Genomic DNA, 57,671 nt, shown 5'->3' on the forward strand with positions numbered 1-57,671 from the left:
GTCCGCCAGAAAGAGTGTGCCGTTGGTGATATTGGTGATTTGATAATGGGTCACTTCCGCCCCGTCAGCCGCATTGCGGGTGATGACCAACCCACCGCTCGACAGCGTGTCCTCGTTGGTGGTGGCATTCGTCACCGAGGGCGTATCCGCCATCGGCAGAACAACGATCGCGGCGGTGTTGATCCCGCCTCCTGCTTGTGCCAAGCTGGGACCCGTGGCCCCTTGAATTTGAAACGTCGCCGTACCAGAGAAGTTCGGATTTGGCAAAAACCGCAACCCCGCCGCACCCTGCGATAGCGTGAGAAAATCTCCATTATTGACCGGGGTGAGGCCATCGGCCAAATACAACTGTCCAAAAAAGCTATTACTGATCCGAAAATGAGTCGTTTGCGGACCGTCAAATGGATTGGGGGTTATAACGAGCAGGTTCGTGCTTAGTTGATCCTCATTAACGGTGGGAAAATTTGTGATCGGGGTGTCGGGAACAGGAGTAATGGATATCCCACGCGAGGCGGGGGGGCTTTGGGTCTGGCTATCGTCGGTTAGCTGAAACTCCACCGTTCGACTAAGAGGTCCGGGAGCATCGCTTAAGTTTTGATACTTAATACTGGCTAGCGCGGTTTGATAGTGGGCCACGCTGGCACTGCCCGTTAGCTTTAACTGTCCTGTGACATTATTAAAAGTGCCATTGATGCCGTTTTGATTGGTAAACAGCAAGAGATCCTGACCGGGGACATAATTTGTCAGCTTGACCGTGCCGCCGCTCAGTTGCGCACTGCTGAAATCTTGAACCTGGATTCCCGGATCAATCGCGATGGGCGCGCTATTCTCGACATAGGCAGCGCTTCCCGCACTGGTTAGAATCGCCGGCGCGCTTAGCAGTTCCCGCTCTTCACAGGCAAACGGCATCTGTAACAAGCGGGCTTGGCGGGGTGATGCGGGAGTCTGACCGAGCAACCATTCCGCCAAATCTGTGAACATTTTTGACATTGTTGCAAATCCAAAGGTGGTATCGCCAGCCGTTATTATCCCCACAGAACGGAAATGCTGTCAAACAATAGGCGCCTCTTGCCAGAAACTTTTTTCCAACCGGCAATCTTTATCAAAGACTGTTTGTGGGTGTTCCGACCCAGAATCCTCCAAGCCAGGTAGCAAAAAACGCCGTCAGCCGGGGAAAACTGGGCAAACCTTGCCGATCGAGAGCTTTAGCGCGGTATTAGCGGTTGTACCCAGAAACATCAGTTTATGGAATTTTCGGTTAGACACTGTTCGATGCAAAGAGAAGAGGCCGCTTAGACCCTTCGTTCCGCTAAGCCTTGGGTCGCGTTTATGCCTGGATTTGCGACCCCACCCGGCTTTATCCCCCGGCGTAGAGCGACAACGGACCGCATGGATTAACTACCTTAAAAGGTCAAACAGATGTTCTTTGCCCTCATCCACTCTCCCCGCTTGCAATCATTTTGCATGTTGGCGGTGCTGCGCGGTGTGCAACTGCTCTGGGCGGCATTATTGGTCATCATAGCGCAGTTGCTAGGGGCGGGGCTATGCCATGGCGCCGACCAGCCACGTCTGTTGCCCGCCACTTCCCCAACGGCAGAGCTAAAGGTCAAATCCGTGCAGTCCGTGCCGTTGGGCAAAAGCGGTCCGCAGACCGCCAGGACCCCCGCCAACCGATCCGGAAACCCAGCTCCCGCTCTCGTCCAAAAGTCATCAACCGCGCCAGGACGTACGATAAATGTAAAAAAACCAACCGCACGTCATGGGCAACCTATCCAGCCAGCATTCGCGCGCTCCCTGGCCAGCCAGATTGCGCAGCCCGGTGAGAACGTGGCAACCCCTCCCCCCATTCCCGCAAATCCTCGGCGCCAGGTGGATTTAGGCATCAAGCCGTTGGATCGGATTTCGTTGAATCTCACACCGTCCGCGGGGACGCTGCCGCGCGATCCCGCGTCCGCCAAATTTGCCTCCGCGGGAGAAGTTGACACCCGCTGGCAGACCGATCGCCAGTGGCTTCCCTGGACGTATGCCTGGCAGGCTCCGGTGTTTGCCCATCAGCCCACCTATTTCGAAGAGCCAAATCTTGAGCGTTACGGTCACACGGCCGGATGCTGGCAGCCATTGCTATCGGGGGCGCATTTCTTTGGCACGATCCCGCTGCTCCCCTACAAAATGAGCCTCGATCATCCGCATGAATGCATTTATACGCTGGGTCATGGCCGCCCCGGCAACTGCAACGCCTGGCAGCCCCCCAGTTGCTATTTTGATCCCAAGGCCCTGGTGGTCGAAGGGGGAGTCGTCACGGGACTGATCTTTTTGTTTCCCTAAATAAAATCCGCTAGCAAATGCCTCTCTGGTGGTGTACGGCCTGATCAGGCATTTGCCAGCGGAATCCCGGCAAGAACGCTAGCCTTCCCAATGGGCGGCGACCGGTACGCTGCCCGCGATCGCCATGGCGGGCGCTTCGGCAATTTGGGGACGATCTTCCTCGGGAGCCGATGGAACAAATTCCCCGTCAATCCATTGGATCAACTTCGATATACACAGTTGGTTGACGCTGGTTTTAAGTTCCATCGCTTCCACATTGAGGGCTTCGTGCAGGCTCTTGGGCATGCGCACGGTAATCACGCGGATTGGTTCGGCCTTGGATTTATTTTTGGTCTTTTCGCGGATCGTGGTCAAAAGTTTTTGAATTTCGGCGTATTCCTCGGTCGCTTCAAATTCGGCCAGGGCGGCTTGGTCGGGGTACAACCTGCGGACGATGCCGTCCACGCCCAGCACTTCCCGGTAAAAGGTGACCCAATCGATTTTTTCAGAGGAATTAAAGAGATGGTTGGCAAACCTGAGGGCTTCTTGCGACTTGTGCATGCGAGATTCTCCTACTGACAAGAGTGAACAGTGAATCCGTTCCCGGTCCGGCGACCGCGGTCACGCCCCAATCTTTAATCAAAGTCAAGCGATTTCCCGAACTGGTTATGCTGCTAGCAGTTACGACCGGCCAAAGTGATTGCACAGAAAATGTGCAACGTCCGTGAATCGCTGGGGAGCACTTGCTTGCATAAAAACTATGCAGGCAAATTTGTCCTATTTGCAAAACTGTCCACCGCATTCAATGCTAGCGGTTGTTAAGTCAGGCAAGCTAGCGGAACGAGGTAGAGAAAATTTAGCAATTTCAGTTAGTGCTCAATCAGAGCGGAACTGAGGTTGCAAATAGGCCCGGAGCGACGACTTGTGCCAGCAAAAAGTGGGCTATTGAGATCGTGGGTTGTATATGCAAGTATTGGTTTGAGCGGGGTTTCTTTGCTTTTTCGTTGCGTTCAAATAGAACGGGGGGCCGCACGCTGCGGTCCCCCCTGTTGCGTTTTGAAATACACAAAGTTGCCCGTGAAAAAATAATCGGACTGCTACTCCGTCAACGCATAGTTTTTGGATTAGCCGCAGGGCGCTAGCCCACGGTTGGATCGGCAAAAAACCGAGGGCTAGCACCCAACGGCTGATCTGCCCAATCCGAATCTATTGCATTGAAAATACACTAGGCCAATTCCCCCCGAAGTTTATCCAAGAGTTTTTTGGTGGCCAAGATACCGTCCGCCTCGCTCAGACGACCCCCTTCGTACTCGATGCCAATGTATCCTTTGTAACCGGCATCCAGGACGATTTTGAGCATCTTGCGGTAATCGATGGTGGTTTCGTCACCAGCTTCGTTAAAGTCATAGCTTTTGGCGCTGACCCCTTTGGCAAAGGGCATCAGTTCCGCTGTTCCTTTGTAACGATCGTATTCTTCCTTGTCGCTGACGCGGAAATTCCCAAAGTCCGGCAGCGTGCCGCACAGCGGTTTGTTGACCAGTTTCATCACTCCCGCCAGCCAAGCCCCGTTGGACGATAAGCCCCCATGGTTTTCGACGATGACGGCGATGTTGGCCTTTTCACCATACTCCGTCAGGCGTGACAGGCCGTCCGCCGCCAGCTTTTGCTGTTCCTCATACGACAACTTGCCATCCGACCCGGCGTTGACGCGAATGGAATGACAACCCAGGGCCTTGGCCGCGTCCACCCATTTGTGGTGGTTGGTGACCGCCTCGGTCCGCTTGGCCGAGTCGGGATCGCCCAATTGTCCTTCGCCGTCGCACATGATCAGCAGGCTTTTGACGCCATGATCGTCGGCCCGCCGCTTCAGATCGGCCAGATACTTTTCATCATGGGCCTTGTCCTTAAAGAACTGATTGACATGCTCGACCGCAGAAATGCCAAATTGTTCCTTGGCGGCTTTGGGAAAGTCTAGATGGTCGAGTTGTTTGCCAAAGATCGTCTTGTGCAGCGACCATTCGGCCAAGGAGATTTCAAAGGGGGCTTTGTCGGCGGCCAGCAATCGGCCCGCGGGCAACGTGGCCAGTCCGGTGACGGTCAATCCGGTAAGTTGCAAAAATGTACGACGAGAGGTAGGCATGTGCGGCATGAAACAGGTTCCCTAAAATTAAGAATAGCAATACGCGGCGTAAAACTATGTTAGCCGTCGCGATCGCCTCGATGTTCCCCAGTTGACCAGTATACGGGCCACCGCGGAGGGACACAATTGCGGGGGGGAGGTCAAGTAAATTATTTAAATTGAAAAATTAATAATGGGAAGCAGAGCATGGAAAAGAGTATTGCAGAAATTTGCATTTTAAATGGTGACGGCTCACTAGGCCTGCAGGTGACATGTTCGTTGGTTGCCTACGACGTAGCCAGCAGCGTCCCGCTGCCGAAACGCATGGCAAAACTTTATGCGGCACCTAGAAGGTGCCTGTTACGTGGCCCGCAGCGTCCCGCTGCCGAAACGCGTCCGAGCAAGCACGCCCAACAGATTGCGGGGGCTGAGGGAAGGAGTAGCATCGGTTAATGCAGCCTGACGGTATCACGCAGCGACCAGAGGCAATTTGAGCGGGTAAAAACGGTTGATTTTGGTTCAAGCCGCTCTTAATTTCCACTTGTGGCTACGCCGCTCTGGTTGACATCCAATCTGGGCCATCTGCGGTTATGCGGCGCAATGCCGTCTGATCGAGGCGAAGCAGCAGGAACAAAAAGCCCTAACAGCGGCCGAAGAGGAACGGAAGGCCAAGCTGGAAGCTGAGGCCGAGAAGGCGAAAGCCCTGAAGGCCGCGGAGGCGGAGAAGCTCGCCAAATTAGACGCCGAAGCCAAGCGGCAGGAGGCCGTCCGCAACCTGGCCTTCGCCAAAAACGGGTACGAGTTGCTCGGCTCGGTGTTCGCCGGGCTGGACCCGAAGCAAATTGCCGAGAGCGGGCGGCCGCTGCAGGACGTGTTACGGGAGAACCTGGTGACGGCGGTGAAGGAACTGGACGGTTCGGCCATCGGCGATTCCCTGGAAGTGGCCGCTATGCAGAACACTCTCGGACGGTCGCTGCTTGGGCTGGGGGAGGCGAAGCTGGCCGTTGAAGTGTTGGAGAAAGCCCGGAAAACGCGGAAGGCCAAGCTCGGCCCAGAACACCCCGACACCCTTTCTAGCATGAACAGCCTAGCGGTGTGCTACAGGACTGCTGGCCAGCTCGACAAGGCTCTGCCACTGCTTGAGGAAACTCTTAAGCTGAACAAGGCCAAATTCGGCCCCGAACACCCTGACACTCTCATCAGCATGGGCAACCTGGCGCTGGGATATAAGGACGCCGGACAGTGGGAAAAGGCCCTGCCACTCTTCGAGGAGACACTTACGCTGATGAAGGCCAAACTCGGCCCAGAACACCCTAAAACCCTCACCAGCATGAACAGCCTAGCAGCGGGCTACTATGCCGCCGGCCAGTGGGACAAGGCCCTCCCGCTCTTCGAAGAGACGCTCAAGCTAAAGAAGGCCAAACTCGGTCCCGAACACCCCGAAACCCTCTCCGGCATGAACAACCTGGCACTGGGCTACCAGGATGCCGGCCAGCTCGACAAGGCTCTGCCACTGCTTGAGGAAACGCTAAAGCTCCAGAAGTTCAGGCTCGGCACAGAACATCCCAACACCCTCTCCAGCATGAACAACCTGGCGGGCTGCTACCAAGACGCCGGACAGTGGGACAAGGCCCTGCCGCTCTTTGAAGAGACGCTCAAGATAATGAAAGCCAAGCTCGGCCCCGAACACCCCGACACTCTCTCTAGCATGATGAACTTGGCGCTGGGATACCATGCCGCCGGTCAGTGGGACAAGGCCTTGCCGCTGTACGAGGAGACGCTCAAGCTGATGAAGGCCAAGCTCGGCCCCGATCACCCCAACACTCTCTCTAGCATGGGCAATCTGGCGCTGTGCTACCAAGATGCCGGCCAGCTCGACAAGGCTCTGCCACTGCTTGAGGAAACGCTTAAGCTCCAGAAGTCCAGGCTCGGCCCCGAACACCCTGACACTCTCTCTAGCATGATGAACCTGGCGTTGGGATACCATGCTGCCGGTCAGTGGGACAAGGCCCTGCCACTGTACAAGGAGGCGCTCAAGTTGATGAAGGCCAAACTCGGCCCCAAACACCCCAACACCCTCATCAGCATAAATAACCTAGCGGTGGCCTACATGGACGCCGGTCAACAGGACATGGCTTTGACGCTGTTGTCGGAGACATCCGTCGGCAATCCGAAAGATACCTTCCTGACGCTCAAGCTGGCGACCTTGCAGGTCTGGTTTGGCAAAGACCAGCAATACACGGAGACCGTGGACCGGGCGTTGCGATTTGCCAAGGACACTCAGGACGCCAGCGCCGCCAAGCAAATGGCAATAATCAGTTCGCTGCGCCCCAGCGATGATCGGGATTCGCTGGCGGCTGCTCTGGCGTTGGCCAAGCAGGCGGTTGATCTTGGCAAGACCAGCGGCGACCTCCTGGACTACTACCAAATGGCTCTCGGTATGGCGCAATATCGCAGCGGTTTATTCGCAGAGGCAGAAGCCACGTTCTCCCCGCTGGCCGAGAAAGTCATGCAAAACATGCACATCGCCCCTACCGTCGGCTTCTACCGTGCCATGACGCTGTTCCGACTCGGTAAAGTGGACGACGCTAAGATATTGGCAACCCAAACCACGAAGGTGATGCGACCCCTACCCAGCGACGACCGCAACCCGTTGGCCAATGGTGCGAGCCACGACGACATCATCGTCTGGCTGGCGTATCGCGAGGCGAAGGCGTTGATCCAATTCGAGGCAGTCCCGCCGAAACAGCTACAGCCGCCGACAGGTGAGAAGTGACCCCGCCGAACCGCTGCTCATTGAGGCGGATCCGGTGCGTCTGGCCCAGGTGCTAGCCAATTTGCTGAATAACGCCGCCAAGTACACGGAAGAAGGGGGACAAATCTGGCTTTGTAGTCGGCGGGAAGGGGACGAAGTGGTGGTATCTGTCCGGGACACCGGGACGGGCATTCCGTCCGAAATGCTCCCCCGGGTGTTTGATTTGTTTACCCAGATTGACCGTACCCTGGGCCGCGCGCAGGGGGGGTTGGGGATAGGCCTGGCCTTGGTCAAAAAATTGGTGCACTTGCATGGAGGAGCAGTCGAGGCCAAAAGCGCCGGACCCGGCCAAGGGAGCGAATTTGTGGTCCGCCTGCCGCTTTTGCGAGCGGAGGGGGAAAATCATGTGGAGGAAACAAGAGTTCCGGACAACGCCGACGCCCTGTTTACGGGGCAACGCATTTTGGTCATTGACGATAACCACGACGCGGCCGACAGCCTGGCCATGTTGCTGCAGCAGTTAGGCGCGGAATCGCGCACGGCCTATGACGGCCCAACCGGCCTGAAAGCGATCCAAGAGTTCCACCCCGCGGCGGTATTTCTAGATTTGGGGATGCCGGGAATGGATGGGTATGCGGTTGCCGCCGAAGTGCGCGCCGATTTACAGAATCAGGATATCATGCTGATCGCCCTCACTGGTTGGGGCCAGGAAGAAGACAAACGCCGCACCCAAAATGCGGGGTTTAACGCGCATTTGGTCAAACCGCCGGATCCCCATGTTCTGCGAATGATTTTAAGAAAGCTGCCTAACACTTTGGAACGGTAAAACCAACCCGGAGTCGCGTAAAAATTTCGTTAGGTTTTCCCCCCCTTAATATTTTACCAGCAATATTTATAGCACGGCGGAGCTACTTTGCCATGCTAGGAGAATGCAGCAAAATCGCCGTCACGGGATGATGGTCCGATGGTGTCCGCCCGTCTGTCTCGGCGTGCAGGATTTCCGCCTGTTCTACCCGCCACGCGGGAGAAGCGCCGATCCAATCTATCCGGGAACCCCCGTTAGGGCCGGGCCGAAAGCTGTTAAACGTCCCCTCATTTTCGCCACGCTGGGGAAATGCCAGGCGATAGGTGTCCCGGATCGGCGACTCCTTGTCGGATTCAATTCCAAACAGCGCTTGATAAGGGGGGCTTTCCTCGCCGCAATTAAAGTCCCCAGTAACAACCACCAGGCAATCCCGCCCAATTTCAGTTAGTTTACGACGGATCAGGCGGGCGGATTCTAACTGCGCCTGTTCTCCCCGATGATCAAAATGCGTGTTCAAAAACAATATTGGGGGACTGGCGGGTTGTCTTTTATCCCTTAGTTTTACCCAACTGGCCATCCGCGTTAACGATGTGTCCCAACTCTTACTTCCAGGTTGATCGGGGCGCTCGCTTAGCCAAAAGTGTCCCCCCCACAATTTTTCCAATCGATCTGCGTTATAATAAATGGCCGTCATCTCTCCCGCTTCCCTCCCATCATCTCGACCAACTGCCAAAACCTGGTATCCTGGCAGATTGTCCCGCAAAAAATCGCGCTGCTCGGCCAAGGTTTCCTGGGTGCCGAGTAAATCGGGCTTAAATTTGCTTATCGTCTGTAACAACAGGGACTTGCGAAGCTTCCAGTGGTTTGGCCCGTCATCCGCGGTTCCATAACGAATATTGTAGCTCATCACTCGAAGCGGTAGAGCTGGCGACGTTTCAGCCGTGGCTGGCGGGGTCTCACCTTTGGCCGACAATGGAGCGTCGTGGGCCGGGAGAGCGTTGGAATCCCCACGCGAAGGTAATTGCTCGCGCAGCCAACCGGGGCGATCCGTAGTTAGCCCCTCTACGCCCAAATCCAGCATTTGGCGGGCAAGCTGGGGATCGTTGACCGTCCAGACATACAGGCCCAAACCAGCGGATTTGAGGGCTTGGGAGTATTCCGCGGTTAAGATCTCGGGCGTGGCCGATAAATCCAGACCGTCGGCATTAATTCGCCGGGCTGTTTTTAGCAATTGCTCAACGGTGGGGGCCGGTTGTTTCGTGGGTTTGAGCGATACGATCCAATAAACGGCAACTTCCGGTAGGCGACGCTTACACTCGGCCACGACTCGGGGGTCAAAGCTGATAACGGCGGTTTGCGCCGGAGCAAGCTTGGCGGTTTTTATCACGCGCTGCAGTTCGGGGAGGGTTTCGGGGCCGGATTTGACTTCAATCAACACACGCTTGCCAGCCGGCACGGTGGATAACGCTTCTTCCAGCGTGGCGATGCGTTCTCCCGTATAGCGCGGGTCTTTCCAGCGACCCACATCAAGCGTGCGTAATTCCTCCAGGCTTAACTCTTGGACGGAACGATCGACACCGGTGGTGCGCAGTAAGCTACGATCATGCATCAATACAATGCGCTGATCGGCCGAAAGGTAAACATCAAATTCCACGGCGTCGGCACCCTGCTCCCAGGCAAGGCGAAGACTGGCCAGTGTGTTCTCGGGAGCGTCATGGGATGCGCCGCGATGGGCGATGATTTCGACTGCGTTCACAGGCGCGATACTCCCCCCACACAGCCACAACAGACAAAGATACAGAGTCCATACAGCGCGCGGCATCAGGCACCCTTGGGTTAAATGGTTGAGGACTTGTTCTGATTTGTCAAAGTGGTGATATGGGGCCCTACGCGACGGGTCGTAGAAACGCCGAGTATTTAAGCCTTATTTACGCCTGGCCGGCCCGATTCTATAACAAACGACTCACGTGTCAGCACGTTGCCATTTGGCTGCAACACATCTTCAACCACAACATAATCGCTTTGCCATTTGTCGGGAGTGACAACACAACGGACGTAGCCCCGTTCGGCGTTTTGAAACTTGACGCCGGGATTGTGGGCCAAAATTTCGGCATGCGCCTTGTTCTTTTGCACGCCGTTGCCGCCGCTGCTAATACTGGTGCCAACAAATTCGGTGGCCACCACTGGTAATTCGGGTTGGTGGTCGTCTACGCGCAGTTCATTCACCCAGTTCGAGTGTATATCCCCGGTTAGCACAACTGGATTGGGAATCCGGCGGTCTTGCAGATAACGAACCAATTCCATCCGTTCATGGGCGTAGCCGGGCCATTGGTCCATTGAGTGAAATTTACCCTCGGGGCCGCGTCCGACCATACCCATCATGACCTGTTGTGCCAGGATATTCCAGATACCCTGTGAGCGGAGCAGGCCCCCTTGCAGCCATTCTCGTTGCCGAGATCCTAAAATGGAATTATGCGGATTAAGAGCCGCATCGTTCAATTCCGCTCCCCGATCACCATTGGGTTGGTCGGTGCGGTATTGGCGGGTGTCCAAAACCTGGAATTCGGCCAACCGGCCAAACGCTCCCCGACGATACAATTGCAAATTTGGCCCTTGGGGCAAGGAACGGGGCCGTAGCGGCATGGCTTCGTAATAGGCCTGATAGGCATTCGCGCGACGCTGCAAAAAAAGCGCTGGGTCTTCTTGCATTTTTTCTGAAATGGCCCCCGCATAATTATTGTCTAGTTCATGGTCGTCCCAAGTCACATACCACGGACAGACGGCGTGCATCCCCTGTAGCAGGGGATCAGAGCGGTATTGGGAATGACGAATCCGATAATCTGTGAGTGTTTTGATCTCCTCACCCAAATGCTTGCGAACTTTGCCGTCTTTGCCCGCTCCCTCATAGATATAATCCCCCAGGTGAAAGACTAAATCCAGTTGGTCCCGCGCCATTTGCCCATAAGCCGTGTAAAATCCTGTTTCATAATGTTGGCATGATGCAAACGCAAAACGGAGTTGTCCAGGCAGACTGTCGGGGGAGGGCATGGTCCGCGTGCGTCCTACGGGACTGGTGGCCTCGCCCGCCAGAAATCGGTAATAATACCACCGATCGGGACGCAGTCCGGTTGGCACAACATGGACCGAATGCCCCAACTGAGGCGTGGCGACTTCTGTCCCGCTGGCCACGATTTTTTGGAAACCTTCATCGTCGGCTAACTCCCACCGCACCGCGATGGGCAACGGGTCCATGCCCCCTTGGGGTTCTAAGGGTTGCGGAGCCAAACGCGTCCACAATACCACACTGCGATGATCGGGATCTCCGGATGCCACTCCCAAGGTAAAGGGATTTGACGGAAACGTGGGAGATTTTTCAACGGCCGAAACGGTTTTGGACAACGCGGGAAGCATGGCCAAAGAAGTGCCATAAGCCAACCACAAACGGCGGGACATTCCGCCTTCAGCACGCAATGCAGCGGGGATCTGGTCGAGAGGAAGTAACATTTCTGATGCACAACTTAAAGGAAGGTGTTTCTGTAACGTCCGATGTTACAATGTAAGTTGTTTGTATTGCAATAAAGTTAAATTTGTGTTTGAAAATATGCCAAATGACTTTTTGTATTTCCTGGGCCTGTCCGGCTAAGCCATTGTAAAATGCTAATAACATGTTGCTGGATATAGGCTTGCAATGATTCTCGAGCGTTGGCGACAATAATTCGTCACCAATTCATATTCGGGGGCAAAAAATGAAGATAGGTGACGCGGGCGTTTGTACACATGTGCCAATATGAATACCCCTATTGGACTTAGCAACTCAGATTTCTTGATCGCCGCGCGGTGTGGAAAGCTTGCAGCAAACCCCAGCAATCAAATACCAAAATAGCAAAAGTCATTTCGGCAACGGAGTTGCCTCCTCCAAATTTTTCGCGACCCACGACCCGTTGCTCCCACGCCCCACGTCCCGCGTCCTGTTTACCGCCGATGGCATCGGCGGCTTTGTGGGTGCTTCCCCCGAACGCCATTCCTCGTCCCTCGTCTCCCGTCTCTTGCCCCGCCCACGTCTCGGTTCCTCACCTCACGCTCCATGCCTGATCCTTGACCGCGCACAGCACCCGCATATTGGCCAGACCATCCTCCGCCGGGTCGGGCAAGCGACCCTGGCGGACCCCTTGGCAAAAAGCCCGCACTTGGGCCGTGTACTGGCAGTCATGTTCTACGGTGATGCTTTCGGTTCCGGCATCGGTATGCAAAAGGAGGGGGGCATTTTCGGCGGGGAGGACTCCCCCTGGCAGTTCCAGGCTGCCACGGGAGCCGACAATCTCTAGCCGGTTACGATACGGCGCGGCAAAGCTGCAGTCCAAAAGCGCCATGGCCCCGCTGGCAAATCGCAGCAAGAAACCGTCCGTCAGGTCAACCCCCGTCGGGCCTAACGCGCCCCGGGCGATAATTTCGGTCGGTTCCGCGCCGGTAAAGAGCCGCGCGGCATTGATACCGTAACAGCCCAGGTCAAACAGTGCTCCTCCGCCACGCGCCGGATCGAGCCGCCAATCCGCCGGGTCGATCGTAAATGAAAAATCCATTTTGATTAAACGCAAATCCCCCAACCGGCCGCTGGCCAACAGTTGCCGCGCCTGGTTGACGCGGGGATGATGCCGCCACATAAAGGCCTCCATCAGGATCACCCCCGCGCGGCGGCAAGCGGAATTCATCGTCTCAGCCTGGGAGACATCCAGGGCGAGCGGTTTTTCGCACAAGATATGTTTACCGGCGGCGGCGGCGCGCAGCACCCAGGGAAGGTGTTCTTCGTTGGCCAAGGGGATATAGACGGCGTCGATGGCGGGATTGTCAATGACAGCGTCATAATTTTCGTAAGTTTGTGGCACGCCAAATTCCGCCCCCCAGGCGGCTGCTTGGCCGGGGCGGCGACTGGCCAGGGCCAGTAACTGGGACATTCCCGAGGATTGAACCCCCCGCAACATGCCGCGGCGGCAAATCCGCGCGCAACCCAAAATGCCAAATTGTAGTTTGTCCGTTGGTCCCACGATCTAGACTCCCCAAAACAGTTCGATGTTGGCCGCTGCGCATGGTTGCCGCCGGAGACCGATAAAAAGCCAGAAATTTGCCGCCAGGGTTCCGCTGTAAGCCTCGTTAAATTCTGGATAGAGCCGGACGTTCGGGCAAGCCAGCAGTGTAACAATTCCCCCGCGGAAACTGTAGAGACACCGCGGGACGAATTTAGTTTTTAGCCGCGGTTTATTGCCGACGGCCAGAATTGCCACGCCTTCCGGGAAAAGAATTTCAATTCGAATACGCGGAGTTTAAGTACCCCCGACTTAGGCCGCGCGACGTGGGCGATTTTCTCGCTGAGTTGGCCACTCCAGCCGGACTAGCTCGTGGATATTCCCCCGCACCCAATGACTGGCAAAGTCGGTTTGTGGGCCCGCGACCAGCATCGGAATGCCGCGGCTGGGTCCGAGCATGGTGGAGATGACCTGGCCATCGATGACCGCTCCAGGAATCACCGTCAGTCGCTGCCGCTGCCAAATCAGCGAGATCGCCAGCTTGAGTGTCATGGTCGCCATGGTCGCGCCGATGCACATCCGCGGACCGGTGGCAAACGGCAAGTAATCATACGGCGAGGGATTGATGGACTCCCACCGCGCCGGGTCGAACTGGTACGCCTGGGGAAAGACGTCTTCCAGATGGTGCGATAAAAACTGGCTAAAGATTAACAGCGTTCCACGCGGTATCGGCAGCGGGCCAATCTGGGCGGGGCTAGCGCTGATTCGTTGTGAATAACTACTGGCTGGCAGACAGCGCATGCTTTCCTTGATCACGCGGTCCAACAGCGGCAGGCGTTCCAATTGGGCCAGGGTGGGGGCCTCTCCCCGCAATTCGCCCCACAATTCGTCAAATAGATCATGCGCCACCCGGGGATGCTGCGCCAGCAAAAACAACGTCCAAGAAAGACTGTTGGCCGTGGTCATGTGGGCGGCGGCAAAGAGCACCGCCGCCTGGCCGATCAACTCTTCCTCGCTCAGGGGCTGTCCCGCTTCATCCCGCGCGTGCAACAGCAGATTTAGCACATCGTGGCTTTGAGGGTCATTCTGCTCGCGGCGCAGGTCGATCATCGCCCGGATGAGCGTTTCCAACTCTTCCGCCTGGGCTAGTAAGGCATCATAGGCGTCGGGGTCCCGCGCCGAACTGAGCAGCGAACCTAAGCCATTGGCATGGTTCAGATTCACCCAGCGTTCGGTGCTGGCGCCGATATTCATGGCCAAATCACGCTGGTCAAAGCCAAACAGCATGCAACTGGTGATCCGCAGCAGCAGCTCGACCGAATCGGCGTGGATATTGCGGATTTGGCCGGGTCGCCATTGCGCCAGTTGCTGCTGGATAATCGCCGCGATGCTGTCGCGATAACCGGCGACCGACTTTTTTTGAAAAGGAGCGTGCACGATCCGGCGATGACGCTTATGGTCCTCGCCATTCATGCTCAGCAGGCCCGCCGTCAATCGCCGCTGGGCTGAATGCTTTGGCCCGCGAATGGCAAAAAACTGCGAATGAAACGTCTGCGTGTCGCTGAGGATTTGTTGGTTGAATTCTGCGCCAAAGCCAAACACAATTCGTTGACCGGCTTCTTCCAGGATGGCCAGCCGCCCATGCCGCGCATGCAGTTGACGCATGGTGCCGATGGGATCCGCGGGAAAATCCAGCAGTCGGCCTTGGGTCCGGGGAAGCGGCGTTGCGGAGTCTGACAACATAACGGCGGGTGCGTCGGTGGAAAATCTGGCCATGACTGGCACGCGGGTGGCAAAACGCAAATAGCTTCACGGGCGTTAGGCAACGAATAACCCGCGAAAGATAGCAAGAGAGACTGCCAGGGCCAAGAGCGCGTATGCTAGCAAAAGCTGAAGTAGCACTATTTTGCGCAGAACAGATGGCGCTGCAGCGCCGGTGATAAAAAGATCCAGATTTTGAGCCATGCATGGGGGTGTGTCAAGATTTAGCCTGTAACCCAAAGGACAAGCGGCCGCCATTGGTCAAAGCGGATAAATCGGGCCGTTGGCCCTTTCATTTTTTCCTGACCATTGACCTAGGGCGACGCTGCGCTTGCCCTAGGCTGGGATAGGTCGGGCCTTTGGCCCGCAAAGGATCAAATGCCTTTGGCCCGCAAAGGATCAAATGCCTTTGGCCCACATAGGATCAAACACCTTTGGCCCAATAATAAATTTGCAAATGGAAAATCTTCGCACAAGCGTAGAACTTTACGGTTGAAAGTACAGATGAATTTGTGGCGATCGCCACTCACCCCTGACCACTTGCCCCTCACCCCGCGAACCGCGTCTCCCGCCTCCTGCCTCCCATCTCCCACCTCCCATCTCCCACCTCCCATCCATTACGGCACCGGGACGGTGCCTGCTACAATGCCTGCCGATAGACGCGGTAGGTTTTGTAGAGCCGCCCTCCCACGCTTTGGATCACGCGGTTAATGAGATCGTTATCCTCCAGCGTCCAGCTTAGCTCCGCGCCCGTGTAACCCAGTTGCTGGCGACCCGTGTCAAAAGTGCGCAGCATGAGCAGTTCGGCGATTCCCCGGCGGCGGTACGCCTGGAGCACCCCCAGCGCCATCATACGGACATTGCGAATGCGGCGCAATTCGCGGCGAAAGCGAAAATAACCTAGAGGCAGTCCCCAGGTAAAAAGGCGTCCATTCAGAGGTCGCAACGCCTCGTTCAGATCGGGCATCGTCATCGAAAAACCCACCGGTTCCCCCGCCACTTCCGCCATGAGGAACATATCCGATTCCGCCCAGGCCAGCATTTGCGTGGCCATGGCCTGAAACTCGGTATCGGTCATCGGGCTAAAGCCCCATTTGTCGCGCCAGGCTTGGTGGTAAATATCCTTGCAAATGGCGATTTCCTCGCGCCAGCGGTCGCGGCGAAAGGGGCGAAGTGTGATATTCCCCCGCGCGGCCAGTTTTTCCACTCGGTGCCGCCACTGTTCGATCTGCGCGTTCGGCTCAAACCACCAGGCGTACATGTCTTTGGCCTTGGCCAGGCCATTGGCGGTGAATAGGTCCGCGTAATACGGCGGATTATGATTCATCATCAGCCGGGGGGGCGTGTCAAAACCGTTCACCAGCAGCCCGCAAGTGTAGTTGGTGCTATAGTCAATGGGGCCCAGCAGTTCCTTCCGTCCACGGTCGCGTAGCCATCGCCGGGCGGCGCTGAGCAAAATTTCCGCCACGCGGGGATCGTTGATTGACTCAAACATGCCGAACATGCCAGCATTTGAGCCATGAAACTGATTATAGTGCGGATCGTCCGAGACCATGATCCGGCCGACGTCCCGCCCCTGATCGGTGGCTAAAAAAAGATCCGCGTCCCCAAACTGATAAAACGGATGCCGCCGCCGGTCCACAAATGCCCGCCGCTCCCACATGAGGGGGGGGGCCCACAGCGGATCGTCCCGATAGAGGCTCCAAGGGAGCTGGACAAACCGTTCCCGTTCACTGCGCGACTTCACGGGGACCAATTGCACGGGGAACGTCATCCAAAAAAATAGTGTATCCAGGCAAGTTCTGGGGCTGGCGGAAAATACTAACCGCCGGCTGTCGGGTTGGTGCCACTTTTGACAATAAATGTGACGATCCCTGGTGGCCGCTTCCCGGTCGAGAGTGCCGGTAAACTCAATTCTACTACGTCGGCCCCAAATTCAGAATTTGCCAGCATTCTTACTAGACGGCGGATTATCCGCAAAATTGTTACCACCACCAACAAAAACACCCAGGTCCAATATGGAACCTGGGTGTGTGGTTGAGGGCTTTTTGCGGATATTTTCGCGATCCCGCAGGGAATAGCCAGCGTGGGGATCAGCGGTTTAGCGATTGATTTCCACACCAAAGTTAAAGCCATTCACAAAGAGGAACTCGTTATTTTCCTGTTCCTTGATAGTGGGGGCGGGAAGGATGTAATCAATTCGGCGGGCCGATCGGGCAATATCGCTGACGGCAATTCCCGTGTAACCGATTTGCAGGGCGATCGCCTTGGTTACTTGATAACTCACGTCCAACCGCAACTCGCCGACCGCGGATAATTCTTCGTCAGAACGGGAGGCCAAAAATGCTTGTGAGTTACCTTGAGCGATTGTATTGCCGGGGGCTTTCAAGAAAAAGCCATCCAGACGTGCCTGTTGAAAGTTTACCCCCAACACACCCCGCAATTCAGTCCCTACTTTCCAGCGGCCTTCTTCTCGTGACCAGCGAAAGCCGAGTTGGGGGCCGACGATATGGTTATTTGTCCGCATATTAATTTCGGCGGTATTAAAAACCCGAGCTAAACTGGGATCATTAGCGGCCAATTCAAAAATGTCCGTAAAGTTGATGTACCGCACGCCCAGGAGCCACTCAAAGTCGCCCCCATTGTGAAACCGGTCTAGGCGGTTGATGTGCATTAATTCGACCGTGCTAAACCGGGAGATATTTCGCAACAGCACATTCTGGAAAAACACAGGGAAGACAACTTGATCCGCAAAGTCTGTCCCGACAAAGGTGTCTAGGATGCCATCTTGCGGCGGAATGAATGGCGGAATACCACCGGTGGGCGTTCCCTGGTCAAAGTTGAACGGCCGGGTGTCGCCAAAGATGCCGTTGCCGTTCACATCATCATCGATGCCGTCCCCATTCAAATCAACAAAGCCAAACAGAGTGTTGAACGGATCGAAAAATGCGATATTGGCAAACGCGGAGGTCGTGAACACCTGGTGATAATTATGCACATGGGCGGCCCCGATCATCCACCCATGCTGGTCGTTGACATAGCCCAGTTCATATCGATTTCCCCAGACCCATTCAGTTTCGGTAAAGTCAGTGCTTAAATCATTAGTGTTGGGAAAAATTTCCAACCCTTCATTCAAAATTTGTTCGCTGGCGGGATCCCCGACAGGCACCGACTTGGGTCGGTTGAATGCCCAGACCACGCGGTCATAGTCAAAGAAAAAGCCTTCCTTGCGGTCCGGCCCATTGCCATACATGCTCAGATCGGCCGTTTCAAAGGGCCGGTAATTATGGTGGGCATAAAATTCCGCCGGCTCGGTATGATTGGAGGTCGGCGGGACCTCGGAGTGGGCACCCGTCTGGCCGGACGCCACGGGGACCATGCCCCCTAGGACCGCGCCGGCAATCAACACCATCCAAATTTTCTTGAGCAACATGATGGGCTTCCACCTTTGCCAAAACAACAGGTTTCCAGGGCAGACTCTTGACCGCGCCCGAGTCGATGCCTCTGCTTACGACGAATTTATCGGATAGTCCAGTCGTAGGAGTTGAGCAAGAGTGTTAAACTCTAACGAAAATACCGAATATGCCAGGAAGTGCCAGTAAAATGGGTTGTTTGGGTAAAACAGTCCCTCGATCATTCCCGTAACTGCCGTAAATATGGACAAATAAGCTAAACAGGGGGATTTTTCGCGAATGATGGTTTTATTTCTATGTAGAAGGTTTGTACACCCGACGCCGGAAATTTGTTTCTTGCGCTCAAAATGGATATACTCCTACTGGTCTACTGTTCTGCCTGATGCAACCTCGATTTGATAGATTTAGGCCAATTTTCCCCCCATTCTCCCGCCATTTTGTCAGCTTGCCCTTTTGACGCGGCAGAACCGGGCCTTTACCCCAACCCCAAACTTGTCCCGTATGCGCCAGATAGCAAAATTTTGCCTTTTGTTTGGCTTGGCGATTGTCGTCGGCCTGAATATTTTGGCCCGTCTGCTGGCCCAGCAGCCCGCGACGGCTCCGGCGACCCCTGCCGCACCCGCCAATAAAAGCCCGCACCAACAAAAAGCAGCCGATAACAAGGCCGCGAAGGCCCCCAGCGGAAAATTTTTGCGCGTGCAGCGGGATAAAAAAGGGACCGCGACCTCCTTGGATACCGGAATCGCGCATTACAAGAATCCTGCTGTCACGGATGGACCAATCGTCGATTTGATAAGCGCGGTCCATGTGGGGGAGAAAAAGTATTACGAGGAATTGAACAAGCTATTTGAAAAGTACGACGCCGTCCTGTACGAGCTGGTCGCCGAGGAAGGTACCCGCGTCCCCAAGGGGGGGGGCGAGCGGCGGGGGGTGATCTCGGGGATTCAGGGGGGGCTAAAGGATATGCTGGAACTGGAGTTTCAATTGGAACAGGTGGATTATCAAAAAGAAAACCTCGTTCATGCGGATTTATCCCCCGAGAAATTCGCCGCGGCCATGAAAGAGCGGGGCGAAACCATGCTGAGCATGATGTTTCGCATGATGGGGCAATCGATGGCGATGCAGGGGGAAATGCAAGCCAAGGGTAAAAACACCGATATGGAAATCTTGATGGCGCTCTTTTCCAAGGATCGCCCCTTAAAGCTCAAGCGGGCCATGGCGGGTCAATTTGAAAATATGGAACTCTTTACCCAGGCGATGGGGGGGCCGGACGGTTCGACCATTATCGAAGGACGCAACGCCGCGTGCTTGGAGGTGCTCAAGAAAGAATTGGACGCTGGAAAAAAGAAGATCGCGATTTTTTATGGCGCGGGGCACATGACCGATATGGAAAAGCAGCTAGCCAAGAAATTTGAGCTTCAATTTACTGGCGAGGATTGGTTGGAAGCGTGGGACATGCGGGATAAACCAGCCGCCGCCAAGCCCGCCCCTCGCCGCGCCCCCGCTGCGGGTAACTCCCCCAAGTAAACGCGGCGATTGCCAGGATGCCGCTATTTACAATTCTTTCGGGGTGGTTGGATGTCGCGATTGTCAATTAACGAGTTGACCACCTTTCGCTGGACACTGGCCGAGGACCTGCGGCATTATGCCTCGGCCGGTATACCGGCCATCGGCCTGTGGCGGCGCAAAATCGCCGATCTGGGGGATGATGCCGCCCGCCAAAATATCCGCCAGTCCGGACTGGCGATCTCTAGTCTGATGTGGGCGGGAGGGTTTACCAGCCATGATGGCGTCCCTTTTAAGGATGCGCTGGCCGACGCCGGTGAAGCCTTGGATTTTGCCAGCGGAGTTGGGGCCCCCATCCTGGTGGTCCACAGCGGCGGACGGGGGGGGCACACGCTCAACCACGCCCGCAGAATTTTTCAAAACGCGCTCAAGGAGCTATTGCCGCGGGCCGAAGCCGCGGGCGTGACCCTGGCGATTGAGCCCATGCACCCCCATTATGCCGCCGAATGGACCGTCTATGCCGGTTGGCAAGAAGCGCTCGACCTAGTTGTAGGGCAAAATTCACCCCGACTACGGTTGGTGCTGGATATGTATCATTATTCGCTGTTGCCCGAAAGGTTGGATTTATTGTCCGACATCGTCCCGTGGCTGGCGTTGGTGCAACTGGCCGATGGCAAGCAAACGCCCGAACACGAACAAGACCGCTGTCGATTGGGCGATGGCCGGGTCCCCCTGGTGGAACTGTTTGACCAATTGCGGGAACTTGGGTATGCAGGGGATTTTGATGTGGAGCTTTTTGGTCCGGAAATCGAGCGCTGTCACTATGGCGAACTGCTCAGCCATTGCAAAGCGGTCTTTGCACGGTTAAGCGGGGGGGATGTCAATTAATAATTACTAATTAAAAATTAAGAATTTAATACATGCAATAGAACATATTCTGCAGATTTACAATTATTTTTTCGTCACTCATCTCCGTGGCTGTCAATTCGGCAACAGAGTTGCCTCCTACCTCTCGCCACCTCACTCCGTCACATCGGCACAAATTAGACGGTCTGCGCCGCGCACATACAGCAGGCCATGAGAAATAATCGGGGCCGCCCAGGCGGGATAACGCAGCAGCAATTGCCCCGTAGCGGCATTTTGCGGGACCCAGGTGGCGACGCAGGAAAATTTTTGCGGATTGGTGGCTAATAGCAGCACATCGCCATTTTCGGTAAGACAAACAAAATGGTCCTCCACGTACAATAACGATGCCCGGCCCAGGCCCGCCTCGCTCCATTGCACCTTGCCCGTGGTTAACTCCACGCAACGTAATTCCGCCGAAGTATGCCGGCCACTAGAACCGTACACGTAACCCTGGTGATGTATGGGCGTGTTCCAGTGGGTTTGCAGGGATTTGGGTTTGCGGGGGTGGGGGTCGTCCCGCCAGACCACATCATAGCCGCCAGGTTTAATTCGTAGGACCGCGGTACCGGGACCATAACATTCAGAAATGAGCACCAGATCGCCCACAACGACGGGATTACTGGCGTTCACGCTAAACAGATCATCGGCCCGCCAGGGAAAATGAAAATCTTGCTTGCCGGTAGCCGGTTCAAACCCGATCAGCCCGCCGCGGGCAAACATCAGCCCCCAGCGCCGCTGGCCAAGGGTCGTGGTGACGGGACTGGCGTAACTGGCTAGTTCGTCGCTGAACTGGTACTTTACTTGACCGGTGAGTTTGTCAAAAGCGACCACCGCGGAATCAGCACCCTTGACCAGGTCCAATCGCTGGGGATCGTCGATCGCGGAACCAGGGGGACTGCCACCCACATGCACTAGTAATAGATCTCCCTCCACTAGGGGCGTGCTCCCCACGCCAAAGAAGTTTTGCACCACGTTAAATTTTTTGGCCGTGTCGCATTCCCATAGTTTTTCTCCATTGGCCAATTTCAGGCAGGTTAGCATCCCTTCCGCCCCAAATAGATACACCCGCGAGCCGTCGATCACCGGCGCGCAGCGGGGACCATTATCATAGCCAAAATTATCGATGTACGTGGAGGGGTGGCGGTATGTCCATAGTTCGCGACCGGTTTCACTTTCCACACAGATGGCGGTGGCCTGATTGCCGATTCGGTCATAGATGACGCACCGACCCCGCGAGATCGCGGGCATGCCATAACTGTTATGCAGTTTGCGTTCCCACAAGATCTGCGGAGGACGCGTTTGCCAATTTTTTCGCAGGCCGGTCTCGCTGGATTTGCTATCGCCGGTCGGCCCCAAAAACGACGGCCAATCCGTCCCTTTCGAGCGCGTGCCCAGGATGGGAATCTCGGCCAGATCAGCGGAAGTGGACTCTGCCCCCTTTGGCCCGGGTGGCAGGGAAAGTTTTTCTGAGGGAATGCCTGTCGCCGGGGAAGTCGAAGGAGGCGCGGCGCTGGAATTTGCCTGACCGGCGGGGGCGGGATTTTGCGTGCAACCCGCGCAAAAAAAAACGCATGTTCCCAGCGCTATCCCAAGCGCCAGCCGCGCGGCACGGTAAATTACCTTTTGTTGCGGGGTAATGATCGCGGACAAAGTCACAAATTAGCCTCTCGGGGGGGGCGGACGACTATTAGTAATAGCCCTGGGCGAAGCGCGCAGGCTTCAATTAAGATAGCATATAGCGAAAGTGCCTAAAAGTTTTACCCGTCCGAAAGGCTAACGTGAACGCCCATGCCCCTGGTGATCAGCAGCAAAGTCGCGATACCGGACCAGGAATTGAATTTTAGTTTTGCCCGCAGTTCCGGTCCGGGGGGGCAAAATGTGAATAAGGTGAATTCCAAGGCGATCTTGCACTGGCCCGTGGTTTCTAGCGCGGCCTTGCCGCCGGATATCCGCGCGCGGTTTTTAAAGAAGTACCACACCCGGATTAACAACCAGGGAGAACTGGTCCTGCATAGCCAACTGTATCGCGATCAGCCTCAAAACGAAGAAGATTGCCGCCAAAAACTAAAGGCGATGATTACCAGCGTGCTCTATGCCCCCAAAGTGCGCAAAGCGACCAAACCCACCAAATCCAGCCAGCACAAGCGATTGGATACCAAAAGAACGCAATCCGCCAAAAAGCAAAATCGCCGTCAACCGCGTCGCGAAGAGTGAACCCGGCCATTTTCCGGCTAAGGAGACGCGCCAGCAAAAATTTCCCCTTGCTAGTAACCCAGATTTTTTTCGATTTGCTGGGCTTCGCTGCTGAGACCGAGGCGATTCTTGCCACTGGCGGCGGGACGGACTTGTTGGCCCCAGTTTTTAAAGTCGTCGCGAAAATTATTTTCAGGTTCCGCCGGTTGAAAGAGCGCGCAACCCCCTAAAAACGCCATTCCCCACACGCCGACGATCAACGTGGGCCAAAGTCCCCGACGTCCAGGCGCAAGCGCGGTTTGGGGCCGAATTGTGGCGGGTGGCGGATCTATCATTCCCTTGATTCCTGGCCGAATTGACGCAAATGCCCGGCGGCAAAGCCGAATCCCCTAGGCATGCGCGGCCCAATCATGCCAAAATACCGCGGTCCTGTCGAGGCGAATTTAACGTATAAAACCGCCCAAGCTGGAATGGTCCACCCCCTGGCCTGGCCAATAGCTTCTCGACCGGGGGTAGTTGCTACTATTTTTGATGGCGGTCATGGATCGCCAAGCCTCAATTCAGCCGGAGTCGGGCATGTTGGACGTTTTGATTATCGCCCCCCATCCCGATGATGCCGAGCTAGGCATGGGGGGGGCGATTTGTAATCTCAAAGCCGCCGGGCGCAGTGTGGGCGTCTTGGATTTGACCAGCGGAGAGCCGACCCCCTATGGTTCACCGCAAATTCGGGCCGCCGAAACCGCCGCGGCCACTAAAGTCCTTAACCTGGATTGGCGGGAAAACCTGGGCCTGCCCAATCGCAGTCTAGAGCCGACATTGGCGGCACGCGGCGCGCTGGCGGCGGTCATCCGCCGGACCAAGCCGCGCTGGCTGTTTGCCCCGTACTGGGTCGATGCCCACCCGGACCATGTGGCGGCCACGGAATTAATAGAGGCAGCGCGCTTTTGGGCCAAGCTGACCAAAACCGATTTGCCATACGATCCCCACCATCCCCAGCGGGTCTTCTACTATTACTGCGTGCATTTGCGGGTGGTGGCGCAGCCCGCGTTTGTGCTGGATATATCTGAATATTGGGAAACGAAGTTGCGGGCGATCGAATGTTACCACAGCCAGTTTGTGGCCCAGCGACCGACGACCCCGCCGACATTTTTGGATCGGCTGCGGGACCAGGCGGCGTATTGGGGGTGGACCATTGGCACGGCTTATGGCGAACCTTATGCCTGCAAGGAAGCGATCGGCATGACAGGATTTGGGGAGTTGATTTAGGTGGCGGAATTCGCCAGAATTCCAAAGCATTTGAGTAGCGAAGCTCACCAGAATTCCGAAACATTGAACAAACAAAAGCGTGGTAGCGGATTTCTCCAGAATTCGAAACATGTGGTAGCGGAATTCGCAAAAATTCCGTAGCTTAGAGCAAATTTCATATGCATACTTGCTCAACAGATCGCAGGTAACCTTCTGCAACGGCAACAGGAATGAAACGGTGATTACCGGATGACGCCATAACGCTATGGGAGGATTTCCTCTCTCTCCATGAGTGGAGGGGAACGCAACGCGTTCTGATCATGGGCAATACGATGGATCATCGCCCTGCAATTAAAGTGCGGCGGTAAGAGTGTAGTGTAACATTTTGGTGAGAGGGATATTCTTTTGTCTCCACCATCTCAAGGGACTGAGCTGATTACACTCTAACATCTCAGGGGACTGAGATGATTACACTCCCAAGCTCCCTCACTCTCCGCTTCTCCAGCGAAACTCAAATAACATGACGAGCGCGATCCAACAGCCGGCAATCAGGGCGGAGGTAAAACTGACATACAGCCAAAACGAGGCATAGCTGCCTGACAGGGAGTATTTTAGGTCGGTGGCGAGATAGGGCAATTTGAATAAAGTGGAAAAGGGACTCACGATCGAAAGCGTTTCCACGGCGTCCACTAGCGGGGTATTGGCATAAAAGCTTTGGGCAAAGAATTGCAGCGCGGGGGGAAGGCAAAACAGCACCACAATCGCCAGGTAAGAGACAATGAGGCTGGTTGCGGTCTTGCGGCAGATGACCGAAGCCAAAAGCGCCACGCTGGCTGTAGTCAGGCAGGTTAAAATGATAATCGCCGGATAAGCCAGCACGAGTTGCCAATTCTGCCAAAAATACGGTCGAAAGATCACCGCCAGCAGAAACGGCCAAAACAACAGCGCGGTCAGCGCCCCCGCGATGCGAAATCCCGCGAATAATTTGCCCCCCAGGATTTGCAGCGAACTGAGGTTGGTCGTCAGTAGTAACTCCAGCGTTTCCCTTTCCCGTTCGCTGGTGATGGCGCCGGCGTTAAACACCGGTCCCACCAGCATATTAAACAATACCACATACGCCGCGTACCAAGCCGACAACTCCGGCACAAAGAACAGCACGCCCGCCATTAATGGAAAGGCCAACAACAGGCTGATTTGGATAACCAGCCGCAGCATTAGCGTCCCCTGAGCAAAGATTTCGCTGCGCAGTTCTTTATCGTACACCGGATTGGCGTGGTCCGGGAGCAATTGCGAGCGCTTGGGGGGCGCGATCAGGCTATCCGGAAAGCGGTCGCGGCTGATGACCATCCCCACCGCTTCGCGCAGCTCGCGTTCCTCGTCGATGACTTCCTTCCCCTCGCTTCCCACATCCGGCGGATGCAGCAGCCGCTGGCTGGTCATGGCAAACAACATCGCCGTTAATCCCAGCGAAATCAAGGGAAAGATCGTCAGGGTAAATATCAGCCGGGCTTCGCCGTTATTGCCAAATAAATTCCACACCCCCACGCCAAAAAGCGCGAGGGGCAGGATGAGCAAGTAGGATACCACCAGGGCGGAAGACGTCCGCTGAAAAAAACTACTGCAGGCAATGCTGATCATGCCAAATAGCGTGACTGACAGGATTAACCCCAAATACACGGTCAAGACTTCGTATAGCGACACCCCGCCTAGGGGGAGGCAAAGCATGACAATCGGCAGGGAGCTAAACAATAGCACCGCCAAATGGGCCAGTGAGGCGAACAGTTTTCCCAGGACGATCGCCTGCGGTCTCAAGGGACTGGCCAACAGCGACTCATAGGTGTGCCGTTCTTTTTCGCCGGTGATGGCCCCCGCCGCAAAGCTGGGGGACATGAGCGCGACCAGCAAATACTGGCCCAGAAAAAACAGATTAACCAGATTTTTAGCCGATTCCGGGTTATTACTGAGGTTCAGGCGGGATTCCTGGGGCCAAGCCAGGATCACCACCACGCCCAATAGCGCGTTATAGCCCAGCAGCAGCGCAAAGGAGCGCAGCGTGCGTAAATTAATCAGCAATTCGCGCTGCAATACGGGATTATCAAGTAAAAGCATAACCTAAAGCCATGCAGGGGGGGCGGATATCCCGTCCGGGCCAGCGGGATGCCAGGCTTTATCGATCATAACAGACGCCGGGGAATCGCTCAAACGACGGAGAGAATTGCCAGGCGGGGTGGCCGCTCGAAAGGGAAAAAAATGCCTTGCAAGTTGGCAGGCCCGGTAAGCGGGGGTAAGATAAGAGGGTGTCGCCTGTGGCAATCATCTTTTCTTTGCGGATTGGGGCGCGTATGCTTGCGCGAATTGTATCCTGCATCCACCGCCGTGGGGCAAAAGTTGGCGGCATTTTTGTTTCTCAGCGATTATTATTTTGTTGCCTTGTTCTGTTGGCTGAGGGGCCACGGGGTTTTATCCCCGCCGACGAACCACCGGCCGAGCAGCCCGCCGCGGCGGTAAAGGATAACCCCGCATCCAAACCCGTTGAACCCCCGCCTTCCGCTTCGCCAGCCACCCGCTGGGGAGATCTGTCGCTGCAATTGGGACATCAGGGGAATATTCTCGACTTTCAAATTACCGACGACGGCCAAACCCTGGTGACTCTGGCCACGGATGCCACCTTTATTTTTTGGAACACAAATAATTGGGGGCAGCGAAACAGCGTCCAGGCCGGCGATCTTATTAAAAACAATCGGGAAAAACTGACGGAGGATTTTACCTTTGAACAATTCGCTCTCAGTGGCGACGGACGGACCTTGGCCACCAATGGCCCGGGAAACCAAATCCTGGTTTGGCAATTGCCCGACTGGACCTTGGCCCATACCCTGGCCGGTCATACCGAGACTCTGACGAATTTGGCTATTTCCGCCGATGGGGGCCGTCTGGCCAGCGCGGATCAAGAAGGAGGATGCCAGATTAGCGACCTGCGCACCGGCAAGGTTTTGCACAGTCAAAAGCTAGAACGCCAGCCGGAATTTTTATGCATTTCCGCCGATGGGAAGCGCGTGTTGTACTCTGATCCCGAACAAGATGACGCGGTTATCCAAGTCTGGAACGCCGATAATGGCAATCACGAGCAATCGCTGCATTATCACACCGAAACGGTAACCTGCGCGGCCATCAATGCGGCGGGGACGCGGGCCATCACCGGCGGCGACGACAACCACGCGGCGGTGTGGGATCTGGCCTCGGGGGAAGTGCTGTTTGAATTGACCGATCATGTCAATGATCTGACACGGGTTGCCATTTCCCCCGATGGCCTGCGGTTTGTGACCGCCTCGCGGGATGAATCGGTGATCACCTGGAATGCCGAAGGAGCCCCCCTGACCGTCTTTGAAAAACATGCCGAACAACTGCGCGAGGTCTGCCTCGATGCCAAAAATGACCGTGTCCTAAGCCTGGGGGATGATGAGCAGTTGCGAATCTGGAAATTTGCCAACGGCGAAGAACTCCAGGCCCTACGGCGCGGTTTGGGAACTTCCTATTTTATCGCCGTTGATCCCCTCAAACGCTGGCTGGCCACCAGCCATGGCGATGGTATTGTTCAGGTTTGGGATCTGGCCAGTGGTCAAGTCCGCCACCATTTTTCCGAAAATTCCAGCGGCACCCACGCGCTGGCCTTTAGTCCCGACGGCAACTATCTGGCGGCCGGGGATGATGATGGGCGTCTGGTTATCTGGCACACGGAAAATTGGGAGATTGTCGAATCCCGTCTCGTCGACCCGGAGGCCATCAACAGTCTGGCCTTTTCCGCCAATGGCCAGCGCCTCTTGGGCGTGGGAGGGGATACCGCCCATGTATGGGATGTGAATAGCTTTGAAATTAGCAGTACGCTCACCGCCACCGATTCCACTTTGACCGGTTCGGCCCTGACACGGGATGGCAGCCTGGCAATACTGGCGTGTCGGGGGGGAGCGTTGGGTTGGTATGATGTTAACCAAAGGGAATGGCGGCATCAGGTGGAAAAAACCGATGACGGCACGTACTCGGTGGCGTTGCATTCCGACGGACAGCAATTTGTCGTGGGATCGGACAACCACAAAGCTTGCTTGTGGAGTCTGCGGGAATGCAAGCAGATGGCCGAATTTACCGGCCATACCGATAGCGTCTATGGCGTGGCCATTCATCCGGACGGAAATGTGCTAGTCACCAGCAGCGCTGATAAAACCGCCCGGCTGTGGAATTTGCGCGAGCAAAAATGCCTGCATACCATGGCCGCCAACGAAATTCTGTATGGCATCACCTTTTCCCGCGATGGCAAACATATTTTTTGCGCGGGAGCCCAGGGCACGGGATATTGCTGGCAGGTAGAGACGGGCCGGCTCGCTTGTCGCTTTTGGCAATTAAATAAAGGAGCCGATTGGCTGGTGGTGGCCCCCAGCGGGCATTTTGATGGCTCCCCCGCGGCGCGGAAGCTGGTCATGTTTCGACCCGCCAATCAGACGGAATCCTTCCCCGGCGAGGAGGTCGCTCCCGCCGCGTATGTGCCGGGACTGTTTGCCAAGATTCTCAAGGGAGAACAACTGCCATAAGATACAAGGGGTCGATAGTTTACCGCGCCTAAAAGAGCGTTGTTCGGGCTTGAGAGCGTAACATTTGGGATGCTGTCGAATATTGACTGATATCGAGCTGAATCGGGCCGTTGGTCCTTCTAGTATGTATTTCCCATCGACCTAGGCCGCCGCCGCGCTTACCCTCGCGGCCCATATAGAACAACATTCCCTGGCATAATAGCCGTGGTTATGGTCAACCAACAACAACCAGCATGCATGTCCGCGGTTTGAATATCAACGGTATGAATATCAACAAGCTGGCGGCTGGAGCGTAACGATAAGAACAAACGCCAGCCCCGGCGGCGCGGGCCGGGAAAGGATTTCTCCGTTTTCCCGCGCCGAATGTCCGTCATGGCATTAAATATTCACTAACCGCAAATTGCGGTTTTCCCGCGCGCGGAGTTTAGTGCCATTAAGCCCGCCGTCCAGCAACCCCCGCGTGTCAAACAAGTTGTAATCGATCTGCACATCGTCGCGGATGTCCCCCAGATCCGCAAAGAAGTCGCGGATGACGTTCGCCGTGATCTGGGCCACGTCCAAGCCGCCGCCGGTTTTCAGCGTCAACTGATCGACGGTCGAACCGCCGTTCTCGTAGATCGCGGTTCCTTGCGCGTTCACGCCGGCAATATAGCGTCCGATATAGACAAAATCCCCGCCGTCACCCGTCGTGAGCGCGACGGATTGGAAGGCAATGGAACGAGAGAACAACAGATAATCGGCCTCGCCGCCGGTGTCCGCGGTCAACGCTTGGTCAAAGATATTAACGTCCAACGCCAGCGAATCACGCCCGCCGCCGGTGAAGAAGGAGATCTCCTTGTTAAAGCGGCTGCCATAGACCGACAGCAAATCGTTGTCCCCTCCCGTCTCGAACATGCTCTCTTCCCGCGCGGTTAGGTAGCCCAAAAAGACCGTATCGATATCCGCTCCGCCGCTAAAATTGGTTTCGTTGCTGATGCTCCAGTACAGATCGTAACGATTTGCCCCGTTCCCCAGGTCGATTGATTTAACGCCGTTGACCAGCGTGGTCCGTTCCCACACGGTATCGTCCCCGTCCCCGCCCAGGACCTGCACGGGACCATTAACCGTCAAGTAACCCTGCGTGCCAAAAGCCGGGTTCGACACGTCATTATTCACCGGATTATTCGGATCCGCGCCTAGGACCAAACGGTCGTTGTCGTCCCCCAGATCGATGGTGACGCCGTCAAAGGCCAGCGGCGCGGCCAGCCACAAATCATCGTTTCCACCCAGCGTGTTGCCGACGAACGACATCGCGCCGGAGAAAGTCTGTGGCGATGGTAAACCGTTGATCAGCTTGTTCGCGGTGACGATGAATCCACTAGCTCCGTCACTCGCGACCTTGATCGTGTCGTCTTCTTCCGTGCCGGTGATGATCATCACGCCACCCAAGATTTGCACTGTGATGCCCGGCAATTGGCCGATCAAAGGTTGTGTCGTAAACATCCCGACGCTCGAGTAGGATGTCCCAGCGGGGCTTGTGGCGTAAGCGGCGAACGAAAGTTGCGTTCCGGACGGGAGTGAGCCGACGTCGATGGTGAAGATACCCGTCGTGCCGGTGGTGGCGACCTTGGTGACCGCCGGGCCGCCGATCTGCGGATTATTATTGACTGACGTGATCGCATACACGATGCCGCGTTCAGTGGTGGCCGCCGTACCTTCACTCGTGACATTCCCCCCCAGGGTGGCGGTAGTAACTTCGATGTTGGTCGACGTGGGTGAAGTGACGGTCGGCGCCTGATCGTTGTCGTTGATCGTGCCCAACCCAGAAGCATCGGCAATTGTGACATTGACCGGCTGCGTCAACTCCAGCGTCATTGTCTCGACATCTTCGTCGAGGGGGTCATCGACGGTGTTGACCAACACGCCGATCGAGGTCTGACCGGGATTGAATGTCAGTGGGATGCTGCCCCAGCCAAAGTCGTCGTCCCGGGCCGCCGTGCCGGGCTCTGTCTGGACGAATACGCTTATTACCTTTTGGCTCGCCGCCGATAGCGAGACGTTGAAAATAAATGTGCCCCCTTCCGTCACCGTCGCGTCGGAGACCGACACCGTCGGTGGGGCGTCGTTGTCGCTGATCGTGCCCTGGCCTTGGTTGTCGGCGATCGTCGCGTTCGTAGCAGCGGACAAATTCACAAAGAACGTTTCATCAAATTCGTCGAGCGGGTCGTCAGTGATATCGACCATGAACGTTTTCATCATGTCGCCGGGCGCAAATGTCAAGGTTCCGCTCGTCTTCGTGTAATCCTCGGTGCCGACGGCGGTGCCGTTGGCGATGGCGTAATTGACCGTCACCGTTTGCCCGCTCGCGGCGGAGAGGCTGACCGTAAAGGTCGCGGCGCTGGCTCCTTCGTTCACCGTCACGTCGTTGATCGAGATCGTAGGAATTGCAGCTGTCACATCCAAGCTGATCGAACCGCTGGCGCTGCGCATTTGCGCGTCGGTCACCGTCACGGGTAGGGTCTTTGGGCCCGCCGTGGTACTGGTGGAAACCGTTGCCAGGAAAGAATATATGCCGTCGCCGGCCGTGGCGTCGCCGTTGGTTCCGTCGTCAAAGAAGGCTTGCGTGGCGGATCCCCCGATGCTCGACAGGTCCCCGGTGACCGCCAGACCAGAACTTGCTGGATTGGCACCGGGAGAGACGCCGACCTCCAGCACAGTGGTACTCCCCGCCTGCGCGGGGGTGGGGGTCGCATCGGTAAAATCAATCGTGGGGTTGGTCTCGATCAATGGATCAGCGATTAATTCCAGGACCCAGGGCGCCGCGGGAAAGGCTACGTTGGAGCCGATAAAAATCGTCGTGGTTCCTGTGAACGGCAGCGTAGCCGGTAGGGTAAATTGCGAATTCGTGACGTCCACCACCAGCCCACCTTGATTAAACGGCACGCTGAATCCATGGGAAAAAGTCGCGCCGCCGCTGCCGTTGAGCGTAATAACTTGGTCCCGATCTTGATTCTGAAAACCACTTCGGAAGGTATCCTCGTAGCGAAAGCGGATACCGGTGATTTCTAACCCCAACGCCACGGTCACCTCAATGGCGTCCCCGGAATCGCCGGGAGTTAACAGGGTCCCCTGCCAAACATTAATGCCCCTCCTGTCGATCGTGAAAGCCGTGGGTGTCTCCCCCGACAAGTCGGAGGATTCGGTGAAATTGACCAGGGCCAGCATCACCCGACCCTCTAACGACTCAAACAACAACCCGCGCTTGCCCGACAGCGCGCGTTTGTCGTTGCACATGCGCCTGCGCCGCGGCGCGCGGGACTTAGTGGGTTGCGAAGGACGAGACCAGAGTTGACCGAGCGAAGGAAACAGCGACATCGTGGATGGCCTTCAGTTGTGGAACTTGATGCAAGATATTAAAGGAGTGTTGGCATGAGTTTGAAATGAGCTGAGTTTCCTCTGAGGGAGGGCTAGGCTCCCGCCAAACCGCTCTTTGATGGCCCAACGCGCGAACGTGGGTGTCAAAAAGCGTGCAATCTGAAAAGTTCTAAATTGAACTTCAGAAGCCTGCGACACGAAGCAGTCCTTGGACGCGGGAGAGATATTTTCAAGAAAAAATAGTAGCGAACTCCGTTTTTTCTGACGTTTCCCGCCCCATACCTTCTCCCGGCACAAGTGGCTATCGTAGTTTCCCAGCGTCCAGGAGTCAAATTGGACAATCCAGGGATTTTCTTAGGATTGTCGGGGATCAGCGGCTGGGGCGGGCCGACCGTGATACGTAGGGATGGCTATGGCGAGCAGGGAACAGAGGATTCGAGAAAATTACCGCGAGGAGAACAAGTTTTTGTCATTGTTCGCCAGAACGGCTGGGCAAACTGAACCGGTGGGAATCATAAAAAGAGAGAAGAGACGAAATCAACTTTAAATTCGTCGCCACGCTCCCGGTCGGTCCGTGGCGGGCCGCCTGGGGCACGGGAGTGCCGGGTAAGATGGCCAGAGTATGGCTGTTCGCGGGGGGCAAGGGAATGACTGTCTGAAAGAGCCGGGCAAGGGTAGGTGAAATAGGGAAAAATCGTGGGTGAGATCCAGTCGTCTGTTTCCACTCCATGAATAAACTGGCTAGTTTCTGCTATCTTAATTTCTCCCAAAAGCTGTTTATCCCACTCTGTACAATCCGCGTACACAACTGAAATTCGCACAGGTGTTTGTCTAGAAATAGATCATTGCCCAGGGCAGCTACCGCGGTTTAGCACCCTCCCGAAAGTGTGCCTTTTGTATTTTTCCCCCCTAAAATCCAACTTTATTCACGGCCACGCCGTCCCCCCGGTTAAACAGCCGCCGATGCGTTAAAAAATTTATCTCAAAACTAACCGACCGTACCGATCCATCGCATAACGCCGCGTGAAATACCGCCGTGTGGGCGGACCCAAATCCTAAAAACACGTTCCCCACGCTGGTGTCCTGCAGTTCCACATCGGTCTTGGGGGGGAGGTTTTGGCCGTCGCGCACCGCCCAACGGCAGAGGTCATAATCGTCCCCGCTAAACGCGCTATGGTCATCGCTAAAGTCGGTCCCGGTTGTGTAATGGATGGGCCGCAGCGACTTTTCCCCCAGCAGATAGACGTTGGTCGTGCCGTCCAGGATATTTTTGATCCTGACTTTGCTGCGTTGATAGCTGATGCCGGTGCTCTTTTGCACCGCCGGGACAAAGCCATTCCCCCGCAATCCCTCGGACAGACTGCCCGGCCCCGCCCCCCAGGGGATAAACTGCTCTCCCGCGTTTACCGCGTAATCACACTTGTTGACCTGCACCTGATTGGGAACGCCGTCGGCATTGTGGGCCTGAAAGCCATTGGGCTGGCCCAGATTGACCAACCGGGGGGGACGCCGTGTGGGACAGTACAAGATGGAAATCACCGCTTGGGTGGCTTTGAGCGCGCCGGCTTTTTGGCGGGGAGTAATGGTTTGGGGGTTGGCATCCTTGGCTAATTCAAACGTGTTTTTTTCCTCAATAAAGGGCAACAGCGAAAACCCCCAGCCTCCCGGCTGCTCGAGCGCGGCCAGGTCGGGATCCCCCACCCAGTGCCAGCCCCAACCGCCGCTGGGAAAGTGCTTATTGGCATCCAGAAAGAGCAAATTGGCCTTGGCCAGTTGGGACAGGTTATTGGTGCAGGTCGTGCGGCGGGCGGCCTCGCGCGCGGCCTGGATGGCGGGGAGCAATAGCGCCACCAAAATGCCAATAATAGCAATTACGACCAATAATTCAACCAACGTAAATCCGCGCTTCACGCCATGCCGCATGTTGTTCCCCTTTGCCGCGCAAACGGCCTCTCCACCACCATGAAAAACCCCCACAACCCCCCGCTGACTTTTGAAGTAAGCTATCCCCTTATTATAGAAGAAATCCCGGTCTGTAAACGGAAATTTGGCATTCAACGGCAATTTGACAACCAAACGCAGGCCAAAAAGTAAGTTTCGCAAGCACTCTGGACGTTTTACAATTGACAATCGGGGGCTGGTTCAACAGCGGGGGCAGCTTGCGAAGTTTCAGGCAGGCGTTAATATCAATGAAGGCTTAGCAACCTATCATTTGCGTCTAGGAGCTAAGTTTTTTTGCCCGCCACCGCGCCCTAACCGTACCCGCCCATGCAACTTGCCTTTTCCAGTAATGCGTATCTGCATTTTTCGATAGAGGACACGATCGCCAAAATTGCGGAGCTGGGTTACGCGGGGCTGGAGATTTTGGCGGATGTGCCGCATGCCTGGCCGGCGGGCTTGTTGCCAGAGCGGCGGGAGTCGATCCGCCGCGCGTTGGAACGCCACCAATTGCAAATATCCAATGTGAACGCGTTTATGATGAACGCGGTCGCGGACCCGCGGCAACCGTATTGGCATCCTGGCTGGACCGACCCCGATCCGCATTACCGGGCCATTCGCCGCGAACATACCAAGCGCGCCTTGCGCCTGGCGGCGGAACTGGGCGCCCCCAACCTGACCACCGAGCCGGGGGGGCATTTGCAGCCGGGCCAAACGCGGGCCGAGGCGGGGCAAATCTTTTATGATGAATTCATGCCCTGTGTGGAGGTCGCTGAAGAGGTCGGGGTAAAACTGCTGATCGAGCCTGAGCCGGAATTGTTTATCGAAAAATTTGGCGAATACCTGGATTTTATGCAGCGGGTGGATTCCCGCATGGTGGGACTAAATTTTGACATCGGCCACGCCTACTGCGTCGGCGAAGATCCCGAAAACTGGGTCGCGGCCATGGCTCCCCACACCGTGCATTACCACTTTGAGGATATCGCCCCCACCCGCGTGCACAAACATTTGATCCCCGGGCATGGCGCGATTGACTTTGCCACGACGATGCTGGCCATTCAAAAAACCGGTTACACCGGCTGGATCACCGTAGAGTTGTACCCTTATATTCAAAATCCCGACGATGCCGCCCGCGCGGCCCACGCTTATTTGACGCGCGTGGCCCAGGAGGCGGGCGTTTCGTTGCAAACACGTGGTTAAGCCAAAACCCCTTTGGCCATCAATTGCCGTCTTAATTCTACCTTTAGATGATTATCGCCGGGCAGCTTTTATTGCCGTCTGTCGGCGACACCTGCCAGCTTTTGCCAGGTTGGCTGCGCGTGGAAAAGGGGATGATCACCCAGGTGCAAACGGGCCACATTCCCCCATCCGCCGACTTGGGGGGAGAAGCTTATTTGATCACGCCCGGTTTTGTGGATGCGCATGTGCATCTGCCGCAATTTCCGGTCATGGGGCATGACGGGGGGACCCTGCTGGATTGGCTAGAGCAAAGTGTCTTTCCCGAGGAAGCCCGCTGGCGGGATCCCGGCTATGCCGCGGAGCGTTCGCAAACAGTGCTCCGGCAAATGCTCTCGTATGGCACGACCAGTTGTTGCGCTTATGCCACGGTGCACGCCGCGGGGGCGGCCGCCGCGCTGGAATGCTTTGCCGCGGCTGGGGTGCGGGCGGGAATCGGACAGGTGCTCATGGACCGGCTGGCTCCGCCAGAGTTGCTTTGCCCCGTTGATCAACAGTTGGCCGAAACCCGCGCTCTGTGCCAACGCTATCCCCGGCGGCAATTGGCTAATCCGACGGTCATTCACCGCGTGGAAGCGGTCGTGACGCCACGCTTTGCGCTTTCTTGCACCGATGGACTACTCCACGGAGCGGGAGAAATTGCCCGGCAGACCGGGGCGCTCGCACAAACCCATTTGGCCGAAAATCTGGCCGAATGCCAGGCCGTGGCCCGGCTCTTTCCAGGTATGACTTATACCGAGGTGTACGCCCGCGCGGGACTCCTGGGTCCGCGGACGTTGCTCGCCCACGGTATCCATTTAAGCCAAACCGAGCGCGGCCTGCTCCGTCGGCACGGGGGGACGATTGTGCATTGTCCGACGGCAAATAACTTTTTAATGTCGGGAATCATGCCCCGGGATCAATGGCTGGCGGAAAGCCTCCCCCTGGCCCTGGGTAGCGATATCGGCGCGGGAACAGAACGGAGCCTGGTGCGGGTGGCGCGGGCCAAAATAGAAACCGCCAAGAACCATAGTTTACGCGGACAAAATCCTGGAAAAAGCGGTGAAGTGTATTGTTCGCCACAAACCACGCCGATTGTTCAGCCTGGGCCAGCCCCCGTTGCCTCGGAGCATCATCCCACCCCCGCCCATGCCTGGTGGCAGATCACCGCGGGAAATGCGGCGCGTCTGGGTTGGGAGGATGTAGGCAGGCTATGCGCGGGAAGCGCGGGAGATGTGCTGGTCATCCGGCCGGATGCGGACTGGCTATCCGCGCCGCAGCCTTTGGGCTACGCGCTTTTTGCCTGGGACGACCGCTGGCTGCGACAGACGGTAGTGGCGGGCCGGGTGGCATGGAGCGCGGCTTAATTTCGCCGCGTCCGCCAGAGCAGGGTCGAGGGGGCAGGGGATAGGGGGTGAGGGACGAGGAAAGAGGGATGAGGGGGCAGGATTTTAGCCCGCCGGGTCAGCCAGGGAACTTAGCGGTTATCACGGTTTGGCACAGCCTACCAGTGTCGCTGGCGACCAGAGGGACTTAAACGGGTAATGAACATTGATGAAGGTTCATCCTGCGATCTATTTCCCCTTGCGGCTGCGTCGCTCCGATTAACAAACAGGGCAATCCGCGTATCAACCTCCTAATAAAGTCCTTGTTGTTTGGTTCATTTGGTTGAATAATAAGAGAGTTCCAATAAATGCCGAATCTGGCTTCGTGCCAGGGCGCGAAACATGAGTTGATTCCGGTTTAATGGCTCGCCGAACCTTCCCCTGTTCTCCCGGTGTGGCGGAGCTTATGCCGGATCAAGATACCTTAAGGAGCTTTATGATGCTCGCGTGTCGGATCCCCTTAATTTTGCTTTTTGTCATTCCCTTCGCAGCAGTGTTGGGCCAGCCAGGGTCGCCCACCTCATTGGTCTTGCCCTTGATCGACCTCGACAGCCATACACATCGTCAAGTTGTCGTGGACCGCGAGCCGGGAACATACCTTGGCCACCCGTCCACACTACTGCTCGAAGATGGCAAGACGATCTTGTGCGTTTACCCCAAGGGTCATGGGCGGGGGGCGATTATCTATAAACGGAGCGTCGACGGCGGAATGACATGGTCGGATCGGCTGCCAACACCCCAGAGTTGGGATACCTCGCTGGAGACACCGACGCTTCATCGCGTGGTCGACGCCACGGGGAGGAAACGCGTCATCTTGTTCAGCGGGCTGTATCCCGTGCGATTGGCGGTCAGCGAGGATGACGGGCAGAGCTGGTCGGAGTTAAAGCCGGTTGGAGATTGGGGGGGCATCGTCACGATGGCGTCCGTGATCGGCCTCAAAACGGGTCGCGGCCATTACCTCGCCCTGTTTCACGATGATGGGCGTTATTTTAAGAACGAGGGTAAGTCGACCGGCGTGTTCACGCTGTACCAGTCGCTCTCCCGGGATGGTGGCATAACCTGGGAGACACCGCGGGCAATCCACCAATCCGACCAGGTCCACCTGTGCGAGCCGGGCGCATTGCGATCGCCGGACAATAAGCAAATAGCCGTGTTGCTTCGCGAGAACCGCCGTGGAAAAAATTCACACGTTATGTTCTCCGACGACGAGGGTCGGACATGGACACAACCCCGCGAAGTGCCAGGTTCCCTTACGGGGGATCGCCATGTCGCCAAATACGGTCCCGACGGTCGTCTGTTCATTTCATTCCGTGATGCCCCCCCCAAGCACCTGACAAGCCAGACGGCCGGTGACTGGGTCGGCTGGGTGGGGACCTACGAGGACATCGCGACCAGCCGCGAAGGGGAGTACCGGGTCCGCCTAAAGGATAACCAGCATGGCTGGGACTGCGCCTACCCCGGCGTTGAGTTACTGTCGGACGGAATGTTTGTCGTAACAACCTACGGGCATTGGACAGCGAAAGAGCCGCCGTACATCTTGAGCATGCGGTTTACCATGAGCGAGCTTGACGAACTGGCAAAGCTCAGTCTTCCAGCGCCAAAGTCTGGCCTACCCAACGAGACACGTTAGGAAGTAGGTCAAAGGTTATCACCGTTTGGCACAGCCTACCAGTGTCGCTGGCGACCAGTGGGACTTAAACGGGTAATGAACGTTGATGAAGGTTCAACCTGCGATCTATTTCCCGCTTGCGGCTGCCTGTGTTCCTGTTGCGGCAGCGCCGCCCGGGTTGATTAGCAAACTGGGCCACCCGCGACGCTCAGGCGTTCGACTTTCGCAGGCGAGTGACGGCCAGCGGGATCATTGGTAATAATGCCAGCAATAAAGATGAAGGTTCTGGCACGCTAATGGGGGTCATCACGACTTCCGTTATCCCCGCCTCCATAAACGTCACACCGGTGACAAACGCTGTCGGATTAGTCGGATCGAGCATCTCACTGGGGTCGATGCCGCGAATGCTAAATTCAGAAATCCCATCGGGAACGAATGAGGTGAAGTCGAATTCAACACCGGCGGTCAAGGTAAACGCCAATGTTCCGAATAGCAACTCAAACGTGTCGTCACCGCCCGGTAAGGCGCCGGGGATTAATACCGATCGAAAAGGGATGCTTGCGGATTCATAATCGTACCCGATAGCTATCACCGGATCGATGTAGACGACGTCTTCTACTGTCCCTTCCGTGATGACATCAATCACAAAACCGCCATCCTCGGTCATCCCTGAGGGAAGGAGAGGAACGTCTGGCGAGGAGCCAGGAAGTGCGCCGTGTCCCCAAATAAAGCGAGCTGCGACCGAAGCAAAACCGTCCACTGCTCCGGCCGATCGACCGACCCCGGGAACAGCGATTGTAAGGGCGTGTTTTTGAGTAAAGTAAGGAGGTTCAAATGGATTGGTTAATGGTGTCTGGCCCGGGAAATTGAACTGTACGTCAATGACGCCACCGTTGATTCCTTCGATAAATCGCAATCCTGACAATTCATCGTAAAAAACCACAGCTCCAGCGGAGTTCAATTGACTATTGCTGGCGAAGTAACGTACAAACAAGCTGCCAGGCTCGGTGGTATTAAAAGAATAGACGAGGAAATTGCCGTTACCCCCATCCGATCCAATACTGTGACTGGTGCTCGCATTTGTAACACTAAAACCTGCACTCCATTCTCCCCACCAAAAAGGAGGTCCAAAATTGACGTAACTTCGAGCACTCGTCTCGAATCGTCCTTCTGACCGATCGATGAGACTCGACGTTAGTCCAGCGCTGTCCCCGCCAAGACGGATCTGATTGGAAAAAGAATCTCCGTCGCTAATACCTGGATAAGCACCCACGTTTGGCAGCCAAATACTTGAACTATGGTTGATCTCCACCAGTTGATTCAGGAGTTCCGCTCGAAGTTCCAAAGGCGCAACCACAGTTGCAATTAAAATGATATATCCTGCAAAGGCCTTCATTAGCTTGCTCCTTGGGGGTAATCTCAACGTTAAACGTTCATGGATTTCGCCGCTCCCGCGCCTTTTGCGACAGAATTCTCTCGAAAATCCCATGAGATTGCTAAAGTAACACGACCCAATATACAGTTCAAGTATTTCAGCTTTGAAGTAAAGATTTTTAGCGGGTAGCCTCAGTTGGCACAGTCTACTGGTGTCACGCAGTGACCAGTGGGACTTAAACGGGTAATGAACGTTGATGAAGGTTCAATCTGCGATCTATTTCCTCTTGCGGCTTTACTGCCCAGGTTGACAAACAAACTGGGGCACCCGCAGTGTAACGGGGTAATATGAGGATATCGTGAGCGTGTGAAAACCTAAATGCAGGTATTCCATCTTGTATAATCCAAAATCAAAAAAACTCAAGAATTTATCATAAAAAGATTCGCGATCCCGGGCATCACGCTTTAGAATGCACAAGCCATGTGCCAGTTCAATGCTGTCATTTGGCCCGGGGGTTGAGATTTTCTTTTGCTATTTTCAGAATTTTCATGCGCGATATGCCTGCTTTTCGCGCCATAGGATACCGAGCGTTGTCCTCGTGGTAAAGCTCGCCACGGGCCCGCGAATCGCAGGGGGCCATTGCTGTTGACATCTATTCGAACGTGCAGTCCTTTTCCTAATAGTGTGCTAAAATGACGCGATTATCCACCCGACCACGCTCGCGGCAGTTTCGCAAACATCGCGCGATCAGCGGGGTAATTCGTGATCATCTGCGGTTTGAACCGCTCGAAGAGCGCTGCCTGTTGGCGATTTCCGACTTTTTATGGCGCGAGCAAGGCCCCGGTCCGATTACCGGCGGCCAGGTCGATGGCATCGCCGATTCACCGGTCGTCGGCGCTATTCACGATGTGCTGGCCGATCCAAATAATGCCAACACGCTCTATATCGCCTCGGTCAATGGCGGTATCTGGAAAACCACCAACGCCCTCTCCGGCAACCCCGTCTGGACGCCCCAGACCGATTTTCTGCCGTCGCTGTCGGTGGGCGCGCTGGCCTTTGACACGGCGAACGCCCCGCGGCAAATCATTTTTGGCGGTGTCGCTCATCGCAGTTCCTTTGGCGAAACGGGGGGAACGCTCAACGGATTGTTGCGCACGTTCGATGGCGGCGCAAATTGGTCCGTCGCTCCCTTTCAAAACCCCTTCGGCGACAAACTGCTCACGGACAAACAGGTTGCCGGAATCGCCGCCCACGGTGGCCGAGTCGTGGTCGCCGTCAGCACCAGCAACACTTCTTCCAATATCAATGCCGGCGCGGGAATTTATCGTTCCACCGATTCCGGCGCGACCGGCCAAAAGCTCAGCGGAGAAATCAATCCCCTGACCGGCCAGGTGTTCCTTCCCAAGGGGCGGGCCATGGACCTGGCGGTCGACCCCAACGACCCCAATGTGATTTACACCGTGCTCATCGACAACGACGCCGCGGGAACCAACAACGGTGTCTGGCGCTCGCTCAACGGCGGCGTCGATTGGACGCGGATCAGTCCGAATTTTGTCAACACCGCCATCCATCCCGAAAATCAACCGGCAAAGACCGTCAATGTCGAATTCTCGGTCAGCCGCGCGGGAGGTCGCGAGACCATCTTTGTGGGCGTGATCAACGAAGGGCAGTTGACAAACCTATTCCAAGCCATCGCCCCCGCGGGGGCCGGCCAGCGAATCGACGTAGGAGACTGGGGCCTGCTCACACCGCCCGCCACCAACGAAGGAGGGGGCGGCTTTGGCCTGCAACCCCGCGTAAAATCTGGCGGTCAGGGGAAAGATCATTTTTCGATCCTGGCGGATCCGGATTTTGGCAATCTGGTGTATCTGGGAGGGGATCGGCAGCCGGGGAGCGTTGGCCAGCCAGGCAGCGGCGAGTCATTTCCCACGCCCAATTCCATCGGCGCAACGAACTTTACCGGCCGTTTATTTCGCGTGGATGCCAGTCAGCCCCCTGGTCCGGGGCAAGCGACCGCGCTCACGCATATTCCGGCGCGTGATCCGGCGCAGCCGCAGTTGCCCCTTTCGGCGCCGCATGCCGACAGCCGCGAATTGATCATCGTCACCGATCCCGGCACGGGCCAGAAGGTGCTCATCGAGGTGGATGACGGCGGTATTTATTTGCGCCGCAATCCCCGGGGTTTTGGCCAATGGGAATCGCTCAATGGCAACTTGCGCGTAAGCGAACTTCACTCGGTCGCTTGGGACGAGCATCAAAATGTGATCATCGCCGGTTTGCAGGACAACGGGACGGCCCGGCAACCTGGCCAGGGGAACCCGGTCTGGCAAACACTCAACCAGGGGGACGGGGGCCGGGTGGTGGTCGATGCCAGCAACTCGGCGTTTTCCCGGCAGTTCACGTCCTCGCAGAATTTTGGCACGTATACCGAACGGCGGGTGGACAATCCCAACGTGCCGGGCGCGATCCCGGACGCGAATATTGTCCGGCCGCTGTCTGTGTTGAATGCCGGTGGCGCTCGGTTAAATACCAACTTTGACTCGACGTTGCAGTCTTATAGCATAGTCGCGCTCAACAGGGTCGATCCCAAACGGATGGCCTTTGGCACGGGTTTCTTGTACGAATCGTCAAACAATGGGGCCACGATCCGCTCCGTCGGCGGCCTGGTCAATTTCAATTCCGATGGGACCGACAACGATAATGACAAGTTGGTCGACGAAGGGGACGAGTTCAAGCCGCAGAATCGGCTGGGGCTGGTCATCAACGGACTAGTCGCCGGCGGCGTCAAAAACGGCGTCGCCAACGCCGACGTCCTGTGGGCGGCCACGGGCATTGGCAACGTCTTTTTGCGGCAGTCCGGCACGGGTCTGCCCACCCAGGTCAGCGCCATCAATTTTGAAGGTCGGAGCAGCCGAATTGTCGATTTGGTCGTCGACCCGACCGATTTTCACACGGCCGTGGTGGCCACCGACACCGATGTGTTCCTAACGCGCGACCGTGGGCAAAATTGGTTAAACCTGACGCCGCAGGTCCAACCCACCTTTTTTGGCATCAAGTCGCTTGAGTTTATTAAGGGAACCGACTTTGACGTGATCGTAATGGGGGGCTTACAGGGGGTCCAGTTTACCACGACGGAAAACGAAGCCCAAAAGACATTTGCCTGGACCAAACTTGGCGGAGGCTTGCCCAATGCGGTGGTCCACGACCTGAATTATAACGCCGCCGACGACACCCTGGTCGCCGGAACACTTGGTCGCGGCGCGTGGACGTTTCCCGACGCGCGGCTGCTGATCACGCATTCACCCAACGAGGTGTTCACGGGCGACATCCTACGGTTCCAGCCGGACGTGGCGGGCACGCAATTTGCGCTATTGAGTATCGAAGTATTGGGGACGGGCGGAGCGGCCAATCAGCGGTTAACGCTCAACGGTAACAACCCCCGCGGTGACCGCGAATTATCGTTGGGGGAAGGCGCCAATCGCAAGGTGTTCGGCCATGTCATATTTCCCGAACGAGTCGAAGGGGGCGCGAATACCTATTCCAACACGGGCCGATTCTTCTTGTCGCCGGGGACGCGCTCGGATCTATTTGGCGATACCGACCCCGCCAAACCCGGCTTTCAAGGACGTATCAAAGTCACTTACCTGGCCGACAAAGTCGAGCACTTTCAGGTGATTCGCTTTGTGGAGGGAGCGTCGGGCGAGGGGGAAAACGCGATTGGCCCGGGTGATAGCGTGTTGGAGTCGATGAAGTTGCAGCAGCGGCTGAACTTTTTGGGCGTGACCGACCTAAATAACCAACCGCTGGTGGTTGATGGCATTATTGGCCCCCTGACGGAGTCGGCCGTCAAAAAGTTCAAATCCCCGGGCAACCCCAACTCTCAGACGCCGGACCGCGACCCGTTTACCGTGCGGCGGCTCAACCGTATTCCGACGGTGCCGTTGTTCCTGAGTTCCATCGATCAAACAACCTTGGCGAATGGACTGGCGGCCGCCGGCCAGGCGCTGGGAGGGCTGGAAACAATCGGGGCCTTTGGCCAATTGCTGCCGCTGGTAGGTTCGACCGATCCGGCCGCGATAGTCAACACCCCGTCCGCTGGCGTTACGCCAGCGCAAGCGGGTGATTTAAAGAATGTGCTGGCGAACAACTTTTTGGCCCCGCTGGCGGACTATTTGACAATCGACCCAACCCCGACCACGGCCGAACTGACATCGTGGTTTGAGGGAACACCCGTGGCGGGCTTGAGCAACTTGGTCGTCAATTTGACGGACTCGGTTTATCGCATATCCGCCGATTTTACCCACAGCAAGGTCACGCAACGGGCGCTCGATTTGGGCGAAGCCGCGTTCAACGCCGGATTGGGGCTATCGCCGGGCACACTGATAGACCTGACAACGACCGTCTCGGCCAGTCTGACTTTTGGGTTGGACCTGCTGACGGCCGCCGCGGCCGACCCATTCTTTATCGAAGTGGGAAACCTGGGGGTGAGCTTGGCCGCCAGCGCCAACGGCAAGGCCGTGGCCCTGCAAGGGGGATTTGTCGATCTAAACGCGACGAATGCCAGCTTTGGGATATCAGGATCGATCCAGGTAGCGCCGCTCGATCCCGCTGGCAATGGCGGGCGGTGGACGCTCAATGAACTGCGCAATTTTCCCCTGGCACAACTACTAAGCGTGAACGCCACCGGTTCGGCAACTGGGAATATACCGGTAACCGCCACGCTGTTTGGGGCGCAGCAAACCGGTGCGATCGCGGTCGGCGGCGCGAATAACCTGTTTAGCGGCCCGTTGACGATCAACACCGCGGGACTGGGGGGGCTGCAAAATCTGGTCAACCTTAGCCCGACGGAATTAGGCGCGACGTTCAACCAGTTGGGAACGTATTTGCAAAATTTCCGCTATACGGACATCCTCAAGACCAAGTTGCAATTCACGCTGGACGCAACCTTAGGGGATGCGCTCGACTTGCAGAAAGTTTGGCAGGACCGCGTAACCAGCCTGTTCCAAGAGACCGAGGCGCGGCCCGCCGTCGGGTCGCTGCAACAGCTTGTCAGTGGACTGGGGAGCTCGCTGACCGGCGGGGCTTACAATCCCACCACCAAGGTCTTGACGCTTAATCTGCAGTTGGCCAGCACGTTGGCGAACAAAAAGGCGACACTGGCGTTTCCCGACGGCCTGGGGGACCTTAGTGAAATCAAGACCTCCAGCGTCGCTAATTTGGACGGTTCGGGGAGCGTGCAATTTCAGATCGCGATCGATTTGAGCCAGCCGGTCGGCAACGGTTTTACGCTGACGCCCGGGACGTCCCTGTCCGCGTTGAACGCCGGCCGCGGCGTCAAGGGCATCCGCGATCCCAACCCCCGGCCCGCCGACGGCCTGAACGATTTGCGGATTACGCTTAGCAACGGAACGGCATTCGAAGTAAATCTGGATGGCGCGCAAACGGTTGCCAACGTCGTGTCGTTGATCTCCGCGGCCATTCCGGCCAGCGTGGGACCGGCGGGGTTTGCCGTCGAATTGGCCGGCGATCATTTGCGCCTGATCGACCGCACGCGCGGCGCGGTAAATGAATTTTCGGTCAAGGCCGCCAACAGCTCGCTGGCCGGGCTGGCCGGCGTTGGCTTGGGGATTTTGGGAATTGTCGGCGAACCCAATGAGGCCGGCGACTACGTGCTCGAAGGAAGCGCCCTGCACGGCGACATGCTGTCAAACCATGCTTACATCGTCACCAACGGTCCCCTAGCTCCCAAGTTAATGGGGGCCATTGACCTGACAGCCGCCGACATCGACGCCGCCGCGCTGCTCAACCTGGTCCCCGTGGCCTTGGGGAACGGGACGACGGCGACCAGCCCCGGCTCCGGCAGCACGCGCACGACGTTCGAAGTGACGCTCAAAGATCCCAACAATGATGGTCGTCTGACCTGGTCCGAGTTCTCGGCCGGAATGAAGAACACCAGCACGATCGCCAACCCGCCGCTGATCGGCGGCAACGCCAATTTTGCCCTCCCGGCCAGTGGCCAGTTGCCGTGGGGCGCTCCCTCGGCCAACCCGGGAGTCACGGTCAGTTGGACAGATCTGGCCAATCCCGGCACCTTGTCGGTGGACTATGGCCCGCAACTGGCCGAATTGGCCGACTACGGCGCGGTCCAAAAAGACGACGTGCTGACGCTGCTACAACAAACCCTGGCGTATGTGACCTCGCTAGAAGGGCAGGCGTTTTTGCGAGAAAAGCTTCCAGTGCTCAACGAGAGTCTGGCGGATCTGCTGCGGCTCAAGGATACGTTTCAGCGGGTCGTCGACGATTTTAGCGACGATCCGGTGCAAACCTTGGTCGGAATGGAAGAATCCCTGGAAACAGCGGTCGAAAAAGCGCTCGGGCTCCCCCTGACCGTTAATACCGACGGCCCGGCGGTCGAACTGCTCCCCGACAACACCGCCGGACGGCGGGCGTTGCGGATCGAACTGAACTTTAACGCCGGCTACAGCGCGCAGCGAAACCTAAATCTGGACCTGAGCGACTTGGGTCTGGCCAGCGCGGGCAGCTTGGTCGACGCCCGCGGCACGGCCGCCTTTAGCGTCGCGGCGACCGCCAATCTTAATTTAGACCTGGGTCTGGACCTGACCAACCGGGCCAATCCCCGCCCCTTTTTGTACAACACCACCTCCGCGTCGATGGGGGCCAAACTCAACGGTTCGGCAATCAACTTTAACGCCACTGTCGGGCCGCTGGGCGTGGCCATTGGCAACGGCGGCGGCAACCCCGGTTGGTTGGTGATCGACGGCGACGGACTGTTGGACACACCAGCCAATCCAAATGACCGGGCCAGCATTACCTTTAACCTGACAAACGCCGATCCGTCAGGGCGGCTGCTATTTGACGCGCTCACGCCCGATGACATCACCGCTGGACCGTTGACCGGCCAGATGCGGGTGCACCTACCTGTGCTCAAACGAGACCGCAGCGGCCCGCTGGACCCGGCGCATCCGAATTTGACGTGGCAATTCCCGTTGTCCAGCCTGGCGAATCCGCCAGCACCGCAGTCCGTGCCCGACTTTGCCGCGGTTTTCAACGCGCTCAATTTGGGCGGGGCGCTGGATGGCTTTGGCGAGGGGTGGGATGCGTTGTTTGGCGTGCTTGATTTGGCCCTCGATAACAGCGCACTCATTGGGAAACTGCCGCTGATTGGCGACCAGTTGCAGGACGCGCTCGGATTTATCAAGGACCTGCGCGATCGGGTTCGCGATAACCTGGACCAGACGCAGCCAGGGCAAATGATCGTTGACACGTTGCGGCAAAAAATTTATGAGGCCGTAGGTCCCGGCGGGCTCAACTGGCTGCAAGACCGGAACGGCAACGGCGTGCAGGTGGATGACGTGGTGATTAACCCTTCTTCGCCGGGCATCGGCACCGAGGAAGTACGGTTTGACATGACGTTGGGACGGTCGCTGACGCTGGTCGATTTGCCGATCGACTTTGACATCGGCTTGCCGTTTTTGGGTTTGGATGTGGATGGCGATGTGCAACTCCGCACCGGCTTTACCTGGAATTTCGGGTTTGGGATCAGTAAATCGGCGGGGTTCTTTGTATCCTCGAGCGCCGCCAACGAGTTAACGTTCAATGTCGATGCGACGATTCCGGGCTTTAACGCCACCGGCACGCTGGGCTTCTTGCAGGTCCAGGCGCGCGATGACGCCAACTCGCCCACGCGCCTGGGAGGCGCGATTGTCGTGGATCTGCGGGATCCCAACAACGACGGCAAACTCTCGCTCAACGAGCTTTCGACCATTACCGGCTTTGGCCAGATCATTGACGCCCGCTTCACGGGACAGGCCGACGTCAATCTGCTGCTGACGGCCAGTTTCGGCGGCAACGCGGCCTTTCCCATGATCAAGGCTGACTTGAACCTGGATTGGACCTTCAATAACAGCTCGACCATGGCCAACGGCTCTGCCTTTGGCAGCGCGCCGACGCTATCGCTCAACAATGTCCGGCTGGACGCGGGCGAGGTCATCAGCAACCTGCTGGGTCCATCCCTGCGCGAGATTAACAACATTCTGGGGGGAATCAAGCCGGTCCTGGACGTGCTTCAGGCGCGGCTGCCCGTCGTTTCGGACCTGCTGGGTCGAGATTTTACACTGTTGGATCTGGCCGAATTGCGGGGCACCATCAGTCCCGAGACCCGCAAATTTATCGACGCGGTATCACTCTTGCTGACGTTGGCCGACGCCGCCGGGCGGGTCGACGGCGTCGAGATTCCACTGGGCAATTTCGACATCGTTGGGCCCGGATTGCCGGCATTTGACTTGCGCAGCACCCCTTTAAGCGCGCTCAACCCGCAGACCATCCCGGGAATCAATCTGTCGCTGCCGCTGGTCGGCGACGTGCTCGACTTTATTAACTCGACAGGCGCGCTCAACACCTTAGGCGAAGGGAGCGGCGGCGCCAGTAGCGCCGGCAAATTCGTCACGCCCATTTTGGATAGTCCGCTGTCGGCACTCCAGGTCTTGCTGGGGGGGGATCCCGAAAACATCGTGTTTTTTGCCTACCAGATGCCCACGCTGGAACTGGAGGCCGGATTCGAACTGGTCTTTGGCATCTTTCCGCCGTTCCTCAGCGCGTTTTTGTCAGGCCAAATCAGTGGTTATGCCAACTTCGCTTTCGGCTACGACGCGTCCGGATTGGCCAAGTTCGTCAAGAGCGGCGACTTTCTCGACGTCTTTGACGGCTTTTATATTTCTGACCGCAAAAATCCGGACGGCACCGGCGCGGATGTCGACGAAGTCTTTGTGGAAGGAGCCCTCGAACTGGGCGCGTTTGCCGGCATCAAGGCGGGACCGGTCGATATCTCGGCCGGCGTCAAAGGGGGTGTCTACGCCAATCTGGGCGTGAATCTTAACGATCCCAACGACAGCGGCCGTATCCATGCATCGGAAATTTATCAGGTCGTCGCGGACCAGGGCCTGGAATGCCTGCTGGACCTGCACGGCGAAATCAAGGCCGGTGCGTCGTTTTTTGTCACGGTGGAGCTTGGTCCGATCACCATCGTCGACATCGATGAAGAGATCGCCTCGGCCACGCTAGCCAGTTTTGATCACCATTGCGAGGAACCGTCGCCCGACCCCATGCTGGGGACCAAGGATGCCGCTGGCAAGCTCACGCTGCTGCTTGATCAAAACGGGGACGACGCCTTTCGCGTTCGCGGAGCCGCAAATGGCGAGGTGATTGTCCTGGCCCGCGGCAAACAGCAAATCTTTAGCGGAGTCACCAGCCTGTTTGGCGACGCGGGCAAAGGAAACGACAGCATCACGATCGACAAGTCCTTATCGTTGCCCGTCGAATTCTTTGGCGGCGATGGGGACGACATTATCACGTTGGGATTGGGTGGAGGGGTGGTGCATGGCGGGGCGGGAAACGATGTGGTAAATGCCGGCGGCACGACCGCGGCGCTCACGCTTTTTGGCAACGACGGCAATGACGTGCTCACCGCCGGGTTGGGGGCAGATATGCTCTTTGGCGGTCCGGGACGCGACTCGCTGCGCGCGGGCCTGGGGAATGACAAGCTGTTTGGTGACGAGGACGATGACGAGTTGTTTGGCGGCTTGGGGAACGATGAACTGACGGGGGGAGCGGGGCACGACAAACTGTTTGGCGAAGCGGGCAACGACAAGGCCTGGGGGGGCACTGGCGATGATCGGCTGGAAGGGGCCGAGGGAGACGACGAACTGCGCGGCGAGGAGGGACACGACACGCTCGTCGGTGGCGACGGCCGCGATCTATTGTATGGCGGAGCGGGGGACGACCGACTGGATGGCGGCTTGGCCAACGACGTTCTGGAAGGCAACGACGGCAACGACTGGCTCGAGGGAGGACGCCACAACGATGTGCTCTTGGGCGGGGGGGGCCAGGACACCATGTTTGGCGGCCAAGGGAGCGATGACCTGGATGCCGGTGACGGCGATGATCGCGTTTTTGCAGGCCTGTCGGAGGCCGGGGGGGATCCGAATTCCATTCACACCATCAACGCCGGCGCGGGCCGCGATATCATTTATGGCGACATCGGTCCCGACACGATCTGGGCCGCCGACGGCGACGATTACATCGACGCCCTGGCGGGCAACGACATCATTGACGCGGGAACAGGCAACGATACCGTCATCGCGGGCTTGGGTAGCGACCGCGTCATCGGCGGGTGGGGCCGCGACACCATCTTTGCCGGGTTGGGCTATAGCGGCAGCGGTGCGGGGAGCGCGACAGAAACCAATGTGATTTTCGGTGACGCCGAGTCCGGCAGTCTGCCCGCTGGCCAGACAATCGCCAATCAGGCCGATACGATCATCGGCGACGATGGCGCCGATACGATTGATGCCGGCTGGGGCAATGACTTGATTTACGGCCTGGCGGGCAGCGATACGATCCAAGGAGGCCCGCAGGCCGACATCATCTACGCCGGCGTGAACGAATTGGGAGGCGGCAACGCGGCCGACGTCAATACGATCTGGGGCGACACGCCGATCGAAAGCACAACCGATTTGACCGAAGAGCAGCGGGACCGCATCTATGGCGACGTTGGCGAAGATGTCGTTCGCGCCGGTCCCGGCAGTGACTATATCGTCACGCTGGCGGGCAACGATCAGATCTATGGCGAATTGGGCCACGATACGATTCTTACCGCCAGCGGCAATGACCTGGTCTATTGCGGCGCGGGCAACGATGTCATTTGGACCGGCGATGGGAATGACCTGGTTTACGCCCAAGAGGGAGATGACGAAATTCAAGGGGAGGCGGACGACGACTTTATCTCTGGCGGAACGGGCAACGACCGGATCGGGGGTGGTTTCGGTTCCGACGTTTTGTGGGGAGGACAAGAGGTGATCGCGGCCGACGCCTTTGGACGAACCGAATCCGCCCTGGTGTTCCCCACTAATTTTCCAGGCGCAAATTGGTCCGTCACGGCGGGCATGCCGCGGATTGTGCCCACGGCGCTCGTGGGACTTTCCGTTGAAGGCCAAATCGAAGACGGCCGCGACCTGATCACCGGTGGCGACGGCCGCGATTGGCTGTTTGGCGGCGGGGCCGACGACGATCTCGACGGCGGCAACGACAGCGATTATGTCGATGGGGGGGCGGGCAACGACCTGGTCCGCGGCGGCGCCGGGGACGACGTCATTCGCGGCGGCGCCAACCAGGACGTGCTTCGCGGCGACGCCGGCATCGATCAACTGTTCGGCGACGCCGGAGTCGATCATCTGTTTGGCGATAGCGGCACGGGGGCTGGCGCGACCCAAATCCTGGCTGGCCAGCGGCTCTTTGGCGGCGACGACATTGACTACCTTTACGGCTTCTCGTTTAGCACCCTGACCAGCGACGTAGCCACCGAAAAGAACTTGACAGGCGACGAGTTGCACGGCGGGACGGGAGGGGATTGGCTGTACGGCGGCATTCGCGCGGACACGCTGTATGGGGACAGCGGCGCCGACACGATCCAGGGGGACGGCGTCATCGGACCCAACTATGCCGACAACGCCCTCAAAGCGCTCATCGGCGGCGCGGACACATTGTACGGCGGCAGCGGCGAGGACCGTCTCTATGGCGGCGGCGGCAATGACGCGATCTGGGGGGGCTTTGATTCGGACTGGCTCGAGGGCCAGATCGGCTCCGACGCCCTCTACGGCGGCTCCGACATCGACATGCTGCTTTTGGACACCAACACCGAGTACGTTAATCCGGCCTATCTGGCGTTTGCTTCCCCGCTGCCCGAAGTGTTCGACGGCCACCTGGGCAATATCGCGGCTGGCGATACGCCTGACGACAACGCCACCGACATTCTGTTGATTGAAGGGACCGACGCCGCCGATGCGATTCGCTTGGGGCAGGTGGGCTATTCTTTCAATGATCCCGTCAACGGACTGCCGCGGACCGGAACGCGCCTGGCGATCGATTTCAACAACCGCTGGATGACCGCCGATTGGCGTAATTTTGCCGACTCAACCGACGCGAACGGCCGGCCGCTGGTCGAACAAATTCGCATTTCTGGACTGGGGGGGGCGGACACCATCGAGTTCGTGTTTGCGGATACCGCCACTCTGAGCGGCAACACCTTGACGCGGCTCGACGTGAGCGATCTGGTCGATCGCAGCGACGACTGGGTGGGGGTCATCGATGGCGGTCCGGGGAATGACCTGCTTGCCGGCACTAATGCGCGCGACCGGATCGACGGCGGTTTTGGCAGCGACCTGATCTTTGGTTATGGCGGCGACGATCAACTGTGGGGGGATGGCGGCATCGGCCAGGGGTTGGCGGGGGACCTGGACACGATTTACGGCGGCCAGGGTAATGACGACCTGCTGGGAGGCCAGGGGCAGAATCGGCTCTTCGCGTGGTCGCGCGCCCCCTTGGCCGGACCGGGCGACCAGTTTGGGGTGTTTATCGACTTGGCGGGCAACCTGTATGACAACGACGGCGGCGGAATCTATCAACTGGAAGACACCGGACTCAATCGGGTCCTGGGGGGCACGCAATCCGATGAGCTGTTCGGCGGCACGGGGTTGGACTTTTTGTACGGAAACGGCGCGCCGACCAACGCCCCCGATCGCCTATATGACCGGCACGGCAATCTGTTTGAAGCGCGCGACGGCACGCTCGCCGGGGACGAATGGAAGGACTATGCGCAAAGCACCGACAAGGTTTGGTATTACGGCGGCACAAACCTCAACGATGTGATCACCGTCGACTTTGTGACCGAACCGGGCGTGCTGCAGGGGCATCATCTAATCACCCGCTTGACCGAAAACAACGGCAACTTCACATTCGACGCCCAGGTGCAACTTGATTTTGAGGCCACCGACGCCAGCGGCAATCGCATCTGGAATCCGACTGACAACTTTTACGGCCGCGCGATCACGGGCGCGATTGCCGCTCCCGCAAACGGTCGGCTGACGGGCGATGTTGTTTTTACCCTCTTGCTCGACGGCGTCATCCATGAAATTCGGTTGCTTGCCTCCCAGACTGCCACGAACACCAGCTTGGCGGACCTGATTGCCGATCTGAACGCTGCCATCGGCGACGCGGACGTGGCCGGGCTGATCGCGGCACGTCCCAACGGCGACCGCGTGAGCCTGGTCCAGTTGAACCAGCGGCAAACCGAAACCACCGCCTTGCAAGTGATCGCCACGAACGCCGCCGCAACGGCGGAACTGGGCCTGGGTGACGGACAGACCGCCGCCATTGGCTTTGTCGGTTCGTTTGGTCTGTCCAGTTTGCTCCCCCCGGAGGGGGATTTTCTGGCCATTATCGTGGACGCACTCGCCGGGAACGATGTGGTCACTGTTGGCCCGACAGTCGTCAAAAGCGTGTGGACCGACGCGGGCGCGGGAGATGATCGGATCGAGTATGTTTCCGGCAAGCCGATCCTCATCGACCAGACCGACAATCGCGCGGACGGTTTTGGGAACGGCGATCGCGCCCATGCATATGACCTGGGACGCGCGTTCCAGCCCGGCGACCCGGCCAGCTATCGAATCAGCGGCAATATCGTCCTGGGCGGTCTGACAATCGATAGCCCGACCGATGAGGATTGGTATTCATTCAAGCTTCAATCCCCTCCCTCCGCCGGTGAGCAATTGCTGTTCCGCGGTTTGGCTGCCTCCGACCAGCTTACGGCGCGGCTGATCGTGGTGGGCGCTGGCGGCGTCGAAACGGTCCTGGCTACGTCCAGCAACGGACAACTGAACTTAAGCGGATTGGGATTACAGGCTAACACCCCATATTACCTGCATCTCCAGACCCCTCTTATACCCACGGTTTACGAACTGGAATTTATCACGGGCGCGGCGGCCAATACGACGCAAGCGGCCGCAACCGAGATTGATGATCCCGAATCCCCCGAACCGCTCGACTCGCTTGCTGAATTCGCGTCGATTCTAGGCCGCCCGTTGCGCGTCGGCGTAGATGAGGCCTGGTACAAATTTCGCCTGGATCGAGCCGCCGCGACGGGCGATCAAGTGTTGTTGAATCTGTTCGAAGCCGCCGGACCGGTGACCGTGACTCTGGTCGAGTCGCCCCCCACCGCGCCCCTCAAGATTCGGACGGCCGTGACCGCGCTCGCGGGGAACGCGCCGGCGGCCCTCTCTTTGCAAGGTCTGACCGCCGGCGTCGACTATTGGCTGCGCGTCAGCGGCATTGGCCCCGCACGCTATGAGTTAGCTCCGCAATTAAACGGTTCCCGGCAGCTGGATCTTTCCAACCGGCTGGTGAAGGACCTAGGGGATCCAATCATCGTGACCCGCAAAGACGTGATTCTGGGGGGACCCGGCAACGACGTGCTCCAGGGGGGGCCGGGCGAAGATTGGATCTTTGGCGGTCCGGGAAACGATGTGCTGGCCGGCGGTTTTGATCGACAAGCGGGCGACCTCTTGTGGGGGGGGGAGGGCGACGACCTGTACCAGATTTTTCCCGACGGGCAAGCGCTGACCAAAGCCGGGCAGCGCTCGATCACACAAACCGGACAAGCAACGTTTATTCCCACCTACAGCGATCGTTTTGATGGCGGCGGCGGCAACGATCAAGTCGTATTTCTGGGGGGAGATCTGGACGCCCAGGGGGAAGCCGTTGATGACCACGCCGCTATCCGCTGGAATGCGCTGTTGCACCGGTATGAAGTGACCGCGCGGGCATGGGACGCCGTGAAAAATGACTTTGTCGCGCAGAACTTTCCCACGGCCGCCGTATATACCGCCGGTCCGCGCACGGGGGGAGGATCCCTCGAGCAGGGCCGTCTGGCTAGCGACGCAATCTTTACACTTTCCATCAATGGCGGGTTGCCGGTGGTGATTACCGTGCCAGCCGCGGCCACCAGCTTGAATGGCCAGTTTAGCCATCTAATCACGCAGATCAACGAGGCGATCAACGTCGCCGGACTGGCGGGCGATGTCGCGGCCGATGTGCGCGGCGGCCGAATTGTTTTGACGACGGTGCGCCTGGGCGGCTCGGCGACGCTCGCGCTCTCCGCGCCCAACGCTAGCGCGCTGGCGTTGGGGCTTGCGGCCACCGCCGCGCCCCTAACAGGCGGCAATAATGAGCGCGGATATGCGCAGAATTACGCGTATTACACGATCACCCAAACCGAAGGAACCACGATCGACCTGCGGGCGGGAGATGACGAATTCCACGCCGATCCCGAGTACCTGATCCGGGGGGGCGAATGGGGATTTGACCCCGCCGATCGACCGCAACGGGCCAATCCCAACCTGACGATCCTCGGCGGAGCGGGGAACGATAGGTTGTTCGGGGGCGCTGGCGATGACGAAATTGATGGCGGAGCGGGGGCCGATGTGATCCGCGGCGGCGGGGGGCACGACCGGATTGCCGGCGGCACGGAGGACGATTGGCTGGCCGGCGGCGCTAGCCAGCTCCCCCCGGATCGTTACGAATACGCCCGAGGCGCGGCTAACGATAAAGTCGAATTCGCGGCGCTCTTTAAAGAGGACCTGACGCCGCTTCAGACCAGCGCGCCCTCCGACGTGGTGATTGCGGATCTGTCGTTTAATTATGGCGACCGCGGTGATTGGTACGCTCTGAGAACGCCAGAGGCTCTCCGGTCGTACAATTCGGCCGAGGCGGCCCAACTTTTACGCGGCATGCTCGAACTGCGATTCAACAATCCCGAAGCGGGCCAGGCCGGATCGCCGTTCAACGGAGTATTAGCCCAATACGGTTACAACTCCAGCACTGGCGCGGGGGGGCGGCTGTTGCACCTGTTTGCGGCGCGCGACGACGACCCGGGCGCGGGTCTGGCGCTGGTCCCCGCCGAAAACTTTGCCGGCGTGCCCGATTATTACCTACTGCATGTGGTCAATCCGTACTCCCTGGCGGTGGTAAATGCCCAGGCGCTAACAAGCGGCGACTACGAAAACGTCAGTCCCGCCGTTCCCACGGCCAGCGACAACTTTCGTCTGGCGCTGGATGGCGTGGAGTACACCGTTTCGCTGACCGCGGCCGCCACGCCGACGCTGCCAGCGGTAATCTCGTACCTGCAGGGGCGAATCAACAGCGTCGCTGGACTCGCGGGGAAGGTTTATGTCCAGCAAATCAGTCAGCAAGACCAGCGAATCGGTTTTTGGCTGACCGATCCGAACGCGCGGAGCCTGGCGGTCACATCTTACGGTGGAGCGGCCGCGCGCTATCTGCGCCTGCAAACGGGTTCATTCAATCGCGTGGATGGGTCAAGCACCCAGGCCGCCTGGGAACTGGGCGCATATTCGCTGACACTCAAGAGCACGGCTGGTTTGGGCGCCACGGTTCATGTCGGCGCGGAGAGCGCCGCGGCCAGCCTGACCCCGCCCGATCCCAACCAGCGCCCCGTGGCGATCGGCATTGGCGATCTCAACGGCGACGGTTATGCGGACTTTATCGGTGCGGTGCGGCTCTTTGTTTCCAGTCAAACTGGAGATTCCACCACCATTGCCAGCGTCTACTTTGGCGGACCCGATCTTACCACCCCGGAGTTGCGTCAACCTGACCTGACTTTGCATCTGCCGATTGATCTGACGGGCGAGAATCTGTTCGCTTACGGCAATTTGGTCACCGCCGGAGATTACAACGCGGATGGTTACGGCGATCTCGCGGTTGTCGGGGTGTCGAATAATCCCAACCCGCTGGGTAGCGTGAATATCTTGCTGGGGCGTCCTAGCTTGCCCGCAACCATTGATCTGACCACTCAGGCGGATATCGTCGTGACGGGGATCACTCCATTTGGCGAAGCTCGCCTGGCGAACGCGGGTGACTTGAACCTTGACGGCGCAGACGATCTATTGATCGGCGACTACTTTTACAATGGCGATCAAGGGGCTGTGTTTCTGATGTACGGTGTGCCGGTCACTGCACCGCGGGGTTGGCAACCCTGGTCGCTAACCGCCGACCTGTTCTCTGCCGATTTCTCGGACAATGGCAGCGGCAGTTTCGACAGTTTCTCGTTCGTCGACGCGGCCGCCAGCGTTATCGGCGGGCTGGCCACGCCGGTCGCCGGAACTCCGCAACAGAACCTGTGGCACGTCTCAACACGCCGGGCCGCCGACACCAACCACACGCCCGAACATTCGCTCTATTTTGGCATCGACGGGACGGGTACGTTCGCCTATCCCAATCCGGATGCGCCCATTCGCGTGCTGGGCCGGGCCGAAACGACCCTCGACTTGAACGGCCTGCCGGCGGGAGCGCAATTGCGCTTATCGCTCAAGTACTTTCTACAAACGGAAGGAAGCACCAGCGTCTTTGACATCGCGCGAATCAAAGTCACCACCACGGACTTTTCCGATCCGGCCAGCCACATTCTACTGGGCGCAAACAGTACCAACGAGGTCAATTCCAACAGCGGCCAGTTGCCCGTTCCTCCCGTCTTCTTGAATCAAACCAGCGGCACATGGCAGGAACTGGTACTTGATCTAAGCGGTTTTGCTGGACAAACGATTAAGCTGGCGTTTGAATTCGATAGCGGCGACGAACTTTACAACGAGTACGAAGGTTTCTTTATCGATGACATACAAGTGCGAATCCAAAACGTCCAATTGGATGCCCTCACAGATCTGGCGGGCATTATTGGCGCGAACTTCGGAGACCGATTCGGCGGGAGCGTGGCCCGGATCGGTGATCTCAACGGCGATTCCCTGCCTGAATTTGCGGTCTTGGTGCGCCGATCGTTTGGCTTCGGTAGTTCCATCCAAATCTTCAACGGGGCCAGTTTGACCCCGGGGACGCAGTATTCGGCGAACGCGCTGGGGCACCGGATGTTGAACCATCCGACTAACTTGGGTTACGCCGAACTGTTCACGGCGGGCAACCTCATCGACGCCGACGCAAACACGTTTCCAGATCTGTTGATAGCGGGCGCCGACTGGTGGAACAACGACAGCTACGTCATCTGGGGCGGATCGGCGACGAGCGGGGGAAAGACCGGCACCGGCTTGACAGACGGCAGCACCTTGGCCAATGCCGGGACCGTGATCGATAGCGCGCGGGGACGCGGTTTCCCCGTCCCACTCGGCAATATCGATGGCCAAGCCGGAGATGACTTGGGCCTAGTCCAGCGGGTCTTCAGCGACAGCTTGCAGGAAAACGGCTCGCAAAATTCGCACCTAGTTGGTCAGGTCTTTGCCAGCTCGGTCAACGGCGGCATGATCACCAACGATTTTCT

Annotated in this window: 28 protein-coding genes (1 of these 28 running past the window's edge); 12 read left to right on the forward strand and 16 right to left on the reverse strand. The window is 57.5% G+C overall.

From position 1 onward, the window contains the following. Positions 1–990, reverse strand: a 990-nt coding sequence (locus SFX18_09870) for a hypothetical protein (GenBank protein MDX1963449.1), incomplete at its 3' end; no start/stop codon positions are given. A gap of 429 nt (positions 991–1,419) precedes the next feature. Between SFX18_09870 and SFX18_09875 the strand changes: the two genes are divergently transcribed. Beyond that, a complete protein-coding gene (locus tag SFX18_09875; GenBank protein MDX1963450.1) occupies positions 1,420–2,325 on the forward strand; it encodes a hypothetical protein in 906 nt (301 codons plus the stop codon). Positions 2,326–2,403: 78 nt separating this feature from the next. Here the strand turns inward: SFX18_09875 and SFX18_09880 are convergent, their stop codons facing one another. Beyond that, entirely contained in the window at positions 2,404–2,865 is a 462-nt protein-coding gene (locus tag SFX18_09880; protein ID MDX1963451.1) for a toxin-antitoxin system HicB family antitoxin, read from the reverse strand. Between the two features lie 664 nt (positions 2,866–3,529). After that, positions 3,530–4,453 (reverse strand): sugar phosphate isomerase/epimerase family protein, encoded by a 924-nt coding sequence (locus SFX18_09885; protein MDX1963452.1) that lies wholly within the window; start codon positions 4,451–4,453, stop codon positions 3,530–3,532. A 772-nt stretch (positions 4,454–5,225) separates the two neighbouring features. Between SFX18_09885 and SFX18_09890 the strand changes: the two genes are divergently transcribed. Continuing rightward, a complete protein-coding gene (locus tag SFX18_09890) occupies positions 5,226–7,199 on the forward strand; it encodes a tetratricopeptide repeat protein (protein MDX1963453.1) in 1,974 nt (657 codons plus the stop codon). Continuing rightward, positions 7,189–8,004, forward strand: a complete 816-nt coding sequence (locus SFX18_09895; GenBank protein ID MDX1963454.1) for an ATP-binding protein — start codon at positions 7,189–7,191, stop codon at positions 8,002–8,004. Before SFX18_09890 ends, SFX18_09895 begins: the two co-directional genes overlap by 11 nt. Before the next feature lie 82 nt (positions 8,005–8,086). Here the strand turns inward: SFX18_09895 and SFX18_09900 are convergent, their stop codons facing one another. The 6 genes from SFX18_09900 to SFX18_09925 all read right to left on the reverse strand — a co-directional run bounded on the left by SFX18_09900 (position 8,087) and on the right by SFX18_09925 (position 18,198). Continuing rightward, positions 8,087–9,805 (reverse strand): glycerophosphodiester phosphodiesterase family protein, encoded by a 1,719-nt coding sequence (locus SFX18_09900; GenBank protein ID MDX1963455.1) that lies wholly within the window; start codon positions 9,803–9,805, stop codon positions 8,087–8,089. Positions 9,806–9,900: 95 nt separating this feature from the next. Beyond that, positions 9,901–11,436, reverse strand: coding sequence for an alkaline phosphatase D family protein (locus tag SFX18_09905; GenBank protein ID MDX1963456.1), 1,536 nt, complete (start codon positions 11,434–11,436; stop codon positions 9,901–9,903). A gap of 617 nt (positions 11,437–12,053) precedes the next feature. After that, the gene (locus SFX18_09910) at positions 12,054–13,025 is read right to left on the reverse strand and encodes a Gfo/Idh/MocA family oxidoreductase (GenBank protein MDX1963457.1); all 972 of its coding nucleotides are present in this window, start codon (positions 13,023–13,025) and stop codon (positions 12,054–12,056) included. A gap of 291 nt (positions 13,026–13,316) precedes the next feature. Then, positions 13,317–14,780, reverse strand: a complete 1,464-nt coding sequence (locus SFX18_09915; GenBank protein ID MDX1963458.1) for a cytochrome P450 — start codon at positions 14,778–14,780, stop codon at positions 13,317–13,319. A 625-nt stretch (positions 14,781–15,405) separates the two neighbouring features. Then, positions 15,406–16,539, reverse strand: coding sequence for a hypothetical protein (locus SFX18_09920; GenBank protein ID MDX1963459.1), 1,134 nt, complete (start codon positions 16,537–16,539; stop codon positions 15,406–15,408). Between the two features lie 327 nt (positions 16,540–16,866). Beyond that, a complete protein-coding gene (locus SFX18_09925) occupies positions 16,867–18,198 on the reverse strand; it encodes a BBP7 family outer membrane beta-barrel protein (GenBank protein MDX1963460.1) in 1,332 nt (443 codons plus the stop codon). A gap of 472 nt (positions 18,199–18,670) precedes the next feature. On the opposite strand from SFX18_09925, the gene SFX18_09930 reads away from it, so the two are divergent. Together SFX18_09930 and SFX18_09935 are read left to right on the forward strand one after the other, a co-directional pair. Further along, positions 18,671–19,705: a hypothetical protein gene (locus tag SFX18_09930; GenBank protein ID MDX1963461.1), complete on the forward strand. Its 1,035-nt coding sequence runs from the start codon at positions 18,671–18,673 to the stop codon at positions 19,703–19,705. A gap of 51 nt (positions 19,706–19,756) precedes the next feature. After that, positions 19,757–20,572, forward strand: a complete 816-nt coding sequence (locus SFX18_09935; GenBank protein MDX1963462.1) for a sugar phosphate isomerase/epimerase family protein — start codon at positions 19,757–19,759, stop codon at positions 20,570–20,572. A gap of 132 nt (positions 20,573–20,704) precedes the next feature. Here the strand turns inward: SFX18_09935 and SFX18_09940 are convergent, their stop codons facing one another. After that, the gene (locus tag SFX18_09940) at positions 20,705–22,246 is read right to left on the reverse strand and encodes a PQQ-binding-like beta-propeller repeat protein (protein ID MDX1963463.1); all 1,542 of its coding nucleotides are present in this window, start codon (positions 22,244–22,246) and stop codon (positions 20,705–20,707) included. Between the two features lie 132 nt (positions 22,247–22,378). On the opposite strand from SFX18_09940, the gene arfB reads away from it, so the two are divergent. Continuing rightward, positions 22,379–22,804, forward strand: a complete 426-nt coding sequence (gene arfB, locus SFX18_09945; GenBank protein MDX1963464.1) for an alternative ribosome rescue aminoacyl-tRNA hydrolase ArfB — start codon at positions 22,379–22,381, stop codon at positions 22,802–22,804. Between the two features lie 50 nt (positions 22,805–22,854). Here arfB and SFX18_09950 read toward each other — a convergent pair whose 3' ends face one another. Beyond that, positions 22,855–23,118, reverse strand: coding sequence for a hypothetical protein (locus SFX18_09950; protein ID MDX1963465.1), 264 nt, complete (start codon positions 23,116–23,118; stop codon positions 22,855–22,857). A gap of 241 nt (positions 23,119–23,359) precedes the next feature. Here SFX18_09950 and bshB1 point away from each other — a divergent pair, with 241 nt between their 5' ends. After that, positions 23,360–24,049: a bacillithiol biosynthesis deacetylase BshB1 gene (gene bshB1, locus SFX18_09955; GenBank protein ID MDX1963466.1), complete on the forward strand. Its 690-nt coding sequence runs from the start codon at positions 23,360–23,362 to the stop codon at positions 24,047–24,049. A gap of 465 nt (positions 24,050–24,514) precedes the next feature. Here the strand turns inward: bshB1 and SFX18_09960 are convergent, their stop codons facing one another. Then, a complete protein-coding gene (locus SFX18_09960; GenBank protein MDX1963467.1) occupies positions 24,515–26,137 on the reverse strand; it encodes an ABC transporter permease in 1,623 nt (540 codons plus the stop codon). Positions 26,138–26,466: 329 nt separating this feature from the next. On the opposite strand from SFX18_09960, the gene SFX18_09965 reads away from it, so the two are divergent. After that, positions 26,467–28,608: a WD40 repeat domain-containing protein gene (locus tag SFX18_09965; GenBank protein ID MDX1963468.1), complete on the forward strand. Its 2,142-nt coding sequence runs from the start codon at positions 26,467–26,469 to the stop codon at positions 28,606–28,608. A 378-nt stretch (positions 28,609–28,986) separates the two neighbouring features. Here the strand turns inward: SFX18_09965 and SFX18_09970 are convergent, their stop codons facing one another. The 3 genes from SFX18_09970 to SFX18_09980 all read right to left on the reverse strand — a co-directional run bounded on the left by SFX18_09970 (position 28,987) and on the right by SFX18_09980 (position 33,885). Beyond that, entirely contained in the window at positions 28,987–31,962 is a 2,976-nt protein-coding gene (locus SFX18_09970; GenBank protein ID MDX1963469.1) for a Calx-beta domain-containing protein, read from the reverse strand. A 469-nt stretch (positions 31,963–32,431) separates the two neighbouring features. Next, complete coding sequence (locus SFX18_09975) at positions 32,432–32,605, reverse strand: hypothetical protein (protein ID MDX1963470.1); 174 nt, start codon at positions 32,603–32,605, stop codon at positions 32,432–32,434. 266 nt (positions 32,606–32,871) lie between these two features. Beyond that, the gene (locus SFX18_09980; protein MDX1963471.1) at positions 32,872–33,885 is read right to left on the reverse strand and encodes a DUF1559 domain-containing protein; all 1,014 of its coding nucleotides are present in this window, start codon (positions 33,883–33,885) and stop codon (positions 32,872–32,874) included. A gap of 345 nt (positions 33,886–34,230) precedes the next feature. Here SFX18_09980 and SFX18_09985 point away from each other — a divergent pair, with 345 nt between their 5' ends. The 3 genes from SFX18_09985 (at position 34,231) to SFX18_09995 (ending at position 38,130) form a co-directional block, all read left to right on the forward strand. Then, positions 34,231–35,100: a sugar phosphate isomerase/epimerase family protein gene (locus SFX18_09985; GenBank protein ID MDX1963472.1), complete on the forward strand. Its 870-nt coding sequence runs from the start codon at positions 34,231–34,233 to the stop codon at positions 35,098–35,100. Positions 35,101–35,147: 47 nt separating this feature from the next. Beyond that, complete coding sequence (locus SFX18_09990) at positions 35,148–36,482, forward strand: amidohydrolase family protein (protein ID MDX1963473.1); 1,335 nt, start codon at positions 35,148–35,150, stop codon at positions 36,480–36,482. 457 nt (positions 36,483–36,939) lie between these two features. Continuing rightward, a complete protein-coding gene (locus tag SFX18_09995) occupies positions 36,940–38,130 on the forward strand; it encodes a sialidase family protein (protein ID MDX1963474.1) in 1,191 nt (396 codons plus the stop codon). A gap of 187 nt (positions 38,131–38,317) precedes the next feature. Here the strand turns inward: SFX18_09995 and SFX18_10000 are convergent, their stop codons facing one another. Continuing rightward, positions 38,318–39,505, reverse strand: a complete 1,188-nt coding sequence (locus tag SFX18_10000; GenBank protein MDX1963475.1) for a hypothetical protein — start codon at positions 39,503–39,505, stop codon at positions 38,318–38,320. A 671-nt stretch (positions 39,506–40,176) separates the two neighbouring features. On the opposite strand from SFX18_10000, the gene SFX18_10005 reads away from it, so the two are divergent. Beyond that, positions 40,177–57,671: part of an SdrD B-like domain-containing protein coding region (locus SFX18_10005; GenBank protein MDX1963476.1), annotated on the forward strand (this coding region is incomplete at its 3' end). 6,919 nt of the annotated region lie beyond the right edge of the window; the window shows 17,495 of its 24,414 annotated nt.

It is taken from the genome of Pirellulales bacterium, assembly GCA_033762255.1.
Classification (GTDB): domain Bacteria; phylum Planctomycetota; class Planctomycetia; order Pirellulales; family JALHPA01; genus JANRLT01.

Bases quoted from the DNA above. Each gene is read 5' to 3' on its own strand.
- SFX18_09875 (MDX1963450.1), top strand. From the start codon at position 1,420: ATGTTCTTTGCCCTCATCCACTCTCCCCGCTTGCAATCATTTTGCATG.
- SFX18_09995 (MDX1963474.1), top strand. From the start codon at position 36,940: ATGCTCGCGTGTCGGATCCCCTTAATTTTGCTTTTTGTCATTCCCTTC.
- bshB1 (MDX1963466.1), top strand. From the start codon at position 23,360: ATGTTGGACGTTTTGATTATCGCCCCCCATCCCGATGATGCCGAGCTA.
- SFX18_09900 (MDX1963455.1), bottom strand. From the start codon at position 9,805: ATGCCGCGCGCTGTATGGACTCTGTATCTTTGTCTGTTGTGGCTGTGT.
- SFX18_09960 (MDX1963467.1), bottom strand. From the start codon at position 26,137: ATGCTTTTACTTGATAATCCCGTATTGCAGCGCGAATTGCTGATTAAT.
- SFX18_09880 (MDX1963451.1), bottom strand. From the start codon at position 2,865: ATGCACAAGTCGCAAGAAGCCCTCAGGTTTGCCAACCATCTCTTTAAT.
- SFX18_09905 (MDX1963456.1), bottom strand. From the start codon at position 11,436: ATGTCCCGCCGTTTGTGGTTGGCTTATGGCACTTCTTTGGCCATGCTT.
- SFX18_09990 (MDX1963473.1), top strand. From the start codon at position 35,148: ATGATTATCGCCGGGCAGCTTTTATTGCCGTCTGTCGGCGACACCTGC.
- arfB (MDX1963464.1), top strand. From the start codon at position 22,379: ATGCCCCTGGTGATCAGCAGCAAAGTCGCGATACCGGACCAGGAATTG.
- SFX18_09885 (MDX1963452.1), bottom strand. From the start codon at position 4,453: ATGCCGCACATGCCTACCTCTCGTCGTACATTTTTGCAACTTACCGGA.
- SFX18_09915 (MDX1963458.1), bottom strand. From the start codon at position 14,780: ATGGCCAGATTTTCCACCGACGCACCCGCCGTTATGTTGTCAGACTCC.
- SFX18_09925 (MDX1963460.1), bottom strand. From the start codon at position 18,198: ATGTTGCTCAAGAAAATTTGGATGGTGTTGATTGCCGGCGCGGTCCTA.
- SFX18_09980 (MDX1963471.1), bottom strand. From the start codon at position 33,885: ATGCGGCATGGCGTGAAGCGCGGATTTACGTTGGTTGAATTATTGGTC.
- SFX18_09935 (MDX1963462.1), top strand. From the start codon at position 19,757: ATGTCGCGATTGTCAATTAACGAGTTGACCACCTTTCGCTGGACACTG.
- SFX18_09985 (MDX1963472.1), top strand. From the start codon at position 34,231: ATGCAACTTGCCTTTTCCAGTAATGCGTATCTGCATTTTTCGATAGAG.
- SFX18_09970 (MDX1963469.1), bottom strand. From the start codon at position 31,962: ATGTCGCTGTTTCCTTCGCTCGGTCAACTCTGGTCTCGTCCTTCGCAA.
- SFX18_09920 (MDX1963459.1), bottom strand. From the start codon at position 16,539: ATGACGTTCCCCGTGCAATTGGTCCCCGTGAAGTCGCGCAGTGAACGG.
- SFX18_09950 (MDX1963465.1), bottom strand. From the start codon at position 23,118: ATGATAGATCCGCCACCCGCCACAATTCGGCCCCAAACCGCGCTTGCG.
- SFX18_10000 (MDX1963475.1), bottom strand. From the start codon at position 39,505: ATGAAGGCCTTTGCAGGATATATCATTTTAATTGCAACTGTGGTTGCG.